The organism is Bacillus sp. FSL M8-0266, from assembly GCF_038613425.1.
Lineage (GTDB): Bacteria > Bacillota > Bacilli > Bacillales > Bacillaceae > Bacillus > Bacillus pumilus.
The window spans coordinates 57,672-115,342 of the sequence record NZ_CP152015.1 but is presented as its reverse complement, the minus strand read 5'-3'; the positions used below and the strand labels follow the sequence as shown (position 1 = coordinate 115,342).

The 57,671-nt window shown below is 43.8% G+C and carries 45 protein-coding genes, 11 tRNA genes and 6 rRNA genes (2 of these 62 cut by a window edge); all 62 read right to left on the bottom strand.

Annotated elements, in window-relative coordinates:
* Nucleotides 1–1,126, bottom strand: partial view of a glutamate--tRNA ligase gene (gltX, locus tag MKY83_RS00615; RefSeq protein ID WP_044139661.1) — the 5' portion only. It extends 326 nt beyond the left edge of the window; the window shows 1,126 of its 1,452 coding nt (coding positions 1–1,126); its start codon is at nt 1,124–1,126; its stop codon lies off the left edge, out of view.
* Between the two features lie 94 nt (nt 1,127–1,220).
* Nucleotides 1,221–1,697: a 2-C-methyl-D-erythritol 2,4-cyclodiphosphate synthase gene (gene ispF, locus MKY83_RS00610; protein ID WP_003216928.1), complete on the bottom strand. Its 477-nt coding sequence runs from the start codon at nt 1,695–1,697 to the stop codon at nt 1,221–1,223.
* Between the two features lie 3 nt (nt 1,698–1,700).
* Nucleotides 1,701–2,390 carry a 2-C-methyl-D-erythritol 4-phosphate cytidylyltransferase gene (ispD, locus tag MKY83_RS00605; protein WP_034665643.1) on the bottom strand — a complete coding sequence of 230 codons (690 nt, stop codon included), beginning with the start codon at nt 2,388–2,390 and terminating at the stop codon, nt 1,701–1,703.
* Nucleotides 2,391–2,403: 13 nt separating this feature from the next.
* The gene (locus tag MKY83_RS00600; RefSeq protein ID WP_003217214.1) at nt 2,404–3,504 is read right to left on the bottom strand and encodes a PIN/TRAM domain-containing protein; all 1,101 of its coding nucleotides are present in this window, start codon (nt 3,502–3,504) and stop codon (nt 2,404–2,406) included.
* Between the two features lie 153 nt (nt 3,505–3,657).
* Nucleotides 3,658–4,737, bottom strand: coding sequence for a DNA integrity scanning diadenylate cyclase DisA (gene disA, locus MKY83_RS00595; RefSeq protein ID WP_065097644.1), 1,080 nt, complete (start codon nt 4,735–4,737; stop codon nt 3,658–3,660).
* Nucleotides 4,738–4,739: 2 nt separating this feature from the next.
* On the bottom strand, nt 4,740–6,119 hold the full coding sequence (radA, locus tag MKY83_RS00590) for a DNA repair protein RadA (protein ID WP_034620767.1): 1,380 nt from the start codon (nt 6,117–6,119) through the stop codon (nt 4,740–4,742).
* Nucleotides 6,120–6,212: 93 nt separating this feature from the next.
* Complete coding sequence (gene clpC / locus MKY83_RS00585) at nt 6,213–8,648, bottom strand: ATP-dependent protease ATP-binding subunit ClpC (RefSeq protein ID WP_034665649.1); 2,436 nt, start codon at nt 8,646–8,648, stop codon at nt 6,213–6,215.
* On the bottom strand, nt 8,645–9,736 hold the full coding sequence (locus MKY83_RS00580) for a protein arginine kinase (protein ID WP_065097645.1): 1,092 nt from the start codon (nt 9,734–9,736) through the stop codon (nt 8,645–8,647). Before MKY83_RS00580 ends, clpC begins: the two co-directional genes overlap by 4 nt.
* A 4-nt stretch (nt 9,737–9,740) precedes the next feature.
* The gene (locus tag MKY83_RS00575; protein WP_034620770.1) at nt 9,741–10,298 is read right to left on the bottom strand and encodes a UvrB/UvrC motif-containing protein; all 558 of its coding nucleotides are present in this window, start codon (nt 10,296–10,298) and stop codon (nt 9,741–9,743) included.
* Between the two features lie 14 nt (nt 10,299–10,312).
* Entirely contained in the window at nt 10,313–10,777 is a 465-nt protein-coding gene (locus MKY83_RS00570) for a CtsR family transcriptional regulator (protein WP_060697832.1), read from the bottom strand.
* Nucleotides 10,778–10,954: 177 nt separating this feature from the next.
* Nucleotides 10,955–11,070, bottom strand: a 5S ribosomal RNA gene (rrf, locus tag MKY83_RS00565).
* A 61-nt stretch (nt 11,071–11,131) separates the two neighbouring features.
* A 23S ribosomal RNA gene (locus MKY83_RS00560) occupies nt 11,132–14,062 on the bottom strand.
* 182 nt (nt 14,063–14,244) lie between these two features.
* Nucleotides 14,245–15,793, bottom strand: a 16S ribosomal RNA gene (locus tag MKY83_RS00555).
* 126 nt (nt 15,794–15,919) lie between these two features.
* Nucleotides 15,920–15,995, bottom strand: a tRNA-Ala gene (locus tag MKY83_RS00550).
* Between the two features lie 8 nt (nt 15,996–16,003).
* A tRNA-Pro gene (locus MKY83_RS00545) sits at nt 16,004–16,080 on the bottom strand.
* 7 nt (nt 16,081–16,087) lie between these two features.
* Nucleotides 16,088–16,164, bottom strand: a tRNA-Arg gene (locus MKY83_RS00540).
* Nucleotides 16,165–16,175: 11 nt separating this feature from the next.
* Nucleotides 16,176–16,261 (bottom strand) — tRNA-Leu (locus tag MKY83_RS00535).
* Between the two features lie 12 nt (nt 16,262–16,273).
* Nucleotides 16,274–16,345: transfer RNA gene (locus tag MKY83_RS00530), tRNA-Gly, on the bottom strand.
* Between the two features lie 30 nt (nt 16,346–16,375).
* Nucleotides 16,376–16,458: transfer RNA gene (locus tag MKY83_RS00525), tRNA-Leu, on the bottom strand.
* Between the two features lie 7 nt (nt 16,459–16,465).
* Nucleotides 16,466–16,541: transfer RNA gene (locus tag MKY83_RS00520), tRNA-Lys, on the bottom strand.
* 37 nt (nt 16,542–16,578) lie between these two features.
* Nucleotides 16,579–16,654: transfer RNA gene (locus MKY83_RS00515), tRNA-Thr, on the bottom strand.
* Between the two features lie 33 nt (nt 16,655–16,687).
* Nucleotides 16,688–16,763 (bottom strand) — tRNA-Val (locus tag MKY83_RS00510).
* A 792-nt stretch (nt 16,764–17,555) separates the two neighbouring features.
* Nucleotides 17,556–17,671: ribosomal RNA gene (rrf, locus tag MKY83_RS00505) — 5S ribosomal RNA — on the bottom strand.
* 61 nt (nt 17,672–17,732) lie between these two features.
* Nucleotides 17,733–20,663, bottom strand: a 23S ribosomal RNA gene (locus MKY83_RS00500).
* A gap of 182 nt (nt 20,664–20,845) precedes the next feature.
* Nucleotides 20,846–22,394 (bottom strand): 16S ribosomal RNA (locus MKY83_RS00495).
* Together the 16S, 23S and 5S rRNA genes with 9 tRNA genes alongside form the textbook arrangement of a ribosomal RNA operon.
* 343 nt (nt 22,395–22,737) lie before the next feature.
* Nucleotides 22,738–24,237: a lysine--tRNA ligase gene (lysS, locus tag MKY83_RS00490; RefSeq protein ID WP_044140420.1), complete on the bottom strand. Its 1,500-nt coding sequence runs from the start codon at nt 24,235–24,237 to the stop codon at nt 22,738–22,740.
* A gap of 90 nt (nt 24,238–24,327) precedes the next feature.
* Nucleotides 24,328–25,329 (bottom strand): tRNA dihydrouridine synthase DusB, encoded by a 1,002-nt coding sequence (gene dusB / locus MKY83_RS00485; RefSeq protein ID WP_342487702.1) that lies wholly within the window; start codon nt 25,327–25,329, stop codon nt 24,328–24,330.
* Entirely contained in the window at nt 25,322–25,555 is a 234-nt protein-coding gene (locus MKY83_RS00480) for a helix-turn-helix transcriptional regulator (protein WP_044140418.1), read from the bottom strand. The genes dusB and MKY83_RS00480 overlap by 8 nt, the downstream gene beginning before the upstream one ends.
* Nucleotides 25,507–26,010: a 2-amino-4-hydroxy-6-hydroxymethyldihydropteridine diphosphokinase gene (gene folK, locus MKY83_RS00475; protein ID WP_065097647.1), complete on the bottom strand. Its 504-nt coding sequence runs from the start codon at nt 26,008–26,010 to the stop codon at nt 25,507–25,509. The genes MKY83_RS00480 and folK overlap by 49 nt, the downstream gene beginning before the upstream one ends.
* On the bottom strand, nt 26,007–26,369 hold the full coding sequence (gene folB, locus MKY83_RS00470) for a dihydroneopterin aldolase (protein ID WP_080772974.1): 363 nt from the start codon (nt 26,367–26,369) through the stop codon (nt 26,007–26,009). Before folB ends, folK begins: the two co-directional genes overlap by 4 nt.
* The gene (gene folP / locus MKY83_RS00465) at nt 26,362–27,219 is read right to left on the bottom strand and encodes a dihydropteroate synthase (RefSeq protein WP_044140415.1); all 858 of its coding nucleotides are present in this window, start codon (nt 27,217–27,219) and stop codon (nt 26,362–26,364) included. Before folP ends, folB begins: the two co-directional genes overlap by 8 nt.
* A 9-nt stretch (nt 27,220–27,228) precedes the next feature.
* Nucleotides 27,229–28,077, bottom strand: a complete 849-nt coding sequence (gene pabC / locus MKY83_RS00460; RefSeq protein ID WP_106067686.1) for an aminodeoxychorismate lyase — start codon at nt 28,075–28,077, stop codon at nt 27,229–27,231.
* Nucleotides 28,074–28,667 (bottom strand): aminodeoxychorismate/anthranilate synthase component II, encoded by a 594-nt coding sequence (pabA, locus tag MKY83_RS00455; RefSeq protein WP_106067687.1) that lies wholly within the window; start codon nt 28,665–28,667, stop codon nt 28,074–28,076. The genes pabC and pabA overlap by 4 nt, the downstream gene beginning before the upstream one ends.
* Nucleotides 28,668–28,680: 13 nt before the next feature.
* Nucleotides 28,681–30,099 (bottom strand): anthranilate synthase component I family protein, encoded by a 1,419-nt coding sequence (locus MKY83_RS00450; protein WP_342487701.1) that lies wholly within the window; start codon nt 30,097–30,099, stop codon nt 28,681–28,683.
* 124 nt (nt 30,100–30,223) lie between these two features.
* Entirely contained in the window at nt 30,224–31,147 is a 924-nt protein-coding gene (cysK, locus tag MKY83_RS00445; protein ID WP_044140410.1) for a cysteine synthase A, read from the bottom strand.
* Between the two features lie 77 nt (nt 31,148–31,224).
* A complete protein-coding gene (locus MKY83_RS00440; protein WP_342488632.1) occupies nt 31,225–32,127 on the bottom strand; it encodes a peptidyl-prolyl cis-trans isomerase in 903 nt (300 codons plus the stop codon).
* 52 nt (nt 32,128–32,179) lie between these two features.
* Nucleotides 32,180–33,055 (bottom strand): Hsp33 family molecular chaperone HslO, encoded by an 876-nt coding sequence (gene hslO, locus MKY83_RS00435; protein WP_044140408.1) that lies wholly within the window; start codon nt 33,053–33,055, stop codon nt 32,180–32,182.
* A gap of 15 nt (nt 33,056–33,070) precedes the next feature.
* Complete coding sequence (locus MKY83_RS00430) at nt 33,071–33,847, bottom strand: type III pantothenate kinase (RefSeq protein ID WP_008341820.1); 777 nt, start codon at nt 33,845–33,847, stop codon at nt 33,071–33,073.
* Between the two features lie 162 nt (nt 33,848–34,009).
* Nucleotides 34,010–35,914 (bottom strand): ATP-dependent zinc metalloprotease FtsH, encoded by a 1,905-nt coding sequence (gene ftsH, locus MKY83_RS00425; RefSeq protein WP_044140407.1) that lies wholly within the window; start codon nt 35,912–35,914, stop codon nt 34,010–34,012.
* Between the two features lie 95 nt (nt 35,915–36,009).
* A complete protein-coding gene (gene hpt / locus MKY83_RS00420) occupies nt 36,010–36,549 on the bottom strand; it encodes a hypoxanthine phosphoribosyltransferase (protein ID WP_003217950.1) in 540 nt (179 codons plus the stop codon).
* A 15-nt stretch (nt 36,550–36,564) separates the two neighbouring features.
* Entirely contained in the window at nt 36,565–37,968 is a 1,404-nt protein-coding gene (gene tilS / locus MKY83_RS00415) for a tRNA lysidine(34) synthetase TilS (RefSeq protein WP_113768762.1), read from the bottom strand.
* 97 nt (nt 37,969–38,065) lie between these two features.
* Entirely contained in the window at nt 38,066–39,073 is a 1,008-nt protein-coding gene (locus MKY83_RS00410) for a protein kinase family protein (RefSeq protein ID WP_111913494.1), read from the bottom strand.
* Nucleotides 39,057–39,791 carry a VWA domain-containing protein gene (locus MKY83_RS00405; protein ID WP_144523249.1) on the bottom strand — a complete coding sequence of 245 codons (735 nt, stop codon included), beginning with the start codon at nt 39,789–39,791 and terminating at the stop codon, nt 39,057–39,059. The genes MKY83_RS00410 and MKY83_RS00405 overlap by 17 nt, the downstream gene beginning before the upstream one ends.
* Nucleotides 39,792–39,868: 77 nt before the next feature.
* Nucleotides 39,869–42,352, bottom strand: a complete 2,484-nt coding sequence (spoIIE, locus tag MKY83_RS00400) for a stage II sporulation protein E (RefSeq protein WP_003217965.1) — start codon at nt 42,350–42,352, stop codon at nt 39,869–39,871.
* 204 nt (nt 42,353–42,556) lie between these two features.
* Nucleotides 42,557–42,628 (bottom strand) — tRNA-Glu (locus MKY83_RS00395).
* A 26-nt stretch (nt 42,629–42,654) separates the two neighbouring features.
* Nucleotides 42,655–42,728, bottom strand: a tRNA-Met gene (locus tag MKY83_RS00390).
* A 177-nt stretch (nt 42,729–42,905) separates the two neighbouring features.
* Complete coding sequence (locus MKY83_RS00385) at nt 42,906–43,301, bottom strand: S1 domain-containing RNA-binding protein (protein WP_044140403.1); 396 nt, start codon at nt 43,299–43,301, stop codon at nt 42,906–42,908.
* 82 nt (nt 43,302–43,383) lie between these two features.
* Nucleotides 43,384–43,758 carry a septum formation initiator family protein gene (locus MKY83_RS00380; protein WP_003217952.1) on the bottom strand — a complete coding sequence of 125 codons (375 nt, stop codon included), beginning with the start codon at nt 43,756–43,758 and terminating at the stop codon, nt 43,384–43,386.
* Nucleotides 43,759–43,776: 18 nt separating this feature from the next.
* Entirely contained in the window at nt 43,777–44,415 is a 639-nt protein-coding gene (yabQ, locus tag MKY83_RS00375) for a spore cortex biosynthesis protein YabQ (protein ID WP_003217942.1), read from the bottom strand.
* Nucleotides 44,412–44,720, bottom strand: a complete 309-nt coding sequence (gene yabP, locus MKY83_RS00370; protein ID WP_003217974.1) for a sporulation protein YabP — start codon at nt 44,718–44,720, stop codon at nt 44,412–44,414. The genes yabQ and yabP overlap by 4 nt, the downstream gene beginning before the upstream one ends.
* A gap of 74 nt (nt 44,721–44,794) precedes the next feature.
* The gene (locus tag MKY83_RS00365; RefSeq protein WP_003217975.1) at nt 44,795–45,055 is read right to left on the bottom strand and encodes an RNA-binding S4 domain-containing protein; all 261 of its coding nucleotides are present in this window, start codon (nt 45,053–45,055) and stop codon (nt 44,795–44,797) included.
* On the bottom strand, nt 45,052–46,536 hold the full coding sequence (gene mazG, locus MKY83_RS00360) for a nucleoside triphosphate pyrophosphohydrolase (protein WP_106067694.1): 1,485 nt from the start codon (nt 46,534–46,536) through the stop codon (nt 45,052–45,054). The genes MKY83_RS00365 and mazG overlap by 4 nt, the downstream gene beginning before the upstream one ends.
* Nucleotides 46,526–48,130, bottom strand: a complete 1,605-nt coding sequence (locus MKY83_RS00355) for a polysaccharide biosynthesis protein (RefSeq protein WP_342487700.1) — start codon at nt 48,128–48,130, stop codon at nt 46,526–46,528. The genes mazG and MKY83_RS00355 overlap by 11 nt, the downstream gene beginning before the upstream one ends.
* Before the next feature lie 193 nt (nt 48,131–48,323).
* Nucleotides 48,324–48,860: a stage V sporulation protein T gene (gene spoVT / locus MKY83_RS00350; RefSeq protein ID WP_003217990.1), complete on the bottom strand. Its 537-nt coding sequence runs from the start codon at nt 48,858–48,860 to the stop codon at nt 48,324–48,326.
* A 140-nt stretch (nt 48,861–49,000) separates the two neighbouring features.
* On the bottom strand, nt 49,001–52,534 hold the full coding sequence (mfd, locus tag MKY83_RS00345) for a transcription-repair coupling factor (RefSeq protein WP_342487699.1): 3,534 nt from the start codon (nt 52,532–52,534) through the stop codon (nt 49,001–49,003).
* A gap of 67 nt (nt 52,535–52,601) precedes the next feature.
* Entirely contained in the window at nt 52,602–52,832 is a 231-nt protein-coding gene (locus MKY83_RS00340; protein ID WP_003217967.1) for an anti-sigma-F factor Fin family protein, read from the bottom strand.
* 55 nt (nt 52,833–52,887) lie between these two features.
* Nucleotides 52,888–53,454, bottom strand: coding sequence for an aminoacyl-tRNA hydrolase (gene pth, locus MKY83_RS00335; protein WP_065097674.1), 567 nt, complete (start codon nt 53,452–53,454; stop codon nt 52,888–52,890).
* A gap of 139 nt (nt 53,455–53,593) precedes the next feature.
* Nucleotides 53,594–54,220 (bottom strand): 50S ribosomal protein L25/general stress protein Ctc, encoded by a 627-nt coding sequence (locus MKY83_RS00330; RefSeq protein WP_065097658.1) that lies wholly within the window; start codon nt 54,218–54,220, stop codon nt 53,594–53,596.
* Between the two features lie 137 nt (nt 54,221–54,357).
* Nucleotides 54,358–55,311 carry a ribose-phosphate diphosphokinase gene (locus tag MKY83_RS00325; protein ID WP_003217907.1) on the bottom strand — a complete coding sequence of 318 codons (954 nt, stop codon included), beginning with the start codon at nt 55,309–55,311 and terminating at the stop codon, nt 54,358–54,360.
* A gap of 22 nt (nt 55,312–55,333) precedes the next feature.
* Nucleotides 55,334–56,704 carry a bifunctional UDP-N-acetylglucosamine diphosphorylase/glucosamine-1-phosphate N-acetyltransferase GlmU gene (gene glmU, locus MKY83_RS00320; protein WP_065097659.1) on the bottom strand — a complete coding sequence of 457 codons (1,371 nt, stop codon included), beginning with the start codon at nt 56,702–56,704 and terminating at the stop codon, nt 55,334–55,336.
* Nucleotides 56,705–56,914: 210 nt separating this feature from the next.
* Nucleotides 56,915–57,211, bottom strand: a complete 297-nt coding sequence (spoVG, locus tag MKY83_RS00315; protein ID WP_034324487.1) for a septation regulator SpoVG — start codon at nt 57,209–57,211, stop codon at nt 56,915–56,917.
* A gap of 225 nt (nt 57,212–57,436) precedes the next feature.
* Nucleotides 57,437–57,671, bottom strand: the 3' portion of a protein-coding gene (gene ridA / locus MKY83_RS00310) for a 2-iminobutanoate/2-iminopropanoate deaminase (protein ID WP_003217959.1). 143 nt of this gene lie beyond the right edge of the window; 235 of the gene's 378 nt are visible here — the last part of the coding sequence; its start codon lies beyond the right edge, outside the window; its stop codon occupies nt 57,437–57,439.

The following is a 57,671-nucleotide window of genomic DNA, read 5'->3' as shown; positions in this document are numbered from 1 at the left end:
AGCTTAATTGTTCGTGATACAGAGCAATCAGCTTGCGCACCCACGTGTTTTCTTCATCTGATAGCTGCTCACTTACCTTGCCTGCCTTTTGAAGATGCGGAAGTGTTAACGCAACAACTTGATCAAGATCAAGTGCTTTCACGTATTGGTTATTCACCCATTTTAGTTTATGCATATCGAATAGAGCTGGTGACTTAGAAAGTCGGTTTACATCGAAAATGTCGATGAATTGCTCTTTTGTAAACAGTTCTTCTTCGCCCACTGGAGACCATCCAAGTAGTGCAATGAAGTTGAACAGGGCTTCTGGTAAATAGCCCAAGTTTTTATATTGCTCGATGAATTGAATAATGGATTCATCACGCTTGCTTAATTTCTTGCGGTTCTCGTTCACAATCAGCGTCATATGTCCGAATAGCGGAACATCCCAGCCAAATGCATTGAAGATCATGATTTGTTTAGGCGTATTCGAAATGTGATCCTCTCCGCGGAGAATGTGAGTCATTTTCATCAAATAATCATCCACTGCTACAGCGAAGTTATAAGTTGGCGTACCATCTTTCTTCACAATGACAAAGTCACCGATGCCGTCTGTCTCAAATGAAATATCGCCTTTGACCATGTCGTCAAATTTGATGATTTCTCCTTTTGGCACTCGGAAGCGGATGCTTGGCTCTCTTCCTTCAGCAATCAGCTTGTCCTCTTCTTCTTTTGATAAATGACTGCATTTACCAGAATATCGAGGCATTTCACTGCGGGCGATTTGTGCTTCACGCTCTTCCTCTAGCTCTTCAGCCGTACAATAGCACTTATACGCCAAGTCCTTCTCTAGCAGCTCGTCATAATACTTTTTATAAATATCATTACGCTCTGATTGTCTGTAAGGGCCGTAGCCGCCATCTTTATCAATGCTCTCATCCCACTCAATACCGAGCCATTGCAGGTGGCGAAGCTGGCTTTCTTCTCCGCCTTCTACATTACGCTTTTGATCTGTATCTTCAATTCGAATAATAAATTTGCCGCCTTGACTGCGTGCGAACAAATAGTTGAAAAGAGCCGTTCTAGCATTCCCAATATGTAAATGACCAGTTGGACTCGGTGCATAACGAACACGCACTTCATTTCCCATGAGTTTAACTTCCTTTCATCTGCATCATGTTGTCTGACACCAATTTTTTATAAACGTATTTTATCATCAAATCTCATTCTCATCAAAATGAGTTTTACTTTTTCTGAAGAAGCACCGTTGCCTGAGAGGCAATTCCTTCGCCTCTTCCTGTAAATCCGAGTTTCTCTGTCGTTGTTGCTTTCACATTCACCTGTGTGACATCTGCCTCAAGCGCTTCAGCAATCTTCTCACACATTGGTTGAATGTAAGGTGCCATTTTGGGCTTTTGCGCCATGATGGTGCAATCAATATTCACAAGTGTGTAGCCTTTTTCCTTTACTAGTGCCCACACATGCTGCAGTAATTTAAAAGAATCCGCATCCTTAAACTCAGGATCTGTGTCTGGGAAATGTCTGCCGATATCTCCTTCAGCAATCGCACCTAGGCAGGCATCTGCCACTGTGTGAAGCAGTACATCAGCGTCTGAATGCCCAAGCAGCCCCTTTTCATAAGGGATGGTGACCCCGCCGATAATCAAAGGTCTCCCCTCTGTTAATTGATGTACATCAAAGCCTTGTCCTATTCTCAACATGATCTAGTACCCTCTTTCCGCATCCATAATTGCCTTGGCAACCAATAAATCATCCGGTGTCGTCAGCTTAATATTGGTGTAATCTCCTTGGACAATATACACGTTTTCACCATGTAATTGTTCCACAAGACTGGCGTCGTCTGTTCCAAGGAAACCGGTCCGCTCTGCATATTCATGCGCCTCTTTTAAAATAGAATGACGAAAAGCTTGTGGGGTCTGGACTGCCCACAAGCTCTGACGTTCAATGGTTTGTTCCACTTTGCCTTCTTGAACGCGTTTGATTGTGTCTTTCACTGGTACCGCTACAACTGCGGAGCCTTTTTCAATCGCTGCTTTAACGAGCAAGTCAATCTGTGTATGCTTAATAAAAGGCCTTGCCCCATCATGAACAAGCACGATGTCCGCATCTTTCACAGCCTTTAATCCTTCGTATACACTTTGCTGACGTTCTTCACCGCCAGTTACAAGTGAAACAGGCGTTTGAAAAGCGTGTACCTTGAGTAGCCTTTCAAAGTCTTGACGCTCCTCTTCATTGATCGCTAGGATCATGCGTTTGCATTGCGAATGAGCGTCAAATACCTTTAGTGTATGAATAATGACCGGCATTCTTTTCAGCTCAATAAAAAGCTTATTGCGGCCGGCCTTCATTCGTTTCCCCTGCCCCGCAGCCGGAATAACTACTTCATAATACATGTTCGTTCTCCCTTTAGAGCGCCTTCTCCAGAAGTTTTGGCTTCGCAAAAATCATTCTTCCAGCAGCAGTCTGCAGCACACTTGTGACGAGCACATCGATGTCTTTTCCAATGTAATTGCGTCCTTCTTCGACCACAATCATCGTACCGTCATCTAAGTAAGCAACACCTTGGTTATGCTCTTTCCCATCTTTAATGACCTGTACCTTCATTTCTTCCCCAGGCAGCACAACCGGTTTCACCGCATTGGCTAGATCATTGATGTTTAACACTGCTACTTTTTGAAGTTCGCATACTTTATTTAAATTAAAATCATTTGTCACAACAACACCTGAAGTTAATTTAGCGAGCTTCACAAGCTTGCTATCAACCTCTTGAATGTCTTCAAAGTCACCTTCGTAAATTTCAACTTTGATATCTAATTCTTTTTGAATACGATTTAAAATATCAAGACCTCTTCGGCCTCTATTTCTCTTTAATACATCAGAAGAGTCTGCAATATGCTGTAATTCCTCAAGCACAAATTGAGGAATGACCATGACACCTTCTAAGAATCCAGTTTGACAAATATCTGCGATTCTTCCATCAATGATAACACTTGTGTCTAAAATTTTCAGCTTTTTATCTTCTATTTCAGGTTCATCATCGGCTGCTCCTTTTTTCTTGGTGACCTTTGCAGATCGCGAGAACAGCCCCATCATTTCATCCTTCTTTTTAAACCCTACCTGAAATCCAAGGTATCCTAAAAAGAAAGCCAGGAAAATCGGAATAATAGTACCAAAAATATGATATGGGATATTGTTTAGCGGGATCACGTTTACAATAAGATATGCTAGAATAAGTCCAAATACTAATCCGAAACTTCCAGAAATAAGATCAGGAAGAGGCGCCTTTAATAGAGAATCCTCGATCCATTTCACCCAATTAACCACATAGCCTGTGCACCATTTACCGATGATAAAGAACACAGCGGCTCCTATTAGTGCTGAAGAGTAAGCATTTGTTATAAAAGGTATGTCCTTTACATTTAACAGCAGAAATAACTCTGGAATGATAAAAATCCCTACAACTGCACCAAAAATGATAAAAAACGCCTGAACGATTCTTTTTAACATACCTTCACCTCCTTTATTTTTCATCTGTCAATCCACCCTCACCTGACATTGATATATGTTTAAGTTTCCTATCATGATCAATAGAAAACAAAAGCATCATTAATATACCCATATTCATCCATTTTTAACCGTGTTTAGAGAAAATTTCTCTTCTTACAGCTGTCGGTCGATATAATGTTTTTCTTGCAGCCTCTTTAATCCTTTTTTTATCTTTTTCGCTCTTACTTCTCCAATTCCTTCTACTTCATCCAAATCTTGTACATCCGCTTCCATAATTCGATCTAACACACCGAACGCTTCAACCACGTTTTCGACGATTGGCATAGGCAATCTAGGGATTTTGTGAAGCAATCTATAGCCTCTTGTGTACACATATTCGTCAATATTTGTAGAAACTGGATAGCCAAGTAACTTGTACAGAATGGAGTCATCTAAAAGCTCAAAGCTAGACATATCTTGGAGCTGTTTAAGCAGAACATACGGATCTTTAATTTTTTCTTTCACGTAATCTTTAATAAATAAAGCCGCTTCCTGCTCCATATCTGTAATCAATTCATTGACTTGCAGACGGATCAAATGTCCTTCTGTTCCGAGCTCTTTGATATACATATTGATTTCATTTTTGATTCTAAGCACCATCTCGTAACGATGCAGCACGGATAATACATCACCAAAGGTCACAAGCTCTTCAAATTCTAGGGCGCTTAGCGCAGAAATGGCGTGATCTAAAATGGTTTTATATTTCTCAAGTGTTTGTATGGCTTGGTTGGCCTTCGTTAAAATAAAACCAATATCTTTCAGCGTGTAACGACGATTCCCTTGGTATAAGGTAATGACATTCCTCCGTTCAGAAATCGCAATGATTAAGCAACCTGTCTGCTTCGCTACACGTTCAGCAGTACGGTGTCTCATGCCCGTTTCCGATGAATGGATGGTTGCATCTGGCATGAGCTGTGTATTCGCATACAAGATCTTTTGACCAGAATCGCTTAAAATAATGGCCCCATCCATTTTCGCCAATTCATATAAGTGTGCTGGAGAGAAGGCAGAATTAATGTGAAATCCTCCATCGACAACACTCTTTACTTTGTCGTTATAACCAACAACAATAAGCCCGCCAGTATTGGCTCTCAGGACATTTTCGATCCCAGCCCGAAGAGGTGTCCCTGGTGCCACAAACTGTACGATATCTAAGAGATCGAGTTCTTTCGCTCCTTTTTTCTCTTTTTCCATTTCTATGATCCCCCTAGTGAAATTCGAAGTGCCTCCGCTACATTTTCTACACCGACTAACTCAATCCCTCTCGGCTTTTTCCATCCATCTATATTCGCCTGAGGAATAAACATTCGCTTAAATCCTAGTTTCGCAGCTTCCTGCACACGCTGTTCAATTCTTGATACTCTTCTGACTTCTCCCGTCAGACCGACCTCTCCAATAAAGCAATCCGCTTGATGCGGCGCTGCGTCTTTAAAGCTCGATGCAATGCTGACCGCAATGGCCAAGTCAATTGCTGGTTCGTCAAGCTTCACACCGCCTGCGACCTTTAAATACGCATCCTGGTTTTGCAGCAGTAGTCCAACACGTTTTTCTAAAACCGCCATGAGTAGTGACACTCGATTATGATCAAGACCAGTGGCCATTCTACGCGGATTTCCGAAGCTTGTCGGTGAAATTAATGCTTGTATCTCGACAAGAACAGGTCTTGTTCCTTCCATTGAGGCAACAACACACGAACCAGATACACCTGCCGAACGTTCTTCTAAGAAAATTTCGGATGGGTTTAATACTTCCGTGAGCCCTTCCTCTCTCATTTCAAAAATCCCTAGTTCATTCGTCGAACCAAATCGGTTTTTCACTGCACGCAAGATACGAAACGTATGGTGACGCTCGCCTTCAAAATAAAGAACCGTGTCCACCATATGCTCTAAAAGGCGTGGACCTGCGATCGAGCCTTCTTTGGTCACGTGACCAACGATAAATATTGGAATACCATTTGTCTTGGCAATCTTCATCAGCTGTGCTGTACATTCTCTCACTTGAGATACAGACCCAGGAGCTGACGTAATATCGCTTTGATAAACGGTTTGAATCGAATCCACCACGACAAAAGCGGGTTTCATCTCTTGTATAGCAGACGTTATATACTCCATATCGGTTTCAGCCAAAACATGTAAAGAGGTGCTTTTTATGCCAAGGCGGTCCGCTCTTAGCTTCGTTTGTTTAATGGACTCCTCACCAGATATGTATAATACATTCTGATTTTTGTCTGAGAGCTGTGCTGATACTTGTAATAATAATGTGGACTTCCCAATCCCAGGATCTCCGCCAATGAGAACAAGAGAGCCTTTGACAATTCCACTTCCTAATACTCGGTTAAATTCTTCTAAATTCGTTTTGATTCGGGGTTCATCAGATGTTTCAATTGCAGATATAGGTGAAGGTTTTTGAATGGTTTGAACAGAATGATTAAAAGCACTTCGACGGTTTGCCGGCTCTTTGCGAACGACCTCTTCTGTCATACTGTTCCACGTGCCGCAGCCTGGACATTTCCCCATCCATTTGGCTGACTCATAACCGCACGATTGGCATATAAATTTTGATTTTGTCTTAGCCATAGATTGAAGAATACAACTCCTTATACTGGTCAGAAAATAAGTAAAGGGAGGCATACACCTGACTGGTATGCCTCACACTTTTTTCTTACTATATTAGTTCGTAGCAGCCGTCGTTTTTACGACAATTTCTCCATCTTCCACATCTAATACGATATGTTGACCTTTTTCAATATTACCCTTCAGAAGCTCCTCAGAAAGTCGATCCTCCACATGCTTTTGAATCGCTCTTCTTAACGGACGCGCACCGTACTCAAGGTCTACACCTTCGTCGGCAATCTTCGCTTTTGCTGCTTCTGTCAATTCAATTGAAAGGTCTTGTTCTTTTAATCGTTTCGTCAATTGATCAGACATGAGAGAAACGATCTCTTTTAAATGTTTCTTTTCAAGTGAATGGAAGACAATGATTTCATCAATACGGTTGATGAATTCTGGTCTAAACGCACGTTTCAACTCGCCCATCACTTTGCCTTTCATATCTTTGTAATTTTGACCTTCATCCTGCACGTTAAAGCCAACATATTTATTTCGCTTCAGTTCACTAGCTCCAACGTTGGATGTCATGATCAAAATCGTATTTCTAAAGTCAACGGTACGCCCTTTAGAATCAGTCAGACGACCATCCTCTAACACTTGCAGTAAGATGTTGAATACATCTGGATGCGCCTTTTCAATCTCGTCTAAAAGCACAACAGAATAAGGTTTTCTTCTCACTTTTTCAGTCAGTTGTCCGCCTTCTTCATAGCCAACATACCCTGGAGGTGACCCAACAAGTCTAGATGTAGAGTGTTTCTCCATGTATTCAGACATATCGATACGGATCATCGCTTCTTCATCACCGAAAATAGACTCTGCGAGTGCTCTTGCAAGCTCCGTTTTACCAACCCCTGTTGGGCCTAAGAAGATAAATGAGCCGATTGGACGTTTTGGATCTTTTAGACCAGCACGCGCACGTCTCACAGCTTTTGCTACAGCGACAACCGCTTCATCCTGCCCGATTACACGAGAATGGAGTAATTGTTCCATATTCAGAAGCTTATCTGTTTCTGTTTGGGCAATTTTTGAAACAGGCACTCCCGTCCAGCTAGAGACAACCATTGCGATATCATCAACTGATACCTCTGAATTCTCCTGTCCTTGCTTTTCTTTCCAAGATTTCTTGGTGACTTCTACTTTTTCACGCAAACGCTGCTCTGTATCGCGAAGAGAAGCTGCTTTTTCAAATTCTTGACTTTGAACAGCCGCATCCTTTTCCTTGCGTACTTCATCTAGCTTTTGCTCTAGTTCTTTTAGGTTAGGCGGTGTTGTGAAAGAACGCAAACGGACTTTCGAACCTGCCTCATCAATTAAATCAATCGCCTTATCTGGAAGGAAACGATCAGAAATATAACGGTCAGACAGCTTCACCGCCGCCTCAATCGCTTCATCTGTGATGGACACACGGTGATGTGCCTCATAACGATCTCTAAGACCTCTTAAGATTTGAATACTTTCATCAACAGATGGCTGATCTACTTGAATTGGCTGGAAACGTCGTTCAAGCGCAGCATCCTTTTCAATATATTTACGGTACTCATCTAACGTTGTCGCCCCGATACATTGAAGCTCTCCACGTGCTAAGGATGGTTTGAGAATGTTAGATGCGTCAATCGCACCCTCTGCTCCACCAGCACCAATCAGTGTATGAAGCTCATCAATGAAGAGAATGATATTTCCTGCCTGACGAATTTCGTCCATGACTTTTTTCAAACGATCCTCAAATTCACCACGATATTTCGTACCCGCTACAACGGTTCCCATATCAAGTGTCATCACTCGTTTATCGCGCAGGATTTCAGGCACTTCATTATGAATAATTTGCTGTGCAAGACCTTCAGCGATGGCTGTTTTACCAACACCAGGCTCACCAATTAGCACAGGGTTATTTTTTGTTCTTCTGCTTAGTACCTCAATGACACGCTGAATTTCTTTGCTTCGTCCAATGACTGGGTCCAAGCTGTCTTCTTTCGCAATAGCTGTTAAATCTCTTGCCAAGCTATCTAATGTTGGTGTATTTGCATTGCTATTAGAACCAGCGGCAGATGCACCTGTTTCATTGCTGCCAAGCAGCTGCAGGACTTGCTGACGTGCTTTATTTAAGCTCACTCCGAGGTTATTTAAAACGCGGGCAGCTACACCCTCTCCCTCGCGAATAAGACCTAATAGAATATGTTCTGTCCCTACATAGGAATGACCTAGCTTTCTTGCTTCATCCATTGAAAGCTCCGTGACCTTCTTCGCTCTAGGCGTATAATGAGGAATAGCTTGAGACACCTCTTGCCCTCTTCCAATCAAGCTTTCGACTTCTTTTTGGATTTTATCTGAAACAAGGCCCAGTGCTTCTAACGCTTTTGCGGCGATGCCCTCACCCTCACGTACTAGACCAAGTAAAATGTGTTCAGTACCAATGTTCTTATGGCCTAGGCGAATGGCTTCTTCTTGTGCAAGTGCTAATACCTTTTGAGCTCTTTCAGTGAATCTTCCAAACATCATATCGTTTCATCCTCCTGTCCATTCCTATGCATTTCTAAACGCAGCCTTTCTCTAATAATCGCTGCTCGTTTTATATCTCGTTCATTTGGCTCCAAAGCTCCTCCAGAATATTGTTGAAGAAAGCCAGGCTGTGTCAAAATCATGAGTTCATTCAGTATATTACTTGAAAGCCCCTTAATGATACCTAAATCAATTCCAAGGCGCACATCTGACAAACACTTAGCTGTTTCCTTTGATTCAATCATGCGACAATTGGACAAAATCCCTAACGAACGGTACACTCTGTCCTCAAGTTCAATTTTAGATGTTTGATATAACGCTTTTCTTGCAGATCGCTCTTGTTCAATGAGCTGAGCGGTCACACTATTTAAATCATCTACAATATCCTCTTCTGATTGACCAAGTGTCATTTGATTTGAAATTTGAAAGATGTTCCCTATTGCTTCGCTGCCTTCACCATAAATTCCTCTGACGACAAGACCTAATTGATTAATCGCCGGAATTATTCGGTTCATTTGTCTTGTGAGGGCTAAAGCTGGTAAATGCATCATGACCGAAGCCCTAATACCTGTACCTACATTGGTTGGACAGCTTGTTAAGTATCCTCGTTTTTCAGAAAACGCATAATCCACTTGCTCTTCAATCCAGTCATCTACCTGGTTAGCCGCTTTCAGTGCATTGGCTAGTTGGAATCCTGGGAATAAGCATTGGATCCGAATATGGTCTTCTTCATTCAGCATCACACTGATTTCTTCATTTTCAGAAAGCAAACAACCACCAAATCTTGATTCTGCTAAGTTTGGGCTGATCAAATGCTTTTCAACAAGTACTCTCTTTGCTAAAGGCTGCGTTTCATTCATTCGAATCAGAACAAAGTTTCCGATGTCCTTCACTTCCTGGCTAGCAAACTTTTGCTCGAATTGCTTGAGAACAGCTTCAGCCTCTTCCTGAGAAAACTGAGTTGGGAAACGAACATGCTCTAGGTTTCGTGCTAGCCTGATTCGACTGCTTAGAACAATGTCACTTTCTGGTCCTTTTTGTTTCATCCATTGACTTAAAGCGTCTTGAATAAAATGCTGGAGCGACATGTTGTTAATCTCCCTCCCTCTGCTGAGATTGCTCATGCTCTAATGCACGAATTTGATCTCGAACTTCCGCTGCTTTTTCAAACTCTTCTTGTTCAATTAACTGCTTCAGTTCTTGCTGCATCAACTCAAGTTTCCGGCGCACATGAAGACTGCCGGCAATCCGTTTAGGCACTTTTCCATGATGGACTGTATTTCCACTATGGACTTTCCTTAAAACAGGGTTCAGATACTGATCAAATGAACGGTAGCATTCTGCACAGCCAAAACGGCCTGTTTTTCTGAATTGTTGAAAGGTTAAGCCACACTTAGGACATTGATCCACTTCTCTTGCTTCTTGAAAAATAGATGATCCCTTATTCGCACTTGTGGTAAAGCTAGGATCAATATTCAATAAACCCGATAATAAGTTGTGAATCGAGAAACCTTGGTTTCCACTCATAGCATATGAATCACTGTTTTCTTTTGCACATTGTTCACATATGTGCATTTCCTGTTTTTCTCCATTTATAACTTTCGTAAAGTGAAAAGTGGCTGGTCTCTCATTGCATTCTTGACAAATCAATCTTTTCACCCGCTTTACTTTAATTTCAAAGCATTTAACATCGCTATCATCATCCGAGCCCTCAATTCATCCCGTTCAGGTAAATCAATGTGCAAAACAGAACGGTCCATGACACTGATCATCATCTTTGCTTCTCTTTCAGATAAAATGTTATTTTCGACAAGACGCATGATGATATGATCAGAGGCAGCCTGTGATAAACGATGATATATTTGGGAAATAATGTTGTTCAATAAGTCGACTTCATCATTCATTTTGACTTTAATGATGCGGATATAGCCACCGCCGCCACGCTTACTTTCAACGATATAGCCTCTCTCGCTCGTAAAGCGTGTATTGATAACATAGTTAATTTGTGAAGGTACGCATTGAAACTTATCTGCAATTTCATTGCGCTTAATTTCTAATATTTCTCGACCATTCTGATCCAAGACTTCTTTCAAATACTGCTCGATGATATCAGAAATATTTTGTGCCACTCCGCCTCCTCCTCCATTGACTTTGACTATATTTGACTTTAATCTTACTATAAATTTTTTCGGTCGATTTTTCAAGATAATCGCTCAACTAAGAATATTATTTCCACATTTATATGGTGTCAAACCTCTCAAAAACACAAAAAAGACCAGTTCCGTATGGAACTGATCCTTAGAAAAGCTTGGCGGCGTCCTACTCTCACAGGGGGAGACCCCCAACTACCATCGGCGCTGAAGAGCTTAACTTCCGTGTTCGGTATGGGAACGGGTGTGACCTCTTCGCTATCGCCACCAAACCTGATGGAGAGAATGTTCTCTCAAAACTAGATAACAATGTTCAAGCTTCACATTAGAATATAGGTTAAGTCCTCGATCTATTAGTATCTGTCAGCTCCACGTGTCACCACGCTTCCACCTCAGACCTATCAACCTGATCATCTTTCAGGGATCTTACTTCCTTGCGGAATGGGAAATCTCATCTTGAGGGGGGCTTCATGCTTAGATGCTTTCAGCACTTATCCCGTCCGCACATAGCTACCCAGCGATGCCCTTGGCAGAACAACTGGTACACCAGCGGTGCGTCCATCCCGGTCCTCTCGTACTAAGGACAGCTCCTCTCAAATTTCCTGCGCCCGCGACGGATAGGGACCGAACTGTCTCACGACGTTCTGAACCCAGCTCGCGTACCGCTTTAATGGGCGAACAGCCCAACCCTTGGGACCGACTACAGCCCCAGGATGCGATGAGCCGACATCGAGGTGCCAAACCTCCCCGTCGATGTGGACTCTTGGGGGAGATAAGCCTGTTATCCCCGGGGTAGCTTTTATCCGTTGAGCGATGGCCCTTCCATGCGGAACCACCGGATCACTAAGCCCGACTTTCGTCCCTGCTCGACTTGTAGGTCTCGCAGTCAAGCTCCCTTGTGCCTTTACACTCTGCGAATGATTTCCAACCATTCTGAGGGAACCTTTGGGCGCCTCCGTTACATTTTAGGAGGCGACCGCCCCAGTCAAACTGCCCACCTGACACTGTCTCCCTGCCCGATAAGGGCAGCGGGTTAGAAGGTCAATACAGCCAGGGTAGTATCCCACCGATGCCTCCACCGAAGCTAGCGCTCCGGTTTCCAAGGCTCCTACCTATCCTGTACAAGCTGTACCAACATTCAATATCAGGCTGCAGTAAAGCTCCACGGGGTCTTTCCGTCCTGTCGCGGGTAACCTGCATCTTCACAGGTACTATAATTTCACCGAGTCTCTCGTTGAGACAGTGCCCAGATCGTTGCGCCTTTCGTGCGGGTCGGAACTTACCCGACAAGGAATTTCGCTACCTTAGGACCGTTATAGTTACGGCCGCCGTTTACTGGGGCTTCAATTCGCACCTTCGCTTACGCTAAGCGCTCCTCTTAACCTTCCAGCACCGGGCAGGCGTCAGCCCCTATACTTCGCCTTACGGCTTCGCAGAGACCTGTGTTTTTGCTAAACAGTCGCCTGGGCCTATTCACTGCGGCTTCTCGGGGCTTTAACACCCTAAGAAGCACCCCTTCTCCCGAAGTTACGGGGTCATTTTGCCGAGTTCCTTAACGAGAGTTCTCTCGATCACCTTAGGATTCTCTCCTCGCCTACCTGTGTCGGTTTGCGGTACGGGCACCTCTCACCTCGCTAGAGGCTTTTCTTGGCAGTGTGGAATCAGGAACTTCGCTACTAAATTTCGCTCGCCATCACAGCTCAGCCTTTACGGGAAACGGATTTGCCTATTTCCCAGCCTAACTGCTTGGACGCGGATATCCAATACCGCGCTTACCCTATCCTCCTGCGTCCCCCCATTGCTCAAATGGTGAGGAGGTGGTACAGGAATATCAACCTGTTGTCCATCGCCTACGCCTTTCGGCCTCGGCTTAGGTCCCGACTAACCCTGAGCGGACGAGCCTTCCTCAGGAAACCTTAGGCATTCGGTGGACGGGATTCTCACCCGTCTTTCGCTACTCATACCGGCATTCTCACTTCTAAGCGCTCCACCAGTCCTTCCGGTCTGACTTCACAGCACTTAGAACGCTCTCCTACCACTGTTCGTAAGAACAGTCCGCAGCTTCGGTGATACGTTTAGCCCCGGTACATTTTCGGCGCAGAGTCACTCGACCAGTGAGCTATTACGCACTCTTTAAATGGTGGCTGCTTCTAAGCCAACATCCTGGTTGTCTAAGCAACTCCACATCCTTTTCCACTTAACGTATACTTTGGGACCTTAGCTGGCGGTCTGGGCTGTTTCCCTTTCGACTACGGATCTTATCACTCGCAGTCTGACTCCCAAGGATAAGTCATCGGCATTCGGAGTTTGACTGAATTCGGTAACCCGGTAGGGGCCCCTAGTCCAATCAGTGCTCTACCTCCGAGACTCTTACCTTGAGGCTAGCCCTAAAGCTATTTCGGAGAGAACCAGCTATCTCCAGGTTCGATTGGCATTTCACCCCTACCCACACCTCATCCCCGCACTTTTCAACGTGCGTGGGTTCGGGCCTCCATTCAGTGTTACCTGAACTTCACCCTGGACATGGGTAGATCACCTGGTTTCGGGTCTACGACCACGTACTCATGCGCCCTATTCAGACTCGCTTTCGCTGCGGCTCCGCATCTTCTGCTTAACCTTGCACGGGATCGTAACTCGCCGGTTCATTCTACAAAAGGCACGCCATCACCCTTTAACGGGCTCTGACTACTTGTAGGCACACGGTTTCAGGATCTATTTCACTCCCCTTCCGGGGTGCTTTTCACCTTTCCCTCACGGTACTGGTTCACTATCGGTCACTAGGGAGTATTTAGCCTTGGGAGATGGTCCTCCCGGATTCCGACGGAATTTCACGTGTTCCGCCGTACTCAGGATCCACTCTGGAGAGAACAACATTTCAGTTACAGGGCTGTTACCTTCTTTGGCGGGCCTTTCCAGACCTCTTCGCTTATATCGTTCCTTTGTAACTCCGTATAGAGTGTCCTACAACCCCAAGAGGCAAGCCTCTTGGTTTGGGCTGTTCCCGTTTCGCTCGCCGCTACTCAGGGAATCGCATTTGCTTTCTCTTCCTCCGGGTACTTAGATGTTTCAGTTCCCCGGGTATGCCTTCTCATACTCTATGTATTCAAGTATGGATACTACTCCATTACGAGCAGTGGGTTTCCCCATTCGGAAATCTCCGGATCAAAGCTTGCTTACAGCTCCCCGAAGCATATCGGTGTTCGTCCCGTCCTTCATCGGCTCCTAGTGCCAAGGCATCCACCGTGCGCCCTTTCTAACTTAACCATTTCTTACTTTAGAAAGAATCACTATGTGTGATGAACTTTGCATTGCATTCAATGTGAATGTATTACTTATTGTTATCTAGTTTTCAAAGAACAATCCTGTCTCGCTAGAGACATGTCTTGAAGGAATGATCCTTCAAAACTAAACAAGACGAAAACGCACACTGCTCCATATATCCTTAGAAAGGAGGTGATCCAGCCGCACCTTCCGATACGGCTACCTTGTTACGACTTCACCCCAATCATCTGTCCCACCTTCGGCGGCTGGCTCCATAAAGGTTACCTCACCGACTTCGGGTGTTACAAACTCTCGTGGTGTGACGGGCGGTGTGTACAAGGCCCGGGAACGTATTCACCGCGGCATGCTGATCCGCGATTACTAGCGATTCCAGCTTCACGCAGTCGAGTTGCAGACTGCGATCCGAACTGAGAACAGATTTATGGGATTGGCTAAACCTTGCGGTCTCGCAGCCCTTTGTTCTGTCCATTGTAGCACGTGTGTAGCCCAGGTCATAAGGGGCATGATGATTTGACGTCATCCCCACCTTCCTCCGGTTTGTCACCGGCAGTCACCTTAGAGTGCCCAACTAAATGCTGGCAACTAAGATCAAGGGTTGCGCTCGTTGCGGGACTTAACCCAACATCTCACGACACGAGCTGACGACAACCATGCACCACCTGTCACTCTGTCCCCGAAGGGAAAGCCCTATCTCTAGGGTTGTCAGAGGATGTCAAGACCTGGTAAGGTTCTTCGCGTTGCTTCGAATTAAACCACATGCTCCACCGCTTGTGCGGGCCCCCGTCAATTCCTTTGAGTTTCAGTCTTGCGACCGTACTCCCCAGGCGGAGTGCTTAATGCGTTAGCTGCAGCACTAAGGGGCGGAAACCCCCTAACACTTAGCACTCATCGTTTACGGCGTGGACTACCAGGGTATCTAATCCTGTTCGCTCCCCACGCTTTCGCTCCTCAGCGTCAGTTACAGACCAGAGAGTCGCCTTCGCCACTGGTGTTCCTCCACATCTCTACGCATTTCACCGCTACACGTGGAATTCCACTCTCCTCTTCTGCACTCAAGTTTCCCAGTTTCCAATGACCCTCCCCGGTTGAGCCGGGGGCTTTCACATCAGACTTAAGAAACCGCCTGCGAGCCCTTTACGCCCAATAATTCCGGACAACGCTTGCCACCTACGTATTACCGCGGCTGCTGGCACGTAGTTAGCCGTGGCTTTCTGGTTAGGTACCGTCAAGGTGCGAGCAGTTACTCTCGCACTTGTTCTTCCCTAACAACAGAGCTTTACGATCCGAAAACCTTCATCACTCACGCGGCGTTGCTCCGTCAGACTTTCGTCCATTGCGGAAGATTCCCTACTGCTGCCTCCCGTAGGAGTCTGGGCCGTGTCTCAGTCCCAGTGTGGCCGATCACCCTCTCAGGTCGGCTACGCATCGTCGCCTTGGTGAGCCATTACCCCACCAACTAGCTAATGCGCCGCGGGTCCATCTGTAAGTGACAGCCGAAACCGTCTTTCATCCTTGAACCATGCGGTTCAAGGAACTATCCGGTATTAGCTCCGGTTTCCCGGAGTTATCCCAGTCTTACAGGCAGGTTACCCACGTGTTACTCACCCGTCCGCCGCTAACATCCGGGAGCAAGCTCCCTTCTGTTCGCTCGACTTGCATGTATTAGGCACGCCGCCAGCGTTCGTCCTGAGCCAGGATCAAACTCTCCGAAAATGTACAAAACCGAAGTTTTGTTTTTCGTCAGCGTTTGACTGACTACCTATGATATAACATAGGATTTTTTTATAAAACTCGAATTAACAGGTACGTTTTGTCTTGTTTAGTTTTCAAAGATCATATTGGTGGAGCCTAGCGGGATCGAACCGCTGACCTCCTGCGTGCAAGGCAGGCGCTCTCCCAGCTGAGCTAAGGCCCCATAAAAGATGGTCGGGAAGACAGGATTCGAACCTGCGACCCCTTGGTCCCAAACCAAGTGCTCTACCAAGCTGAGCTACTTCCCGATCTTAATGGCGCGCCCGAGAGGAGTCGAACCCCTAACCTTTTGATCCGTAGTCAAACGCTCTATCCAATTGAGCTACGGGCGCTTATTGTATAATGCCGAGGGCCGGACTTGAACCGGCACGGTAGTCACCTACCGCAGGATTTTAAGTCCTGTGTGTCTGCCAATTCCACCACCCCGGCGTGGATGGTATAAGCGGAAGACGGGATTCGAACCCGCGACCCCCACCTTGGCAAGGTGGTGTTCTACCACTGAACTACTTCCGCATTACAGGATTTCTTTATTTTATTTGGCTATGCGGGTGAAGGGACTTGAACCCCCACGTCATAAAGACACTAGATCCTAAGTCTAGCGCGTCTGCCAATTCCGCCACACCCGCATGAAAATGGTGAGCCATGAAGGACTCGAACCTTCGACCCTCTGATTAAAAGTCAGATGCTCTACCAACTGAGCTAATGGCTCGCTTTAAAAGCGACTTGTCTATCTTACCATATGAAAGTGGTGCCGGCAAGAGGACTTGAACCCCCAACCTACTGATTACAAGTCAGTTGCTCTACCAGTTGAGCTACACCGGCTTTATCTATCCCAACATTATGTAAGAATAAATATGGTGGAGGATGACGGGCTCGAACCGCCGACCCTCTGCTTGTAAGGCAGATGCTCTCCCAGCTGAGCTAATCCTCCATATTGTGTTGTCATTTCGAATGTCTCTCGATCCGACAAGTAGTATTATATAATGATAAGATATTGTTTGTAAAGACTTTTTTAAAATAATTTTCGAATTTATTTTAACGTTGTTTTTTTCATCTTTTCATTAAGGCACCTAAAGAAGTTTACCACTTGTCTCATCATTTTAAAAGTCTTTTTTTCATTTTTTTATGTTTTTTTGTTAAAAACCGCTCTAATAAAGCTTTATTGGTGTGAAATGACCCTTTTCATGCTTTTTATATGCTTGTTTTATTCAATATATCTTCTCATACAAATCATCTAGAGAAGGGGAATCTTTTATTATTTTATTTTTCTGAGAAATCATTTTCGTGTGAAAATATCCGTAAATGATGCTGTTCTTTACTATCTTCAATATTAAAGTGTTACTGGGGCAACAAGTTGTTTGTTGATTCTTTCTTGTTCTTACTTAGAGCGGGTGAAAAAATTAACTGAAGGTGCTATATGTTCTTTGGCAATACTCAGTTATCTAGTGTGTCTCTAAAAAGCCCTCTGTATCTGGATGCCAAAGAAAATTCTTATTGGCTGCTTTCTATGTTTTGATTTTCATCCTAAACGAATTGAACGACCGATCCACACAACAGCTCCGTCGTTCAATGAGAATACATGAAAGTGAGACGAACGGAAGGATTAATTGATCGATGAGGCTTACTACATCATCACTTCTCACTTTACAAAGTGATTTAATAGAAGTAATTTTTTCAAAAACACAAAAAAGACCAGTTCCTTATGGAACTGATCCTTAGAAAAGCTTGGCGGCGTCCTACTCTCACAGGGGGAGACCCCCAACTACCATCGGCGCTGAAGAGCTTAACTTCCGTGTTCGGTATGGGAACGGGTGTGACCTCTTCGCTATCGCCACCAAACCTGATGGAGAGAATGTTCTCTCAAAACTAGATAACAATGTTCAAGCTTCACATTAGAATATAGGTTAAGTCCTCGATCTATTAGTATCTGTCAGCTCCACGTGTCACCACGCTTCCACCTCAGACCTATCAACCTGATCATCTTTCAGGGATCTTACTTCCTTGCGGAATGGGAAATCTCATCTTGAGGGGGGCTTCATGCTTAGATGCTTTCAGCACTTATCCCGTCCGCACATAGCTACCCAGCGATGCCCTTGGCAGAACAACTGGTACACCAGCGGTGCGTCCATCCCGGTCCTCTCGTACTAAGGACAGCTCCTCTCAAATTTCCTGCGCCCGCGACGGATAGGGACCGAACTGTCTCACGACGTTCTGAACCCAGCTCGCGTACCGCTTTAATGGGCGAACAGCCCAACCCTTGGGACCGACTACAGCCCCAGGATGCGATGAGCCGACATCGAGGTGCCAAACCTCCCCGTCGATGTGGACTCTTGGGGGAGATAAGCCTGTTATCCCCGGGGTAGCTTTTATCCGTTGAGCGATGGCCCTTCCATGCGGAACCACCGGATCACTAAGCCCGACTTTCGTCCCTGCTCGACTTGTAGGTCTCGCAGTCAAGCTCCCTTGTGCCTTTACACTCTGCGAATGATTTCCAACCATTCTGAGGGAACCTTTGGGCGCCTCCGTTACATTTTAGGAGGCGACCGCCCCAGTCAAACTGCCCACCTGACACTGTCTCCCTGCCCGATAAGGGCAGCGGGTTAGAAGGTCAATACAGCCAGGGTAGTATCCCACCGATGCCTCCACCGAAGCTAGCGCTCCGGTTTCCAAGGCTCCTACCTATCCTGTACAAGCTGTACCAACATTCAATATCAGGCTGCAGTAAAGCTCCACGGGGTCTTTCCGTCCTGTCGCGGGTAACCTGCATCTTCACAGGTACTATAATTTCACCGAGTCTCTCGTTGAGACAGTGCCCAGATCGTTGCGCCTTTCGTGCGGGTCGGAACTTACCCGACAAGGAATTTCGCTACCTTAGGACCGTTATAGTTACGGCCGCCGTTTACTGGGGCTTCAATTCGCACCTTCGCTTACGCTAAGCGCTCCTCTTAACCTTCCAGCACCGGGCAGGCGTCAGCCCCTATACTTCGCCTTACGGCTTCGCAGAGACCTGTGTTTTTGCTAAACAGTCGCCTGGGCCTATTCACTGCGGCTTCTCGGGGCTTTAACACCCTAAGAAGCACCCCTTCTCCCGAAGTTACGGGGTCATTTTGCCGAGTTCCTTAACGAGAGTTCTCTCGATCACCTTAGGATTCTCTCCTCGCCTACCTGTGTCGGTTTGCGGTACGGGCACCTCTCACCTCGCTAGAGGCTTTTCTTGGCAGTGTGGAATCAGGAACTTCGCTACTAAATTTCGCTCGCCATCACAGCTCAGCCTTTACGGGAAACGGATTTGCCTATTTCCCAGCCTAACTGCTTGGACGCGGATATCCAATACCGCGCTTACCCTATCCTCCTGCGTCCCCCCATTGCTCAAATGGTGAGGAGGTGGTACAGGAATATCAACCTGTTGTCCATCGCCTACGCCTTTCGGCCTCGGCTTAGGTCCCGACTAACCCTGAGCGGACGAGCCTTCCTCAGGAAACCTTAGGCATTCGGTGGACGGGATTCTCACCCGTCTTTCGCTACTCATACCGGCATTCTCACTTCTAAGCGCTCCACCAGTCCTTCCGGTCTGACTTCACAGCACTTAGAACGCTCTCCTACCACTGTTCGTAAGAACAGTCCGCAGCTTCGGTGATACGTTTAGCCCCGGTACATTTTCGGCGCAGAGTCACTCGACCAGTGAGCTATTACGCACTCTTTAAATGGTGGCTGCTTCTAAGCCAACATCCTGGTTGTCTAAGCAACTCCACATCCTTTTCCACTTAACGTATACTTTGGGACCTTAGCTGGCGGTCTGGGCTGTTTCCCTTTCGACTACGGATCTTATCACTCGCAGTCTGACTCCCAAGGATAAGTCATCGGCATTCGGAGTTTGACTGAATTCGGTAACCCGGTAGGGGCCCCTAGTCCAATCAGTGCTCTACCTCCGAGACTCTTACCTTGAGGCTAGCCCTAAAGCTATTTCGGAGAGAACCAGCTATCTCCAGGTTCGATTGGCATTTCACCCCTACCCACACCTCATCCCCGCACTTTTCAACGTGCGTGGGTTCGGGCCTCCATTCAGTGTTACCTGAACTTCACCCTGGACATGGGTAGATCACCTGGTTTCGGGTCTACGACCACGTACTCATGCGCCCTATTCAGACTCGCTTTCGCTGCGGCTCCGCATCTTCTGCTTAACCTTGCACGGGATCGTAACTCGCCGGTTCATTCTACAAAAGGCACGCCATCACCCTTTAACGGGCTCTGACTACTTGTAGGCACACGGTTTCAGGATCTATTTCACTCCCCTTCCGGGGTGCTTTTCACCTTTCCCTCACGGTACTGGTTCACTATCGGTCACTAGGGAGTATTTAGCCTTGGGAGATGGTCCTCCCGGATTCCGACGGAATTTCACGTGTTCCGCCGTACTCAGGATCCACTCTGGAGAGAACAACATTTCAGTTACAGGGCTGTTACCTTCTTTGGCGGGCCTTTCCAGACCTCTTCGCTTATATCGTTCCTTTGTAACTCCGTATAGAGTGTCCTACAACCCCAAGAGGCAAGCCTCTTGGTTTGGGCTGTTCCCGTTTCGCTCGCCGCTACTCAGGGAATCGCATTTGCTTTCTCTTCCTCCGGGTACTTAGATGTTTCAGTTCCCCGGGTATGCCTTCTCATACTCTATGTATTCAAGTATGGATACTACTCCATTACGAGCAGTGGGTTTCCCCATTCGGAAATCTCCGGATCAAAGCTTGCTTACAGCTCCCCGAAGCATATCGGTGTTCGTCCCGTCCTTCATCGGCTCCTAGTGCCAAGGCATCCACCGTGCGCCCTTTCTAACTTAACCATTTCTTACTTTAGAAAGAATCACTATGTGTGATGAACTTTGCATTGCATTCAATGTGAATGTATTACTTATTGTTATCTAGTTTTCAAAGAACAATCCTGTCTCGCTAGAGACATGTCTTGAAGGAATGATCCTTCAAAACTAAACAAGACGAAAACGCACACTGCTCCATATATCCTTAGAAAGGAGGTGATCCAGCCGCACCTTCCGATACGGCTACCTTGTTACGACTTCACCCCAATCATCTGTCCCACCTTCGGCGGCTGGCTCCATAAAGGTTACCTCACCGACTTCGGGTGTTACAAACTCTCGTGGTGTGACGGGCGGTGTGTACAAGGCCCGGGAACGTATTCACCGCGGCATGCTGATCCGCGATTACTAGCGATTCCAGCTTCACGCAGTCGAGTTGCAGACTGCGATCCGAACTGAGAACAGATTTATGGGATTGGCTAAACCTTGCGGTCTCGCAGCCCTTTGTTCTGTCCATTGTAGCACGTGTGTAGCCCAGGTCATAAGGGGCATGATGATTTGACGTCATCCCCACCTTCCTCCGGTTTGTCACCGGCAGTCACCTTAGAGTGCCCAACTAAATGCTGGCAACTAAGATCAAGGGTTGCGCTCGTTGCGGGACTTAACCCAACATCTCACGACACGAGCTGACGACAACCATGCACCACCTGTCACTCTGTCCCCGAAGGGAAAGCCCTATCTCTAGGGTTGTCAGAGGATGTCAAGACCTGGTAAGGTTCTTCGCGTTGCTTCGAATTAAACCACATGCTCCACCGCTTGTGCGGGCCCCCGTCAATTCCTTTGAGTTTCAGTCTTGCGACCGTACTCCCCAGGCGGAGTGCTTAATGCGTTAGCTGCAGCACTAAGGGGCGGAAACCCCCTAACACTTAGCACTCATCGTTTACGGCGTGGACTACCAGGGTATCTAATCCTGTTCGCTCCCCACGCTTTCGCTCCTCAGCGTCAGTTACAGACCAGAGAGTCGCCTTCGCCACTGGTGTTCCTCCACATCTCTACGCATTTCACCGCTACACGTGGAATTCCACTCTCCTCTTCTGCACTCAAGTTTCCCAGTTTCCAATGACCCTCCCCGGTTGAGCCGGGGGCTTTCACATCAGACTTAAGAAACCGCCTGCGAGCCCTTTACGCCCAATAATTCCGGACAACGCTTGCCACCTACGTATTACCGCGGCTGCTGGCACGTAGTTAGCCGTGGCTTTCTGGTTAGGTACCGTCAAGGTGCGAGCAGTTACTCTCGCACTTGTTCTTCCCTAACAACAGAGCTTTACGATCCGAAAACCTTCATCACTCACGCGGCGTTGCTCCGTCAGACTTTCGTCCATTGCGGAAGATTCCCTACTGCTGCCTCCCGTAGGAGTCTGGGCCGTGTCTCAGTCCCAGTGTGGCCGATCACCCTCTCAGGTCGGCTACGCATCGTCGCCTTGGTGAGCCATTACCCCACCAACTAGCTAATGCGCCGCGGGTCCATCTGTAAGTGACAGCCGAAACCGTCTTTCATCCTTGAACCATGCGGTTCAAGGAACTATCCGGTATTAGCTCCGGTTTCCCGGAGTTATCCCAGTCTTACAGGCAGGTTACCCACGTGTTACTCACCCGTCCGCCGCTAACATCCGGGAGCAAGCTCCCTTCTGTTCGCTCGACTTGCATGTATTAGGCACGCCGCCAGCGTTCGTCCTGAGCCAGGATCAAACTCTCCGAAAAAGTACAAAACCGAAGTTTTGTTTTTCGTCAGCGTTTGACTGACTACCCATGATGTTTCATAGGATTTTTTTATAAAACTCGAATTAACAGGTACGTTTTGTCTTGTTTAGTTTTCAAAGATCATTTTCGTTATCGCTCGTAAGCGACTTTAATATCTTAACATTTCGTATTGGTTAAAGTCAAGAATTTTTTTCAATTTCTTTTTTTAACCTCGTTGCTGTTTTGCGGCAACGAATAATAATATACCATCTTGATTCTTTCCTTGCAATAGTTTTTTTAAAAAAAGTTTCATTTTATGAAAAATAAAAAGCGCCATAGTTAAAATGGCGCTTTAATTGATGTATTAGCGGTTTCTCATTTGTGGGAAAAGCAGTACATCTCTGATTGATGGAGAATTTGTTAATAGCATGATTAACCGGTCGATACCGATTCCTAGTCCGCCTGTTGGAGGCATACCGTATTCTAATGCTTCAACAAAATCGTCATCCATTAGATGCGCTTCGTCATTTCCTTCTTCACGTTCTTTTAATTGAGCTTCAAATCGTTCTCTTTGATCGATTGGATCGTTTAGCTCTGTGAATGCATTAGCATGTTCACGACGTACGATAAATAGCTCAAAGCGATCAGTGAAGCGAGGGTCTTCAGGATTTTTCTTAGCTAATGGAGAAATCTCCACTGGGTGTCCGTAAATAAATGTAGGCTGTACCAATGTTTCCTCAACTTTTTGCTCGAAGAACTCATTGATGATATGACCTACTGTCATGTTTTTCGTAATTTCAATTCCGTGATCAGCTGCATGCTGTTTCGCTTCTTCTACAGACATCTCCTGCCAGAAGTCTACACCAGTTGCTTCTTTGACCGCTTCAACCATATGGAGTCTCTTCCATTCAGGCTTGAGATCAATTTCATCTTCTCCATATTGAATCGTGGTTGTTCCTAGTACCTCTTCGGCAATATGAGCAATCAGGTTTTCAGTTAGGTTCATGATGTCTTTGTAATCTGCGTAAGCTTCGTACAGCTCGATCATAGTGAATTCTGGGTTATGACGAGTTGATACACCTTCGTTACGGAATACACGTCCAATCTCGTATACTTTCTCTAGGCCACCGACAATGAGGCGTTTTAAGTGCAGTTCAATCGCAATACGCATATAGAGCGGCATATCCAGTGCATTATGATGAGTAATGAAAGGACGTGCTGATGCACCACCAGGGATGCTGTGCATTGTTGGTGTTTCAACTTCTAGGTATCCTTTAGAATCTAAGTATCTTCTCATAGATTGAATGATCTTGCTTCGCATGATGAACGTCTGCTTACTTTCTGGATTTACAATCAGGTCAAGGTAACGCTGACGATAACGTTGTTCAACATCTTTAAGTCCATGATATTTATCAGGAAGCGGGCGAAGTGCTTTTGTGAGAACCTCAAAGCTAGTCGCTTTAATAGAAAGTTCTCCTACATTCGTTTTAAATACCGTTCCTGTTACACCGATAATATCGCCTAGGTCTGAGCTTTTGAATAATTCGTAAGCTTCTTCTCCTACACTATCTTTACGAACGTAGATTTGAATTTGTCCTTCTAAGTCTTGTATATGCGCAAAGCCAGCTTTCCCTTTTCCACGCTTTGTCATCATACGTCCAGCGATTGTCACTTGGGCAGACTTTTCTTCTAAGTCTTCTTTAGAAAACTCATCGTATTCAGCAATAATTTGTGCAGATTGATGAGAACGGTCATATCGTTCACCGAATGGATCGATACCCTCTTCTCTCATTTTATTCATTTTGTCACGTCTGACCTGGAATTGGTCATTTAATTCTTCGTTATTAAGCCCTTCATTACTCATTTATATCACTCCAATAATGTATTTTGCAGAGAAAAGCAGAAAAACTGCCAGTACATGCACTAGCAGTGAGCTACAAAAAGAAAGATAGTCTTATCCTACTTTTATACTTTGAAGCTCTTTTGCCTCGGCTTCGATCGTAAAGTCATCAAGAACTTGTACAAGCTCCGCTCTCGTTTCACTTTGATTGATTTGATTTCTCACGTCCGCATTGCCTCGGACACCTTTTAAGTACCATGCTGCGTGCTTTCTCATTTCTCTGACAGCCACATGCTCGCCTTTTAGATCAATGAGTCTGTCTAAGTGAAGCTTGCACACTGACATCTTCTCACGTACATTTGGCTCTTCTTTCAGTTCACCCGTTTCTAAATAATGAACCGTTCGATAGATCATCCACGGGTTTCCTAGTGCGGCTCTTCCAATCATGACAGCATCTACACCCGTTTCATCAAGCATACGTTTTGCATCTTGAGGGGTTTTGACATCTCCATTGCCGATGACAGGAATGGAAACAGATTGTTTGACCTCTTTTATAATATCCCAATTCGCTGTTCCTTCGTACATCTGCACACGTGTCCGTCCGTGAAGCCCAACCGCTTGGCCACCTGCTCGTTCAACAGCACGGGCATTGTCGATAGCGAAGATATGATCTTCGTCCCAGCCCATTCTCATTTTCACCGTAACAGGCTTATCTACAGCATCTACAACAGCAGAGACCATTTCATAAATCTTGTTTGGATCAAGCAACCATTTCGCTCCTGCATCACATTTCGTAATCTTCGGTACAGGACAGCCCATATTGATATCAATAATGTCCGCTGTGGTATTCTGGTCTACAAACTTTGCCGCTTCAACGAGAGTGTCTTTTTCTCCTCCAAATATTTGAAGGCTCAAAGGCTTTTCCCGTTCATCAATGTATAGCATACCCATTGTTCTTGCATTGTTGATCAGGATCGCCTTGTCACTGACCATTTCAGCGCAGACTAAACCTGCTCCAAACTCTTTCACTGTCAGTCTGAAGGCAGAGTTGCAAACACCAGCCATAGGCGCGAGCACCACTTTGTTTTTAATGTCGATATCTCCGATTTTAAACATCATTTCCCCTCCTTCCTTCTTCAAGAATTGGCGATAGTTCTTCCACCGTTATATTTAAAGCATTTGCTATTTGACCAACCAATTGGTTTGTTGGTAATCGATTGCCTCGCTCAATTTCTCCTAAGACAGAGACAGAGATGCCCAGTCTTTTCGCGAACCCTTCCTGAGTATACCCTTTTAGCTTTCGGTATGCACGAATTCTTCTACCCCACATGTCTTTTTCCATATGCTTACACCTTCTTGGTCTGTTACGGCATTTATTTGCACTTCGCCGATTTCTGGGCAAATCTCACTCATCGGAACGAGAACGAATAAACGTTCGTACATTCTAGGATGTGGCACTACAAGCTGTTCTGTTTCAATATTTTCACGATTATAAAGTAAAATGTCAAGGTCAGCCGTTCGCGGTCCCCATCTCACTTCTCTTGTTCTGCCTAACTCTTGCTCGATTTTCTGAGTAAGTGTCAGTAGTTCATTTGGACGAAGCGAGGTGGAAATTTTCACAGCCATATTTAAAAAGTCATCTTGGTTTTCGTAACCTACAGGTGTTGTTTCATATATAGATGAGATTGATTCTACTTGAACCTCTGGATGTTCGTGCAGTTTTTTGACGGCTTCTTTTAAATAGGTTTCCTTTTTCCCTATGTTCGAACCTAAAGCGATGTATGCGGTATTGTTCATGCGCGCGATCTCGTCATTTCAATGGCAACGGACTGATAGTGTCCTGGAATTGGCGGATCTGGTTTGATCACCTTCACTGTACATTCCTGAACTGTCGGGAAGTCCTTTAACACTTGGATTGCAATTCTTTCTGTCAGTGTTTCAACAAGGTTGACGGATTCACCCTCTACAATGCTTTTGCAGATTTGGTAGAGCTCCGCATAATTGATGGTCTCATTGAGGTCATCCGTTTGTCCGGCTTTACTTAAATCAAGTGAAGCTGTTAAATCCACACGGAACCGCTGTCCTAATTTATTTTCTTCTGCAAATACGCCATGGTAGCCGTAAAATTCCATTCCATTTACATATACTTTATCGATGATAAGCGCCTCCCTTATTCAACATGGCATCCATCATTTTTGCCATTCTTGCGATTTCTTTTACATCATGTACGCGAACCATCGCACTGCCTTTTTGAATCCCAAGGCAGACCGTAGCCCCCGTTCCTTCAGTACGTTCTTCCGGTGGCAGGTCTAAGACAGCTCCGATGAATCGTTTTCGAGATGTAGCTAATAGCAGTGGATACCCAAGGTGACAAAAATGTTCGAGCTCATTCATGACCATCAGGTTGTCCTCTTTATTTTTCGCAAACCCCACACCTGGGTCCAATATGATCATGTCATCACGGACACCGGCTTGTTTCGCAATTTGAACACTTTCTTTCAAATCTGCGATCATATCTGAAATTAGATGTGTGTAGTTTCGCTCTGGCCGATTGTGCATTAAAATAATCGGCACATTGTGCTTCGCTGCCACATGCGCCATTTGAGGATCTGCCTTCGCTCCCCATACATCATTAATGATGGAAGCTCCGGCTTTCACTGCTTCATCTGCCACATGGGCTTTATACGTATCAATGGAAATCGGTACATCCAATTCTTTTGTGATCTTTTCAATGACGGGAATGACTCTTGAAAGCTCCTCTTGTTCTGAGACAAATGCCGCTCCTGGGCGAGTCGATTCTCCGCCAATATCAATGATATGCGCCCCGTCTTCTATCAGCTGTGCTGCATGAGCCAGCGCTTTATCCACTTGATTAAACTTTCCTCCATCTGAAAAAGAGTCAGGTGTGACATTTAAAATGCCCATAACCAATGTCTTTTCTTCATAACTAAGGGTGTGGTGCTTGGCTTGTATGATTTTAGGCTGTTTTATCACTTGTTGTGTCATTGTGTCCACCTACTCTTTATGATCTAGACGTTCTTTTGTATATTGTGTTCGCAATTTTGTTGAGAATATCCGGCTGTTTTGGGAAAAGGAGATTTCCCCTATACTTCTGAAAGGCACAATCCCTTGAACAGAATTGGTCATCCATGCCTCATCAGCTGATAGCAAATGGGAGAACGGGTATCGCCCTACTTTTAGTGAAGCCTCCATCGCTTGGAGTGTTTCGATACAATATCGACGAGTGACCCCATTTAAAATGCCTGTATCAAGTGACGGTGTATAAATCACATCGCCTTTTCGCCAAAATACATTGGAGGTAATTCCTTCTGCCACATCATTTTCTTTTGTTAAAAAGATGCCTTCTAACGACGGATCATTTCCCACTTCTCTTTTTGCGAGCATGTTGTTCATATAATGATGAGACTTGAGGCGCCTTGGACCTTCTGGCGTATTTCTCCTTGTTTGAAGAATGACTCCCTGTTTCTCATCTAAAACAGATTCGGGCCGGAATGGAGAGATCATGACAAACACGACAGGCTCTTCATAAGGATCTGCAGAAAATCCATTGCCTCTGCCTGCAGAAACATTGAAACGAATTCTCGCATAACCACCGGCTATTTCGTTTTTATTCAGTAAGGTATGAATGATGTCGAGTACAAATGGTTTCTCTATTGTGGATTCGATGCAAAGGTCACGCAATGATTGATTGAGCCTTTCAAGGTGCCAATCTAACAGAAAGACTTGTCCTGCCAGGCTGGTAAATGTTTCGAATACACCGATGCCATATAGAAAACCATGATCAAAAGGAGAAAGAGTCGCGTCTTTCTCCTCTATATACTGACCGTTCAGATAAATGATCATGCGTTTACTTCATGCCCCTTTTTACGATAGGTTTCAATGAAATTTTTAAGCATCTCTTTTCCGAAGGACGTCATAATCGATTCAGGATGAAACTGTACACTTTCAATCGGCAGCTCTTTATGGCGAATGGCCATGAGCTCGCCTTCCTTTGTGCTGGCTGTTGCGTCAAAGCACTCCGGCAGCGTCTCGTTTTTGACAATTAATGAATGATATCTCGTTGCGACAAGCGGATTTTGGAGTCCAGTGAAGACACCTTTTTCGTCATGAGCAATCTCTGACGTTTTACCATGCATTAAGCGTTCTGCACGAATGACATCCCCGCCAAAAACTTGTGCGATGGATTGATGACCTAGGCACACACCGAAGATCGGAATACTTCCCGCAAAGTGCTTGATCGCCTCCATACTAATTCCCGCTTCATCAGGACTGCATGGCCCCGGGGAAATCATGAGAAAATCTGGCTTGAGTTCTTCAATTTCTTGAATGGTTACTTGATCATTCCGTTTCACGATCAATTCTTCTCCAAGCTCACCTAAATACTGGACCAAGTTGTACGTAAATGAATCATAATTATCAATCATTAATATCATGCTCTGCTCACCTCTAACTCAAAATAGTCTCTTCTTTGCTCAACTGTAATGCTTTTTTCACTGCATAGGCTTTTTTAATCGATTCTTTGTATTCGTGCTTTGGTACAGAATCGATGACGATCCCAGCACCCGACTGCATAAAGGCTTTGCCTTCAGTGCAGTACGCCGTACGAATGACGATGTTAAAGTGCATATCTTGATTGAATCCAAACCAGCCTATAGATCCAGTATAAAGCCCACGCCTTGTTGGCTCAAGCTCTTCTATGATTTCCATTGTTCTCACCTTTGGAGCACCTGTAATTGTTCCGCCTGGGAATACAGCTCTCATGACATCTACTGCATCACAATCATTACGCAGTTCCCCTTGTACGTTGGATACAATGTGCATCACGTGTGAATATTTCTCAATCGCCATAAATTCGTTCACTTTTACTGAGCCATAAGTGGACACGCGTCCAAGGTCATTCCGCTCTAGATCCACGAGCATCACATGCTCCGCGCGTTCTTTTTCATTTTCAATGAGCTCTTTTGCCAGCGCTTGATCCTCAGCATCGTCTTTGCCTCTTGATCTTGTACCCGCAATTGGTCTTGTTTCTAATTGAGTCCCCTTTTTCTTAATAAGCAGCTCTGGAGATCCACAAACGATTTGGAAATCAGGCGTGTGCAGATAAGACATATAAGGAGATGGATTGACTTGACGTAACGTTTTATATAAATCATACGGATGTGTGTGGAGCTGTTCCTCTTGTCTGATGGATAAATTCACTTGGAACACATCACCGCTTGCGATATATTGCTTAATCTTCTCTACTGCTTCTCCAAAGGTTTCTTCGGTAAAAGGTGCTGCTGGTACAAATTCTGCAGAAGATTCATGAACAGGTGATTGCGCTGATTCTTTTGCAAAGCTTGTCCACTTTTGCTTCAAATCTTCGAGTCTTTGATGAATGTCCCTCACGGGTTCCGCTCCCTCTGTGTGAGTAATCAGCCACAGCACGTTTTCTTCATGATCAAAGACCGCAACATCATTAAACACGAGAAAATAAAGATCTGGTGTTTTCAGGTCATCAATGGACAACATCTTAAAATGTTCAATATATCTAGCATAATCATAGCTTAAAAATCCAATCGCTCCGCCTTGAAAATCAGGGTATTCCTCATTCGTTTCGGTTTGAAGGGTTTGGAACCAATCCGTAAACGCTCTAAATGGATCACCTTCTTTGAACAGCACCTCGTCTTGATAATGGATGGTTGTCATCCCGTCTTTACCCTTCGCTTTAGCGATTGGGTGAATGCCAGCAATGCTGTAGGAACCACCGCGAGCACTTTCAAGTAGAACATGGTGTGTTTCGCCAGCAGTTAATTGTTCGTATCTTTTCAAGAATGCATCTTTCGTAAAAGGAATTTTGATGCCCATCGGCCTGCGTTGTGTCATGTTATCATCCTTTTTCATTTTCATTAATCTTATTGTAATGCAATCCAATTTATTTAGAAAATAGTATTTGCTTTCCATCTACAGATTTCATAAAAAAACCCCAGCAAATGCTGGGGTAATTGGTTTAATCGAATTGATAAAGAGGTGTGCTGAGGTAACGTTCCCCATTACTTGGGATAATTGCCAGAACCTTTTTCCCTTTACCAAGCTTCTTCGCTGTTTGAAGTGCTGCGTAAATAGCTGCTCCTGAAGAAATACCGCCGAGGATCCCTTCCTCTTTCGCTGCTCTTCTTGCAAGCTCAAATGCATCTTCGTTTTTCACTTGGATAATGCCGTCATATACTTCCGTGTTCAAGATGGAAGGGATAAACCCTGCTCCAATCCCTTGGATTTTATGCGGGCCTGGCTTTCCGCCTGATAATACAGGAGAATCTGTCGGCTCTACCGCATAAAGCTGAATCGATGGGATGGCTTCTTTTAGGACTTCACCAGCACCCGTAATTGTGCCGCCCGTACCAACACCTGCAATAAATGCATCAAGCTCGCCGTCAAACTGTTCAAGAATTTCTTTTCCTGTAGTACGGCGGTGAATCTCCGCATTGGCTTCGTTGCTAAATTGCTGAGGCATGAAGTAACCGTGCTCTTCTGCCAATTCTTCTGCCTTTTTGATGGCACCTTTCATTCCTTCTGCACCTGGTGTTAATACAAGCTCTGCACCATAAGCGCGTAAAAGGTTGCGGCGCTCCTGACTCATTGTGTCTGGCATCACTAGAATTGCGTTAATTCCTTTAGCTGCCGCTACCATTGCAAGACCGATCCCTGTGTTTCCGCTTGTTGGTTCGATGAGCGTGTCGCCGGCTTTTAAAGTACCTTTCGCTTCAGCATCTTCGATCATCGCTAACGCAATACGATCTTTTACACTGCTGCCCGGGTTCATATATTCAAGTTTCAAGTAGACATCCGCACTGTCTTCATCTACTAAACGGTTTAATTTAACGACTGGTGTATTTCCTATTAGTTCAAAAACTGAATTTGCAATACGAGCCATCACTAACACCTCTATCTCCGAGTAATTTTATTGTATTAATATTAAATTATCAATTTCGAAAAATTTTGTCAATGCTTTTAGTCCTGCTCGCCATCGTAAAACCATGTGACTTTTGCTTCTTTCCACAGGGTTTTGACATTCGCCTTTTCACCTAGATCTTCCATGGCAATCTGCCTTTTGATCTGATTTTTGACTTCTTCATAAGAGAAGGAGCGGCCATTTAATTTTTCTTTTAGTTGAATAATGGCATACTCATTTTTGGTCTCGATCGGTTCTTTAGTCCATTCATCTGGCTGAAGCTTTTGAGCTTCCTGTATGTATAGGGCTGGGATACTTTCTTGTTCTTCTGTCACAAACCCAAGATCTCCGCCATATGGAGAGGTGTAGCGGTCAATGGAGCGTTCAGCTGCCACCGCCTCGAAGCTAGATCCGCCTTTCAGATCCTTCAATACATTTTCAGCTTCGCCTTTTGTCTTCACGACGATATGACGAATACGGTATGAATCATCATATTGATATAAGTCCTTGTTTTTTTCATAAAAGGATTTCGCTTCTTTTTCGGAAACGACAGCATCTCTCGTTAAAAGCTGCTCTAATAAAATTTGATAACGAATCTGTTCTGTCCAGTCCTTTTCACTCGTATGTCCATCTTCGTAGAAATTATTAGATACCGCTTTAAGCATCAGTAATTCACGATTGATTTCTTTTGAGGACACCTCAAGCTTGTTTTCTTTCGCAAGCTGATCGACCACCTTCTGATTAATCATTTGCTCAAGTGTTGCCTTTCCATAGCGGTCTTCCATCTTCTTTAACCATTCTTGACGTGTCACCTTCTCTTTTCCAATCGACGCAATTTCTTCACCGCTCTTCCCGTTTGAAGAAGCCTGTGACATTTGCGACTTTGTTAATACATATGCAATAACACCGGCATTGATCATAAGCAACACAAGGATAAATGTCCATACTACTCTTGCTTTCAGTCTCATCATTCGTCTCCTTTCCATTCAAAAAAGAAAACCCGCTGCTTAGAGCTTAGCGGGTTATTTCTTCACGTAGCTCTTCTAGCTCTTCTTTTGTAAATACATACGTTTCGTTACAAAAATGGCATTGAGCTTCTGCTTGTCCCTCTTGTTCAATCATGTCTTCAATTTCGGCTTTTCCTAGGCTGATAATGCCATTAGCAAAACGTTCTTTTGAGCAGTTACAAGAGAATTCGACAGGTACAGTTTCTAAAATTTGAGGTTTTTCTCCGAGTACTTCTTCTAAAATTTCTTCTGGTGTCATCCCTTTTTCAATGAGTTTAGAAATGGGTTCAATGGTTGAGAGCCGCTTTTCTAGTCTTTCGATGACAGCATCTTCTGTTCCAGGCAGCAATTGAATGATGAAACCGCCAGCTGCGAGAATCGAGTTATCTGGATTGACGAGAACCCCTACACCAACAGAGGAAGGCACTTGCTCAGAAGAGACAAGATAATAAGTGAAGTCATCTCCAATTTCACCTGAGACGATCTCCGTTTGTCCTGTGAAGTGATCTTTCAGTCCGATATCTTTGACAACACTTAACGTTCCAGATGTCCCGACTGCACGTCTAACATCTAGCTTGCCATGTTCATTTAAGTCAAAGTGGACTTGTGGGTTTGAGACATATCCGCGCACCTGGCCCTTTGCGTTTCCATCAGCAATGATGGCACCGATTGGTCCACCGCCTTCAATTTTGACCGTTAGCTTATTTTCGCCTTTCAGCATAGCACCCATCATGACTGTAGCTGTCATTGTTCTGCCAATCGCTGCTGATGCTGTTGGCCATGTATGGTGTCTTCTTTGTGCTTCGTTGATTGTATCTGTTGTGTTTGCAGCATATGCTCGGACTTTTCCGTCATATGCTAACGCTTTAACTAAGTAGTCCATTCGATTTTAAACCTCCTATAGTACACCGACACGATTACGTTCATAAATGAGTTGAAGTCCTTTTAATGTTAAGAACGGATCGACAATATCAATGCAGTCTGATTCATTTCCAATCAATGTCGACAAACCGCCTGTTGCAATGACTTTCGGTGTTTGTTTCGCTTGCTGCTTCATCCGTTTCACTATTCCCTCGACTTGCCCAACATATCCATAAAGGATGCCGGATTGCATTGCACTGATGGTGTTTTTTCCAACAATGTGATCTGGACGGACAATTTCAATTCTTGGCAGTTTCGCCGCTCTTGTATATAAAGCCTCTGTTGAGATGGTAATACCAGGTGCAATTGCCCCACCCATGTATTGTTTTTGTTCATTGATATAGCAGTAGGTTGTCGCTGTGCCAAAGTCTACGACAATGAGAGGTGCCCCATATAGATGAATCGCCGCTACTGCATTCACAATTCGATCAGCCCCGACTTCCTTTGGATTGTCACACATAATGTTTAATCCAGTTTTCATTCCAGGCCCTACAATTTGGGGAGTTATGTGAAAGTACTTCTCGCACATTCTTTCTAATGCAAACATCATTGGCGGGACAACAGACGAAATGATAATTCCTTCTATTTGATCAAACATCAGCCCGACATAATCAAATAAAGACCTGATAGCCATACCAAATTCATCTTCTGTTTTATGACGGCTTGTTTCAATTCGCCAATGGTAGTTTAGATCGCCATTATGATAAACACCTAAAACGGTATTTGTGTTCCCTACATCTATCACGAGTAACAACTTCATCACCACTTTGAATAGTTTCTCAAAAAGAGCATTTTTCGACTTTCTATCATACCATACACGAATTGAGTTCCATTTGTAAACAATTCGAAACCGATCCATTCAGGAATCGAAATAAAAAAAGCTGCCGGTGATCCCGGCAGCTTTCACAGAAGGAGATTAGATCTCCTCATCTTCTTCTTTTTTCTTGATGTTCACTTTCACATCATCGTTTTTCTCTTCGTCATCTGCGTATACACGCTCTGGAAGCTTTCCAGTTTCGTAAAGAGATTTAATTTGCTCAGCATCTAATGTTTCAACTTCTAGAAGGGCTTGTGCGATGATTTCTAGCTTATCTTTATTCTCAGTGAGAATTTGTTTCGCACGTTCGTAGCTGTCCTTGATGAAACGCTGAATTTCTTGGTCAATTTCGTAAGCGATCGCTTCACTATAATTCGGCTCGTTGTTAAAGTCACGGCCAAGGAATACTTGACCTCCTTGTGCTTGACCGAATTGAAGTGGACCAAGTTTATCAGACATACCGAACTCTGTAACCATTTTTCTTGCAATGCCAGTTGCACGCTGGAAGTCGTTGTGAGCACCTGTACTTACTTCACCAAACGTAATTTCCTCTGCAACACGACCGCCGAGCAAGCCGACAATTTTATCAAGAAGCTCTGGTTTCGTTTGGAAATAACGGTCTTCTCTTGGAAGCATGACCGCATATCCGCCTGCCTGACCACGAGGAACGATCGTTACTTTATGCACCATGTCCGCTTCGTCTAGGATAAGACCAATAACGGTATGACCCGCTTCATGGTAAGCCACGATATTACGTTCTTTCTTCGAAATGACGCGGCTTTTCTTAGCCGGCCCAGCGATGACACGGTCAGTCGCTTCGTCGATATCACGCATATCAATTTTCTTTTTGTTATGACGGGCAGCAACAAGTGCTGCTTCGTTTAGTAAGTTCTCAAGATCTGCTCCAGAGAACCCAGGTGTTCTGCTTGCAATGGCTTTCAAATTCACTGCATCATCAAGCGGTTTGTTTTTCGCATGAACCTTCAGCACTTCTTCACGGCCAATGACATCTGGGCGGTCAACCGTAATTTGACGGTCAAAACGTCCCGGACGCAGCAATGCAGGATCTAGGATATCTGCACGGTTCGTCGCAGCGATGATAATAATACCTTCGTTCGCACTAAAACCATCCATTTCAACAAGAAGCTGGTTAAGCGTTTGTTCACGCTCGTCATGACCACCGCCAAGACCGGCTCCACGCTGACGACCCACTGCATCAATCTCATCAATAAAGATTAAGCATGGTGCATTCTTTTTCGCATTTTCGAATAAATCACGTACACGTGATGCACCGACACCGACGAACATCTCGACGAAGTCAGAACCACTGATGCTGAAGAAAGGAACGCCTGCTTCTCCTGCAGATGCTCTCGCAAGCAATGTTTTACCTGTACCTGGAGGTCCTACTAGTAAAACCCCTTTAGGAATTCTTGCGCCAAGCTCCGCAAATTTACGTGGGTCCTTCAGGAATTCAACCACTTCTACAAGTTCTTGCTTTTCTTCATCTGCACCGGCAACATCTTTAAATTTCACACGTTTCTTCTCTTCTGTGTAAAGCTTCGCCTTACTCTTACCAAAGTTCATAACACGGCTTCCACCGCCCTGAGCTTGGTTCAATAAGAAGAAGAACAGGATAAAGATGATGATGAACGGAATGATGGTTGTCAGGACTTGCAGCCATCCATTTGTTTCAGGTGCTGGTTCTACTTTTACATCTGTATTCTTAAGTGCACTGTAAATCTGGTCAACACCTTGACCATCTGGAACATGGGTAATGAAGTATTGATCTTTCTTCGCGCCATCTAATTGACCACGAATTTCATAAACCCCTCTTACAGGCTGAATGGAGATACTCTCCACTTTTCCCGCACTTAGATTTTGCGAAAATTTGCTGTAAGACATGTTCTCAGGCTTTTGATTAGGGGATCCTAACCAACTGACTACCCCTATCACAAGTAATAAAATAAGTATATAAAAAATCGTATTACGAAAAACCCGATTCATTCCTTACCTCCTCCCACAGTAAGCACAACTATGGTCAATAGTATCATAGAAAATCATTCCAATACAACCAATAACCTCATGTATACGTATGCTGATTAGCCTTCGTAAACAGATGGTTTTAACACTCCAATATACGGGAGGTTTCGGTAACGTTCAGCGAAATCCAATCCATAGCCGACAACAAATGCATCTGGAACTTCAAATCCAACATAATCTGCTTTGATGTCTGCTTTACGACCGCTTGGTTTATCAAGCAATGTCACAATTTTTATGGAGTTTGCTTTACGGTATCGGAAAAGCTCTACCAGATAGCTCAAAGTTAACCCACTGTCGATGATATCTTCCATAATTAAAATATCTCTTCCTTCAACAGAAGTATCTAGATCTTTAATGATCTTTACTTCTCCTGAAGATACGGTAGATTTTCCGTAGCTAGATACATCCATAAAATCAAGTTCTAAATATGTATCAATGTGTTTGATCAGGTCTGCCATGAATGGAAGAGCCCCTTTCAAAACACCAATAGCCAGGGGAAATTTACCATCATAATCGCTGGTTAATGTTGCACCCAGTTCCTTCACTTTTTGCTGGATCTCTTCTTCTGAGATCAAAACCTTTTCAATATCTTGTTTCATGCTTTTGCTTGCCCCCTACAAATTTTCATGCTGTCTATATTGTAATACAATGAGATCGCTGTTTGTCATATCAATTTCTTCAAAAACGGATTTTTTCAGACCTGGGATCCAGATGATTTGATTCTCCGAGTCAGTGACGATCGGCCAGCTGTCTCTTTCTGCAAGAGGCACTTTTTTATCAATAAATATATCCTTCACCTTTTTTGATCCATTCATCCCTTTAAGTTTGATTCGATCACCATTTTTTCGTGAGCGAATGATCAAAGGGAAACGAACATGATCTTTTTGAAGCAAGAAAAAATGGTTTCCGTTCCGTGCATCCTTCGGAACATGATTTGATACCACGATAGACTGCCCATTTGGAAGGAAAAGCTTCTCTCCAAGCTCACCCTTTAAGTGAAGAGCATAAGACTGGTCTAGTACAAGCGATCGTTCAAAGGTAAACATACAGTAATCATAAGACTTGACAGCTTGTAAACCTTTTGGCAAATCTAATGATCCAGACGGTTGTTCAGTATGAGATAACCAGTCCAAAGTCCCTAGAATATGCTGGTTTGAAAACGCTGATTGAGTGTTTTCATAAAGATAGTTTAATATTAGTTGAATGCCTCTTCTTTGTAAAGGCAAAGGCAGGTCAAGCAAAGGCTTCGTTTTGATCTTAATTTGCTTAGGCGATTGATTCGTTATCACTTGGTTCATTTGTTCCTTTGTTAATGCCTGCAAGTATTGCTCATCTTCAGTCAGCATGTCACTTACAAACTGAAAGCTTTCATGTACATGAGGTGCCTCTTCTTTTAACACGGGAAGAATGTGTCTTCTTATCCGGTTTCTCAAGTAGTCATCTGTGTGATTGCTTTGATCAATGACATAGGGAATATGTTCTTTTTCACAAGCGTTCAGCACGTCATCCTTGGAATATCCAATGAGCGGCCGAATCAGCCATCCATCTTGATAAGGACGTTTTGCTTGGATACCTGCGAGTCCTATTCCAACAGTCCCTCTCACAAGCCTCATCATCATTGTTTCTACTTGGTCGTCTCCATGATGTGCAAGCGCTAGAAATTGAGCGTTGTATTGCTCCATCAATTGACGAAAGAAAGCATATCTGCACTCTCTTGCAGCTGCCTGTTTGTTTAAGTGGTTTTCTTTTGCATATTGGGTAACTTGTATGCGGGCCGATTCAAAAGGAATTCCTTGCTCCTTGCAGTACGCCTCAACAAATGCCAAATCAGCAAAGGATTCTTCTCCTCTGAACATGTGATCTACATGGGCTGCAATCAGCTGATAGGAACCTTTTTGACGTTTGTTTAGTTCGTGCAGTAAAAGCATCGAATCTGGTCCGCCAGAAACCCCGACAATGACTGTCGTATTTTCAAGGTAAACATCATGTTTTTTCAAAAATGATTCAATTCTATTCACAACTTCCTCCTCACAAAGAGCAGGTAATTTAAAGATATACATATCCTATCACTTTCAGTAGCTCCAAGCAAAGATGAAGCCTGCTTTTTTACAGGGTCTATAGCAGGAACAAAACTACATATGCACAGTAAAGAGCAAGTACACTGCACACGATAAGAACAGTTTCAAAAAGCCCACCTGATTTTTTGCGTACTGGCGTTCTTTTTGCTGCTGCAACTCTCGATCGTGAAGTCACCTGTTGATTTTGTTGAACAGCGGGCTTTTGCCCGTTTTTTTGCTGCTGCTTCTTTTGACTCGCTTTTCTTGAAGCGATCAGCTGTCCTTCTTTCAGCATCGCACTCTTCATAGCCGCCGCTGATTGATATTTACCTTGTAGAGCAGCCTTTAACACCCTTTCATATCGCTTTAATAAAGGATGTCCTTCAATGGCTCTGTAAAGCTGCTTTTCCGGTTCTGCTTCTTTTTTGAATTCTTTCTTATACGCACAGTTCACCATCACCATGCTTAAGGCAAACAGATCATAAGATGGCTCTGCCTTTCTTGTGCCAAATCCCCAATAGCCTCGATCAAAAAACTCGGTATATTCCTTGATTGCCCTGCCTGCTTTTGTCGTTCCTCCTACATCAATGCACCGAATCGCGGCCGGTGGACCTGACACGATGAGATTATCTGGCTTCAAGTCACCAAAAATCCAGCCTTCTTGATGTAAATGAGCCAGGTTAGATAAAAGCTGAACCATTAAAACAACGATCCACTCATCACCTTTTTGTTTTACAAATTCAAGCAGTAATGGGCCTCTGACATACTCCATCACATAAAAGGAACGCTTTTGAAGCATGCCGGGATAAATCGCATCATCCATATCATAAAAAGAAGGCCCCATGGTTTTCACAGGAGCCTTAGAAAAGGATTTTAATACATTGACTTCAGATGCAATGAGCATACTGTCATCACTCACTTTAAGGGCTACTTGACCATTTGGCGATTCGGCTAGATAGACAATACCGTTCGCCCCTTTTCCTAGCTCTTTTACAATGCGGTAATGATGGTGATGCCATTTCCCTTGAATCACCGTGCCTAACGGAATGTTAGAAGCCGAATTCATCATACTCTTCCTTTGCTTCAAGCAGCCCTTTACGTGAACGAACTGATTTGAAATGCTGGAGTGCTTCTCGAAGCGCTGGTCCAGTTGGAGTAATTCCTCCCGTGGTCAGTTTCGGGAAAATAGATGACAGTGAATCGAATCGAGGCGTCCAATTCAACACAATTTCAGCATCTGAGTTTTTCCCGGGAAATATACACATCCCAAACTGATTTTCACCAATTCTTGAATTTAAACTAATGGAGAGGTCAATGAGTGCTTCTTTAACGGTAGGCAGCTTCGGTTTCATACTTGCACTTGTATCAACAAGCACAAGTACTTGAAGGTGAACCGTCTCTCCTAACTCATCGACTACTTCCATCACTTCCCCACGCTTATCAGGCGGAAGCTCTTCAATTTCAGTATCTTTGCCAAGTATTTGCTGCAATTCTTTATTCACAACACCTTGTAAAGTTTGTGTCATCGCTTTTTTTGTAACCATTTGTACCGTTTGAGATAACTGCTGGACGTAGACAACTTGATGAATGCCCCCACCTGCGAGGGCAATCCCCTCGACTTCTTTCATTGCTTCATGATCGTGTCTGTTTTCCTCCATAATGCCAATGACATTGACTGTAATCCCTTGTTCCTTTGCCAATGAGGCAATCGCAAGTGGATCTTCCCCGTGATTTGAGCAGCCATCTGTAATCAATAAGATTTGGTTTACGTGACCTTTTCGCATCTTCATTCCTCCTGGGATCGTAACTGAATGCTTTATATCCCCATCATCGCCAGAAGAAATTCATATTATACGATATTTCAAGAAATCTCTTGTTTCTCAAGATAGAATGTCCCCGTCGGAATAGATGCCCATTTTGGTGTATTGTGATCAAGCCTGATGACAACAACCGTCATATCGTCGTCGATTTGACCCGATCTTGTTCGAATGACCTCTTCCATTAATAGATCAGCAATCTCTTGCGGATCTTCTGTTTTAAAGCTTTTCATTTTGCGCTTCACCCAGAGATCATGATTTTCAATATGCTTTGGTCCTTCGAAAATACCATCACTCATCATAATCAGCAGATCTCCTGCCTTCATCTGTTCGCTCACAACCTCCACTTCAAATTCATCAATAATCCCAATCGGCAAGTTGCTCGCTTGTACCTTCATCACCTGATCACCCCGTTTAATAAAGCTGGGTGTTGAACCGATCTTAAGGAACTTACAGCTCGCATCCTGTAAATCAATAATGGATAAATCTAATGTTGAATAGATTTCATCTGTCGTTCGTAAAGATAAAATACTATTAATGGTTTTGATCGCCACTTTTTCATTGATACCTGATGCTAATATTTTTTCTAACAGCTTAATCGTTTCATTGCTTTCAAAATGAGCCCTTGCTCCATTGCCCATTCCATCACTAATAGCCGCGGCATATTTGCCCGCACCCAGCTCCATCATGCTGTAGCTGTCTCCAGACACTAATCCTCCGCCTTTTGCTGCATGCGCTACGCCTGTAGCCACTCGATATGATTTTGCAGAGCCAAATACAACGTGGCAATAGCCTGTTGGGTGCTCTGCACACTGCTCTGCTTTGACTAAAATCTGTTCTTCTAAAATATCTGAGAGCATAGGGGCGATGATTTTTTCACATTCACCATGTCCTTGGCAATATGGGATTCTCATTTCAATATCGACATTCCCCTGCTCCAAGCTATAAATTTCTACTTGCTGAATTTCAATTCCAAAGTGCTGAAGTGCTTCTATCATCTGCTCTTCTTGAATAAAATGCTGTTCTCTTTCCCGTTTTATTTCCCGGGAAAAATCCTCCATCACTTGTGAGACACCCATCAGTTGTTCAGCTACTAGTCGTCTGCTGTCTTGGACTTTTTTCTTCAGGGTCTGGTTGGCTTTATAGTAAGCGATCTCCTCTTCAATCAATTCCTCGACATGTTTTGATTTTGAGCAGTGCTGGCTAAATTTCTTCTTCAATTTCCGGTTTTGCTCGTAGGTTTTTTCATCAGATTCATGCATAACTTGTTTCATCAGTTCATAGGTTGTATCAAAGTTCTGCACCCAGCATTTATTTTTCTTATAGCACGTTTGACAGGATCGTTCTGTGATCGTACTTAAAAAAAGATCTACATCCTCTTCCTGTTTCTTTTCTTCAGGAATGGAATCGTAAAATGTCGCAAAACTCTCAGACAGCGCATGAAATACGTTAGAAAATTGATCTACCTTTTTTGCTGTCACATCTCGTACTTTCCGGGCGTATTGCTGCTGTTCCTGTACATGCTCTACCGTACCAGGAATATATTTCGCTACCTTAGAGGTCACTGATTGTGGCGTGAGCAAGAAGAGCGCAACCGCAATCAGTGATTCATATAGCGTGGTTATGAGTCCTGCTGATCCTTCTCCGTACAAGGAAATAAGTAAGGAACCCACAATTAAGCCAATGGCTGCGCCTGCTTTCTTCCCCTCTTTCAGCAATCCCCCTAATAAACCTGAAAAGGCAAGAAGACTCATCTGATAAAGGTTTCCGATGTTAGCGAGACCGAGAATTAATCCAGTCACGACACCCACTGTACAACCAATACTCGCTCCTCCAATAAAGGCAAAGCTCAGCACTACATATCGTGACAAAATATGCTCTGCCTGCATTCCTTGAAATGTGATGCCAGCCAGACCTGTTAAAACTGAGGCAATCAAAATCATAAAGCAAATAATTTCTTCAACCTTTAAGGAGTGTTTGATTTTCCTGACTGTAAAAATCGGCAGGCTTTGAAGGAAAATCAGTGTCAAAATGAAGGCAAGTCCTGCTTCGACACCCGCCATGACGTAATCGTAGCTTTGCACAGCACCTTGCTCTAGATAAACAAATGCTCCTCTGGTGATCAGCATTGACAGCACAATGACAACCGGCAATGTTTTCACTGGGTCTTTGATAATGAAAGAAACCACCTTGGACATAAGAAGGAATACGATCAGCGACGCAAACACAAACAATGCATTTTGAGGTGATATCGTCATGGCTCCAGCAAGTAAAGCGAGACAAGCAAGCATGGACTTATCTCTTTTGATAAGCAGCATGGAGCCAAAGAAAGGCAGAGCAAACGGCATAATTTCAGATAATATAAAGGCTCGTCCTAATAAAAAACCAAGAACGACATAAATAAACCCTTTATAGAAAAAAAGAGAATGCGTATGATGAAGAAACAGGTTTTTCATCTTTTTTAACCCTGCACTGATTCTTTCAAACCCCGCTCCTGTTAAATCAGTTCTTCTTTCTAGTTTTTCCATCTTTTCATCCCCCACCTGATATTCGTTGCTTGTCATTATAGCGAAGGTGAAAAAGAAATTTTGTCAAAAGAAGTTGTCGTTTCCATAAAACGTTCGACGCTTTATTCGTCAAAGAGGCATACTTTCTTGAAAGTCGATGTCTTTCATCAGAATTTTACGAAGACACAAAAAAACAGCTTTCCTAAAGAAAGCTGTTTTCGAAGATGACCCGTACGGGATTCGAACCCGTGTTACCGCCGTGAAAGGGCGGTGTCTTAACCGCTTGACCAACGGGCCTTGCTTTTATGTTCTAATAAAAAGGATAGCGGCGGAGGGGATCGAACCCCCGACCTCACGGGTATGAACCGTACGCTCTAGCCAGCTGAGCTACACCGCCATAATAAAAATGCGCTAAGAAGCACAAGATCTATAATACAAAGGAATCGCTTGTCCGTCAATAGGAAGTTTTAAATTAAATGACGAAATCTCAAAAAATGTCGTATGGATCAAGAAAAAAAGCACCTGCGGACAGCAGGTGCTTTGTTGTGAAAGATATATAGAAAGCAGCAACAAGTTAACCTCTTCTTGCTCCGCGTCCCCCACGTTTTGATTCCGTGTTACGTTTTAAAGATGTTAAGCGGTCTTCACTATCTTTTAAGAATTTGTTCATTTTTTGCTCAAACGATTCCTTTGGACGGAAATCATTTCTGACCGGTCTTGATTGTTGTTGAGGACGATCTTTTGCTTTTTTAATGGACAAGCCGATTTTACCGTCTTTTTCAACGTTAATCACTTTCACTTCAACTTGTTCACCGACTTTTAAATGCTCATTAATATCTTTTACATAGTTATCGGCTACCTCACTGATATGAACGAGACCAGTTGAACCGCCTGGCAACTCCACAAAAGCTCCAAAATTTGTAATGCCCGTAACTTTCCCTTGTAACTTGCTGCCAACTTCAATCGACATAAAAAAAGTGCTCCTCCTTAGACTTATAAAAAAATCTCATTTGTTCAATTATACATAAACTGAATTTTAAGTGTCAACAAGGCTAATCGCTCTTATTGCCCACATCAAAGATTTTTTCGCCTTTTTTGGACATATAATAGTCTCGTCGTGCCAGTTCGAGTACGTATTCCTTGCTTTTCAGCTTTTTAATTTCATCAGAAATATCTTCCTGCTTTGTTTGTAATTGCTTTAATTCTTTTTCGAGCGCAACCTTCTTCTCTTCTTTTTCCTTTAATGAGGACGATTGCGACCAGAGGGCACTTGTTACCAAGACAGCAAACATGAGCACGATCACACCAAACACAGTAAGCCTTCTAAGGAGTCCTCGGCGTTTGCGTTTTAAGCGCTGTGCTTGCTGTTCCATTTGTTTTTGGTAATCATTTTGAATTTGTGCGATATTTCTTTTTCTCTTGTTCAAGGTTGAAGGCCTCCTCTCTTACTTTGTCCAGAATTGTTTCCATTTCGTTTTGATGGTACCAGATAATTTCTTGGTCCCTTGTAAAATTCCTGCTCCTTTAGAGAAAAACAATCTCATTGATGTTCGCCATTTTTCGGGAATCCGATGAATAATGGTCACATTAAGTAACCAGATGAGCGGATAACAAACAATGGACAGCACCTTCCACACGAGCCGAAACGTAAAACGAACAAGACGTAAGAGCGAGTGGAACAAGAACAGTATAACACTTATGACCATTGTGACAATCCAACGGATCGGCTGGAAGACGATCGACATGACCAGCCTTTTAAGGATGAGAACGGTTTGATAAATACACATCGTGATAAACTTGAGAATATTCATATACAGCTGTTTCATCAATGCCTGATACATCGAGAAACCTAGTGCAACGGCTAGAAAGATATAAAGCCTGAATTCTCCCTCATTTGTCAGCAGCAGAACATAAAAGAATAAGAGACCCTGTACCAGCCAAAAAAGGAGATCATGTATAATCAAAAGCCATTTTGCTGTCTTTTCCCGATTCACAAACAGCTTGTACGTATCAAGCGATGCGCCCAGCCAGATGCCCATCGCTACCATCGAAAGCATCGTATAAAACTGGACTGTCAGCGTCATTTAAACAGCTTGCTAAAAAACCCTTTAGCTTTCTCCCCGTGCTGCTCATCTACATAAATTAAGTCAAAGACACGTCCTTTAATCGACACAACGCCTTTTTCGACGTCTAGGTTTTTCATTTGCAGATTTTCTCCGCGGATAGCGAGAATTCCCATGACCGTCTCAAGCAGAAATTCTTCATTATCAAAGCTTTCCACCTGTTTGACGCCGGTAATATCTAAATGCTTTCTGTTTCGCATTGTGATATTGTGTTCCGCTTCTGATGACAGCTTCGTGCCTTGAGGTTGATTATAATATTGATTCATTTATACATCCCCCATATCTCATACTTGCATTGTTACTGCATTGTATGTGACAGGAGGATCATTTAGAACAAGCCCTATTCTGCTGTTTTTTCTTCTTTTAGCACAGTATACATGCCAGCGGCTTCTTCTTTTTTCGTCGTGTCCTTTAACTCATTGACTTGAACCGTCACAAGTTTTTGACCAAAACGGATTTTAAGCTCGTCTCCTTCTTTCACGTCAGAGCTGGCTTTCGCCTGTGTGCCGTTAATAGAAATTCTGCCTTGATCAGCTACTTCTTTTGCCAATGTTCTTCTTTTGATTAAACGGGACACTTTTAAAAATTTATCTAATCTCATGTATGCTCACCTCTTTCTATACGTTTGGCATCGTTCCATAGATCGTCCATTTCCTCTAGCGTTAAGTCCTCTAATGAACGTCCCATGTCCTTTGCTTTTTGTTCAATATGCTGAAAGCGTCGCATGAATTTTGTGTTGGCGGAAGCGAGCGCCGTTTCAGGCTCTAGCTGATAGAACCTTCCAATGTTGACGAGAACAAACAAAAGATCTCCAAATTCGTCTTTCATCTGCTTCGTTGCACTTTCGTCCGGCTTCTCTGCCACTTCAACGAGAAATTCCTGCTTTTCTTCTTCGTATTTGTTCCAAATATCTTTCACATCTGTCCAATCAAAGCCTACTTTGGCGGCTTTCTTTTGGAGCTTATATGCCTTTGTTAATGCTGGAAGCGTCGCTGGGATGGATTGCAACATGGAGGCTGCCCGCTCCGGCTTCTCCTGCTGCTTGATTTTTTCCCAGTTGACGACCACTTCTTCTGCTTCAGACACATTTGTGTCGCCAAACACATGGGGATGTCTACGAATCATTTTTTCTGTGACATGCTGGATGACGTCATCAATTGAGAAAAAGCCGTCATCTTCACCAATTTGAGCATGAAGTAACACCTGCAGCATCACATCTCCTAGCTCTTCCACCATATGGTCTGGATCATCTTCATCTATCGCTTCAAGCAGTTCATAGCATTCTTCAATTAAATAGGGTTTGAGTGACTCATTGGTTTGTTTTTGATCCCATGGACAGCCGCCCGGACCTCTTAATGTACGGATGACGTCACGGAAGGTGTCAAATTGTTGATAAAGCAGCTTTTCATCTTGAATCGGAGGCACATAAACACTCGTTAAGTTATTTATCGACACATCTCGATCAAGTTCAAATAAAGGAACGGCAGTAATCTGTTCCAGGCTGCTTCCAGCCGCCGTCACAATATAGACTTCATAATCGTCTGGAAGCTTTTCCATCAGCGTGAGTTTCACATTCGAAGCGGTGATCTGATCATATACCTGACAAATGAGGACATGCTGGGTCAATTTCAGATCGTCCGCTCTCATATCTCCTGCATCAACGAATTGGAATCCCTCGATTGGGTCAATCTGCAAGGAGTTAAACGTCGCATCCAAAAAGCTTTGTCCACCAGCAACAGACACCTCAATCCCGCGCTCTTGCTGTTGAGAAACTAATAGCTGGACGGTCTTTTCTGCGACAAATGGGTGACCTGGTACTGCGTACACAATCTCCTTTTCCGCAGCCTCTGCAAATAAAATTTCCGTGATTTCCTGATAGACCGAATCAAACTGATCGTGCTTTTCATAAATTTCATCAAAAAAGGTCAGCGATGGGACCTCCTGCATCAACTCTGCGGTAAGCGGATGGTCCTGCGTTCTCATAAATACTTCCTTCGCCTGCTTCAGCTGCTTGTATACACCGAGCGTCAGCTGATCCATGTCGCCTGCCCCAAGACCGACGACGGTAATCTTACCTGCCATTTTGATTCCCTCTCATCTGTTTAAAATATAAAATCTTTTCTCCTAATGGAATGAGTCTCCATTCCTCGTCCGTAAATACTTCTAGCTTAAGAATACTATATAAAAAGGCGAAACCACCAATAAAAACTGACGTCAGGCTCTCTAAAACGGAAAAAGGACGTTTTTCAAAGGGAATGACCCAAGAAAACAGTGCCTGATACCCTATTAAGACGATGGCCATGAAAGCGGCCGATAAAAGAATTTTCACTGGAAACAGCTCTCTCAACGAAATCCATCCTTTATATCTCAAATAAACGGCATTGAGCAGAGCGGCAGCGAGGAAACCGCACACGGTTGACCATGCGGCACCATAGATGCCAAATAGCGGCACAAGTGCAAGCGTGAGTATCCATTTCACCAGCACACTGAGAATCACCACAACAGCCGGATACACAGTATGCCCGAGACCTTGAAGTAAAGCTGCTTGCGTAATCGCTATCGATGTAAATGCGATGGAAATACAGAATATTTGCAGCGCATCGGTACCTAAATCATTACGAAAAAGCATGGTATTGACTGGCGAAAGAATACAAATCAGCCCAACTGCTGAACCAATCCCTAAAACCGACGTGGTTTTAAACGATGTCCATACTTTTTGCCTGATCGCTTCATGCTCTCCATTCCTCATGGCCGCTGATAAAAATGGCACAAGAGAGGTCCCGATGCTAATGGCAAACACTGTCCCTAGCTGTAAAAACGGCTGCCCTCGGTCATACACACCTTTTGCCGTCTTTGCCGCGGCTTCACTCAGTCCCTCACTGCGCAGCAACGCATACAGATGAAAGGCATCAATCATTTGCATCCATAAAATGAGCAGTCCGCTGACACAAATCGTGAATGTATACAGCACCAAACTCTTCAAAACATCCTTTTTCCGAAGTGTCGCCTGCTTGACTGTCATAGGTGCAGAAGACTGTTTTCGGTAAGTCAGCCAAAGAAAAAGAAGTAGTATAAGCGAGGACGCGCTTCCCGCTATGGAGGAGAATACCGCACCCGCACCCGTTTCATAAAGCGAATAACCGTGCCTGACGAAATAGAAGGATAAAACAAGCAGGACGCCTACCCTGATGAGCTGCTCAACCAATTGAGAAACAGCCGTTGGAAGCATCATACCGTAACTCTGAAAAACGCCTCTCAGCATCACGGTAAGCGGCAGGAATAAAAACACGAAAGCACTCATTTGGATGAGCAGGATTAATTGACTGTCCGCCATAAGGCTCGCAATTCTACCTGCTCCTATGTAAAGACAAAGAAATAAGACCAGGCTCAGTAAAGTGATATAGACCAAAGATACCCTTGTAATGATCCTTCGATTTTCTTCCCCATGCTCACTCAGAAGCTTGGACACCATGACAGGAAACCCTGTGGTGCCGAGCATGATCGCAATACCAAGGAAGGGGTACACTTGCTGATAAATATAAAACCCTGTGTCTCCTACGATGTTCTGGAACGGAACACGATAAACGGCACTTAGTACCTTTGATAACAAGCCTGCGATGGTCAAAATCACCGCACCTTGGAAAAGCCAATGCGGCTGATTCACAGCATTTTTCATGGATGACTCCTTTAAAAATAGATCTACAGTTAAACGCACTCATTATATCATACGTGAATGAAAAGCCGTTTCTTTCTAAGGAGTAGACGGCATATTCCCCGTTTTGTTTCATTCCATATAAAAAACGCCGACAAAATCAAATGATTTCATCGGCATTCTTTCGTTTCATCAAAATGATATAGAATTATTAGACCTAGTGTTCCATTTGACGGGCTAAGAAGCCAGCTGCTGTTTCTGCCGCTTTATGCTCCACTTCCCCCATTGAACGCTCTTTAGAAAATAAGACGACGGCGCCAATCGGATCTCCGTTTGCAACAATAGGTGCAATGGTATAAGCAGATACGTCATCATCAATACCATCGACAAGTTGAATTTCTTTTTTGCTTTCTTCTAATACAGAATTACGCTGGTCCATTGTTCGTTCAAGTAAATCACTGATGGATTTGTTTAAGTACTCTTTTTTCGAACTGCCGGATACAGCAATATACGTATCTCGATCACAAATCAGGATGGAATGACCCAAACTGTCGAATAATGCATCAGCATATTCCTTCGCAAAGTCTCCTAGCTCACTAATCGGCGAATATTTCTTCAAAATGACTTCTCCATCGCGGTCGACGAAAATCTCAAGCGGGTCTCCTTCCCGGATGCGCAATGTTCTGCGAATCTCCTTCGGAATAACCACTCTACCTAGATCATCGATGCGGCGTACAATTCCAGTTGCTTTCATTCACTGCTGCCTCTCTTTCGTTTAGATGATGTGTTGGGTGAATGGAGCAAAAGCGTCCACTTTATGCAACATTCACCACTTGACCCTGAGATTAGTATCCGTCACATCAACCGTAATATACACGAGAGACAAACAAATTTTTATGAAGATGGAATGGTTTCTTTTTTCACATCTTGAAGACCTCGAAGCATATTCAGAACAATATCTAGCCATTCTTCCGTCTTCTTGCCTTTCGTTTGGACAGAAATAATTAGCTTGCTGCCTTCCATTCCTAGGCCAATATCACGGCCATATTTACTGCCGAGGGCAAATAATTTTTGACCGTCGATTTCACTGCTTGCTTGCTCTTCAAGGGTGAGTCTGACAATGCCTTTCTCCATCTTGATCAATTCGACACGTTCCTGCACTGCGTATACTTTCATCGTCGCAATTGTAAACAAGTCCGCCACTTCTTGCGGATATTCACCGAATCGGTCGATCATTTCATCTTGAAGCTCTTTTCGCTCTTCAATTGATCCAATCGCTCTGAATTGTTTATACATCTCGATCTTTTGCTTCCCATCCGAAATGTAAGTGTCCGGGATGTAAGCATCGATTTGCAGATCGATTTCCGGTTCGAATTTATCTTGAGCCGTTGTATCGCCTCTTCTTTCTTCAATGGCTTCTTTCAGCATTTGAGAATAGAGGTCGAATCCAACAGAATCAATGAATCCATGCTGCTGTGCACCAAGTAAATTGCCTGCTCCTCGAATCGTTAAATCACGCATCGCAATTTTAAATCCTGATCCGAGCTCTGTGAATTCTTTAATAGCTTGAAGTCTCTTCTCTGCTACTTCAGACAAAACTTTATCTTTTCGATACGTGAAATAAGCATATGCGACACGATTCGAGCGTCCTACTCGTCCTCTTAGCTGGTACAGCTGAGAGAGCCCCATTTTATCCGCATCGTGGACGATGAGCGTGTTCACATTTGGAATGTCGACTCCCGTTTCAATGATGGTGGTACTGACCAATACATCTGATTCACCTTCAAGGAAATTGATCATCACTGATTCCAGCTCGTTCTCACTCATTTTCCCATGTGCATAGCTGACTTTCGCATCTGGAACTAGCATGGAAATTTCATCTGCTTTGCGTTCAATATCCTCGACACGGTTGTACAGGAAGTACACTTGGCCACCGCGTGCTAGTTCTCGCTCAATCGCTTCTCTGACTAAAGCGCCATTGTACTCGACCACATAGGTTTGAACAGGGAAACGGTTTTCAGGCGGTGTTTCAATAACCGATAAATCCCGTACGCCAAGCATAGACATATGCAGCGTACGCGGAATTGGCGTAGCCGTTAATGTCAGTACATCGATATTGGCTTTCATCTGTTTAATTTTCTCTTTATGGGTCACACCAAAACGCTGCTCTTCATCAATAATCAACAGACCTAAGTCCTTATAGACAATATCTTTAGAAAGCAAACGATGTGTACCGATAACCATATCTATCGTTCCATTTTTCAACCCTTTTAACGTTTCGGTTGTTTCTTTTCTTGTACGGAAACGGCTCAGCTGAGCAATTTTGACCGGATAGTCTTGGAATCGGTCCATAATCGTGTCAAAATGCTGCTGCGCTAAGATGGTTGTTGGCACAAGCAGAGCAACCTGCTTCCCGTCAGCAATCGCTTTGAAGGCGGCTCGAATCGCCACTTCTGTTTTTCCGTATCCCACATCTCCACAAAGCAGGCGGTCCATTGGACGCTCCCGCTCCATGTCTTGTTTGATTTCATGAATCGAACGGATTTGATCATCTGTTTCCTGGTAAGGGAACGCTGATTCAAACTGGCGCTGCATCTCATGATCAGGTGAGAAGGCATACCCTTTGCTTGCCTCACGTTCTGCATACAGCTTAATGAGATCATCTGCAATGTCCTGAACAGAAGTTTCTACTTTTTTCTTCACGCGTTTCCAGTCACTACCGCCTAGTTTGTACAGCTTTGGTTCTTTTCCTTCTGATCCTACGTATTTCTGCACCTGATCAATTTGTTCAACCGGTACATAAAGCTTGTCGCTTCCTTGATAATGAATATTTAAATAATCTTTATGAATGCCGCCGATTTCAAGCGTTTCAATTCCTAAATACTTACCGATCCCGTGGTTAATGTGCACCACATAATCGCCGACTTGAAGCTCTGAATAGCTCTTAATTCGCTCTGCATTGGTCAGCTTTTGCTTACGTGCCTGCTTCTTCACACGTTTCTTGAAGAGCTCGCCTTCTGTGATCACCGCAATTTTTGATAACGGCAGTTCAAAGCCTGTTTGCAGCTCACCTTGTAAAATATACACCTGTCCGCTTACAAGATCTGCGTCCGGCTTGGCAAGAGCAGCTTCAATGTCATAATCATGTAAGACAGAAGACAGTTTGTCTGTCCGTTCTTCATCCACACCTAAGAAGACAACTGTGTATTGTTGTTTTTTATAACGTTCAATTTCACTCGCAAGCACATTCATCTGCCCGTGGAAATTCTGCATTTGCTTACTAGATACATTGACGATATTTTGCGGATTTGTCTGCTGGACATGTCTCAGGAACAAGGAGTAGTACAGAATCGACCGCGATTGCTGATTGATTAGTTGTTGAAACGGGAAAGAAAGGGATAAATCATGAAGAATATTGCCTTCTTCAAGCAGGCTAATTGTCCAATCCACTTCTTCCTGCTCAAGCTGTTCTTCCATCTCCTGAATTCTGCTAATTTCATCTAAAATAATAATCGTATCCTGTGATGTGTAATCTAGCAAACTAGCAGGTTTTTCATAGAAATAGGACAGGTACTTCGTCATTTCCTGTGTCACGATACCTTCTAGAAGCTTCTCTCGATCAGCAGAAATATGTTGATGCAGCAATTCTTTTTGCTGGTCCGAGTTGAATTTCTTTAAGCTCTTCGCAAGTCCTTGATCAAGCTGTTCAATGGCTCTCACTCGTTCAGGCCCTCTCACAATCAGCTCTTTTGCGGGACCGATTTTAATTTCTTGAAGTGTTTCTAATGAACGCTGTGTATCCGAGTGGAATGTTCGAATTGAGTCTACTTCTGTATCAAACAGCTCAATACGAATTGGATGATCTTCCGTTAACGAATAAATATCAATGATTCCTCCGCGCACACTAAAATCTCCGGGCGCAGCAACCATCGACGTCCGGTCATAACCGATTTGTACAAGCTGTTTTGAAAACGCCTCCAAATCAATTTCTTCACCAAGCTTTAAATGGATCTGACTCTCCTTCCAGAGCTCAACTGGCGGAAGCATTCGACGCACCGCAGCAGCCGGGGTGACGATAATGGGGTTTTCTCCATTCGCCAGCCGGTTCAGAACATCTAGACGCTGTGCTCTGAGCTCAGGGCTCGCAACGGCAATTTCTGAAGCAATGAGTTCATTCACAGGATAAAGAAGGACCGAGCGATCTGACAGCACACTGGCAAGATCATCTGTTACCTTCTGCGCTTGATACAAGTTGTGAGTCACAATAAACATCGGCCGCTTAAGTTCGTCTGATATAGCGGCTGTAAATAAAGATCTGACGGAGCCTGATAGTCCGGCGAGCAGCTGTGCTTTTAACCCTTCCTTTAGCCCATTAAAAATGGACTGAAAATCATCACTTTGTTTGATAACTGATTGTATATTTTTCATTTGGCTCCTCCTCCCTGCTTGTTTAAAACAGAAAAACGCTTTGGTCTATTATCTACACCAAAGCTTTTTATTGAATAAAGGTATGATACTGATGGTAATCAGGATTTCTTTCGAGCGCCTCTTGGCAATCCTCACAAATGGTTTGTACATGTAAATCACCATTTTCCCTATAAGAAATCATATCGTTTCTTTCCTCATTTGTTAAGTGATGAAATCCAAGTGCTTCACTTTGAACAGCGGATTCATCTAGACTGCCAACCTTTACACCACAGTGCCGGCAGTAATAATGCAAAGCCATACGTGATCCTCCCATGCTGAGATTTTATGATCAGTATGTGCTTTGCTTATCATTCTTATACCTTTTTGTTAAAATCATTCATCACTTCCAAAAATGGCTTAGTTAAAGCCGCCTCACAAGCTTCGACAGACGCCTGAATGGCTGATGCAATGTCAGGCTGCTCCTCTTCTGAAAAGCGTCCTAGCACGTAATCGACGACCTTCATGCCATTTTGAGGGCGTCCAATGCCGATACGGAATCGATCAAACTCAGGTGACCCTAAATGCTGAATCAACGATTTGATTCCATTATGTCCGCCAGCACTTCCTTTTGTACGCAAACGAATCCGGCCAGTTGGCAAATCAAGATCATCATAGATGACTTTCAAATGTTCAAGAGGAATATCATAGTAATCCATTAGCGGACGCACGCATTCTCCTGATAAGTTCATATATGTAAGCGGCTTTACAAGTAGAACCTTTTGCCCTGAAACAAACCCTGTTCCAAACAGTCCATGGAATTTTGATTGATTTAAAGGGATGTCCCATTTTTTCGATAATTCATCTATTGTCATAAACCCGACGTTATGTCTTGTTTTTTCATATTCTTTTCCTGGATTACCTAATCCAACGAATGCAATCATGAAACCAATAACCTCCTTTGTCACAAAGCACACGCCTAAAAAATGAGCCAATAGGATTGCCTCATGTAAAACGTATGAATTCTTTTCATTCTAGCACAAAAGACGCAACCGCGGGAGGGTTACGTCTCTAAATGCCCAGTTATTCTCCATCGTTATCCTTTTCTTTAATGGCCTCAGGTTCTTTTGGTTCCTCTGCGCTATCTGGTTCAGGAACCTCTGATTGCTGAGGTGGTAAAATGGATGCCACGACTTCTTCTGGATCGTTATTCACTTGATATGATGACTGAACAGACAAATCAGCGACTGTTAGGACATCATTCACTTCTAAGTTTGTAATATCTGCTTCAATATGCTGAGGGATATCTTTTGGTTTCGCTGTAATGGATAGTTCAAATAGTGGCTGCTGAAGCACACCGCCATCTTTAACTCCTTTAGATTCGCCAATCAGCTGTACAGGTACATCTGCTTCAATTTCACGCTGTAAGTCGACTACTTGGAAATCTGCATGGACAAGCTCATTTTTTAGCGGATCTGTTTGTAATTCTGTGACCATCACGGATTTTGTTTCACCGTTCACGTCTAATGTGATGATTGTATTCTTCCCTTCATCACGTAAGGTCTTTAATAAATCGATGCTGTCTAGTGAAACAGCCATGCTTTCTGTATTTTTTCCGTATATGACACCAGGAACGTGTCCTGAATGACGGATTTTTTGCAGTGTGGAACGTTTGAAATCAGTTCTTTTATTTGCTTTTAAAGTTGCCATATTCAGCACCATCCTATTTCATTTTTGTCACTACTCTCATAATTACCCATAACCGAATCATTTTAAACTTATTTGCTGTGAATGATGATAGCAAAAAGACCCCAAGCGGATGCCTAGGGCCTTTTTTAATCAGAAAATTAACTGAAAAGGTAGCTCACAGATTCTTCTTCATGTACACGGATGATGGCTTCTGCAAGCAAAGGCCCAACTGAAAGCGGAATGAATTTTCCAACTTTCTTGTCATCTGTTAAGTGAATACTGTTTGTCACAACTAATTCTTTAATTTTAGAATTTGTGATACGTTCTACTGCTGGTCCAGACAATACTGGGTGAGTACAGCAAGCATATACTTCAGCCGCTCCATTTTCCACAAGTGCATTTGCAGCAAGTGTAATGGTACCAGCTGTATCAATGATATCATCGATGAGAATCGCCGTTTTGCCTTCAATGTTACCAATGATGTTCATCACTTCAGCAACGTTTGGCTTTGGACGACGTTTGTCGATAATTGCGATTGGCGCTTTCAGGCGATCTGCCATTTTACGCGCACGTGTTACACCACCGTGGTCAGGAGACACAACGACGATATCATTCAAGTTTTTCTGTTCGAAATAGTTTGTTAAGATTGGCACAGCCATTAAGTTATCGATTGGAATATCAAAGAAACCTTGGATTTGCGGCGCATGAAGATCAAGTGCAATGACACGTGTAGCACCCGCTGTTTCAAGTAAGTTCGCAAAAAGCTTCGCAGTGATTGGCTCACGAGGTTTTGCCTTACGATCTTGACGTGCATATCCGTAATAAGGGATCACAATATTGACCGTTTTCGCAGAAGCGCGTTTTAGTGCATCTACCATAATGAGCAGCTCCATGATGTGCTCATTCACTGGCGCACTAGTGGATTGAATGACATAACAATCACAGCCACGAATACTTTCTTCAATATTGATTTGGACTTCACCGTCACTAAAGCGTTTAACAGAGCTCTTTCCTACATCAACTCCGATACGATCGGCAATTTCTTTCGCAAGTTCAGGGTTTGAATTCAAAGAGAATATCTTTAAATTCGCATCAGCATAACGATTAGACATGGTAAACCTCCGGGTATTTGGATTATTTTTTATGAATATTTTTCACATAATCTTCTTTATTGACTTGTCTTGCTCTAGCAATAGACAATGCATCCTGCGGTACATCTTCTGTAACCGTTGAACCAGCTGCAACATATGCCCCTTTTCCGACAGTGACTGGTGCCACGAGATTAGAATTACAGCCAATAAAAGCGCCATCTTCAATCTTCGTTAAGAATTTGTTCTTCCCATCATAATTGACTGTAATAGAGCCACAGCCAAGGTTTACATCAGTTCCGACCTCTGCATCTCCAATATAGCTTAGATGAGATGCTTTGCTGCGGTCACCGAAAACCGTTTTCTTGATTTCGACAAAATTCCCGATCTTCACTTCATCGCCAATTTTCGACAACGGGCGAATATGAGCAAACGGCCCAATTGTCACATCGACTCCAACCTCACTATCGCAGACGACAGATTGCTTAATCACTGTGCGGTCTCCGACGATGCTGTCAACAATTTCAGTGTTTGGTCCAATAGTTGCGTCTGCACCGATTTTCACATTCCCTTTGATGACCGTCCCAGGATAAATCATTGTATCTTCACCGATAACTGCATCAGGTGAAATATACGTGTTCTCAGGATCAATCAAGGTCACACCATTCTTCATATGCTGATGATTAATACGTCGCTTCATGAATTGCTCTGCTTGTGATAGAGCGATACGATCATTGACTCCAAGTGTTTCTTCAAAATGCGGTGTTTGATATGCAGCTACTGTTTGCCCTTCATTCTTTAAGATTTCAATGACGTCTGGCAAATAGTATTCGCCCTGTGCATTTTCATTCGACACTTGCTCAATCACACGGAAGAGATCTTCATTTGAAAAACAATAAGTCCCTGTATTAATTTCATTCACTTGACGTTCCGCATCATTCGCATCTTTATGCTCCACAATTTTCACGACAGCACCGGTTTCGTCACGAATAATACGACCATAACCTGTCGGGTCATCCGCATGTGCTGTTAAAATAGTGACTTTCGCTTGATGTTTTTGATGCTCGCTCAACATAGCTTCCATTGTCTCCGCTGTCAATAATGGCGTATCACCACAAATGACAATGGTTGTTCCCTTTTCCTGCGCAAGGAACGACTTTGCTTGTTTGACGGCATGTGCTGTTCCCAGCTGTTCTTCTTGAAGTGCATACTCACTTCTGTCTCCAAGCTGCTCTTTAACGTTCTCTGCTCCATGACCGACAATCGTCACTAGCTTGGCTAAAGAAAGCTTTAACGCTTCATCTGCCACATGCTCGACCATTGGCTTTCCGCAAACTGGATGAAGTACTTTGTATAGCTTTGACTTCATTCTCGTTCCTTTTCCCGCTGCTAAAATCACTGCGAACCGCTTATCCATTGATTGGCCTCCAATATCCCTATTATCCATAGAAAAATATATCCTAAATAAGGACTGATTTCAAGGATACATGAGGAAGTACAATATTTTTCTAACGGATGAAACATATAAGACACATGAAAGACACATGAGGAAAAACGCAAAAAAGACAGCATTTAAAAGAAAACATTCCATTTTCTCTTAAAGCTGTCTTTTTGGTTTTACTTATGGTTAAGAAGCTCCAGCTTCTTCATATTCAATTGTTTCTTCCTCTTCGCCTAAGCGATGATATTCATTTAATACAGCATCTTGGATTTTCCCCCGAGTACCTGAATTAATTGGATGTGCAATATCGCGAAACTCTCCATCAGGCGTGCGTTTGCTAGGCATTGCAACAAACAACCCATTGTTTCCATCAATCACACGAATATCATGAACAACAAATTCGTGGTCCAGCGTGATGGATGCAATCGCCCTCATGCGACCATCGGTATTCACGCGGCGTAATCTTACGTCAGTAACTTCCACAGTAGTTCACCACCTTTTCCCAATATAAAAGCATTACTTAGGTATTCAACGATTGTGGTGATTCTCCTGCTCTTTTTTTAAACTTTTTTTGAAATATCGGGATATTTATACATTTTTTGTCATTTTAGTGACGACGCTTACATTCTTTGCGTGAAAAAAAGACATCATAATGATGTCTTTTCCTGCATATGATGAAACCAAACGGCTTTCGTTAAGATTGCCTGTTTACTTTACTAATGCAATCACTTCAATTTCTACAAGTGCATCCTTAGGAAGTCTTGCTACTTCCACACAAGAACGGGCTGGCTTATGTGTATGGAAATACTCACCGTACACTTCATTTACTTCTGCGAATTGTTCCATATCCTTGATAAAAACTGTTGCTTTCACAACTGTCTCAAAGGAAGCACCTGCTGCTTCAAGTACGGCCTTAAGATTACGGAACACTTGATGAGTTTGT

Coding starts and splice junctions, on each gene's coding strand:
- ispF (WP_003216928.1), bottom strand. CDS start 1,697: ATGTTGAGAATAGGACAAGGCTTTGATGTACATCAATTAACAGAGGGG.
- ispD (WP_034665643.1), bottom strand. CDS start 2,390: ATGTATTATGAAGTAGTTATTCCGGCTGCGGGGCAGGGGAAACGAATG.
- MKY83_RS00600 (WP_003217214.1), bottom strand. CDS start 3,504: ATGTTAAAAAGAATCGTTCAGGCGTTTTTTATCATTTTTGGTGCAGTT.
- disA (WP_065097644.1), bottom strand. CDS start 4,737: ATGGAAAAAGAGAAAAAAGGAGCGAAAGAACTCGATCTCTTAGATATC.
- radA (WP_034620767.1), bottom strand. CDS start 6,119: ATGGCTAAGACAAAATCAAAATTTATATGCCAATCGTGCGGTTATGAG.
- clpC (WP_034665649.1), bottom strand. CDS start 8,648: ATGATGTTTGGAAGATTCACTGAAAGAGCTCAAAAGGTATTAGCACTT.
- MKY83_RS00580 (WP_065097645.1), bottom strand. CDS start 9,736: ATGTCGCTCCAGCATTTTATTCAAGACGCTTTAAGTCAATGGATGAAA.
- lysS (WP_044140420.1), bottom strand. CDS start 24,237: ATGAGTAATGAAGGGCTTAATAACGAAGAATTAAATGACCAATTCCAG.
- dusB (WP_342487702.1), bottom strand. CDS start 25,329: ATGTTTAAAATCGGAGATATCGACATTAAAAACAAAGTGGTGCTCGCG.
- MKY83_RS00480 (WP_044140418.1), bottom strand. CDS start 25,555: ATGGAAAAAGACATGTGGGGTAGAAGAATTCGTGCATACCGAAAGCTA.
- folK (WP_065097647.1), bottom strand. CDS start 26,010: ATGAACAATACCGCATACATCGCTTTAGGTTCGAACATAGGGAAAAAG.
- folP (WP_044140415.1), bottom strand. CDS start 27,219: ATGACACAACAAGTGATAAAACAGCCTAAAATCATACAAGCCAAGCAC.
- pabC (WP_106067686.1), bottom strand. CDS start 28,077: ATGATCATTTATCTGAACGGTCAGTATATAGAGGAGAAAGACGCGACT.
- pabA (WP_106067687.1), bottom strand. CDS start 28,667: ATGATATTAATGATTGATAATTATGATTCATTTACGTACAACTTGGTC.
- MKY83_RS00450 (WP_342487701.1), bottom strand. CDS start 30,099: ATGACACAACGCAGGCCGATGGGCATCAAAATTCCTTTTACGAAAGAT.
- cysK (WP_044140410.1), bottom strand. CDS start 31,147: ATGGCTCGTATTGCAAATTCAGTTTTTGAACTAATAGGAAATACACCA.
- hslO (WP_044140408.1), bottom strand. CDS start 33,055: ATGGACTACTTAGTTAAAGCGTTAGCATATGACGGAAAAGTCCGAGCA.
- ftsH (WP_044140407.1), bottom strand. CDS start 35,914: ATGAATCGGGTTTTTCGTAATACGATTTTTTATATACTTATTTTATTA.
- hpt (WP_003217950.1), bottom strand. CDS start 36,549: ATGAAACAAGATATTGAAAAGGTTTTGATCTCAGAAGAAGAGATCCAG.
- MKY83_RS00410 (WP_111913494.1), bottom strand. CDS start 39,073: ATGAATTCGGCTTCTAACATTCCGTTAGGCACGGTGATTCAAGGGAAA.
- MKY83_RS00405 (WP_144523249.1), bottom strand. CDS start 39,791: ATGCGAAAAGGTCACGTAAACCAAATCTTATTGATTACAGATGGCTGC.
- spoIIE (WP_003217965.1), bottom strand. CDS start 42,352: ATGGAAAAACTAGAAAGAAGAACTGATTTAACAGGAGCGGGGTTTGAA.
- MKY83_RS00385 (WP_044140403.1), bottom strand. CDS start 43,301: ATGTCGATTGAAGTTGGCAGCAAGTTACAAGGGAAAGTTACGGGCATT.
- yabQ (WP_003217942.1), bottom strand. CDS start 44,415: ATGACGCTGACAGTCCAGTTTTATACGATGCTTTCGATGGTAGCGATG.
- yabP (WP_003217974.1), bottom strand. CDS start 44,720: ATGAATCAATATTATAATCAACCTCAAGGCACGAAGCTGTCATCAGAA.
- MKY83_RS00365 (WP_003217975.1), bottom strand. CDS start 45,055: ATGAGATTAGATAAATTTTTAAAAGTGTCCCGTTTAATCAAAAGAAGA.
- mazG (WP_106067694.1), bottom strand. CDS start 46,536: ATGGCAGGTAAGATTACCGTCGTCGGTCTTGGGGCAGGCGACATGGAT.
- MKY83_RS00355 (WP_342487700.1), bottom strand. CDS start 48,130: ATGAAAAATGCTGTGAATCAGCCGCATTGGCTTTTCCAAGGTGCGGTG.
- spoVT (WP_003217990.1), bottom strand. CDS start 48,860: ATGAAAGCAACTGGAATTGTACGCCGCATCGATGATCTAGGTAGAGTG.
- mfd (WP_342487699.1), bottom strand. CDS start 52,534: ATGAAAAATATACAATCAGTTATCAAACAAAGTGATGATTTTCAGTCC.
- MKY83_RS00340 (WP_003217967.1), bottom strand. CDS start 52,832: ATGGCTTTGCATTATTACTGCCGGCACTGTGGTGTAAAGGTTGGCAGT.
- pth (WP_065097674.1), bottom strand. CDS start 53,454: ATGATTGCATTCGTTGGATTAGGTAATCCAGGAAAAGAATATGAAAAA.
- MKY83_RS00330 (WP_065097658.1), bottom strand. CDS start 54,220: ATGGCAACTTTAAAAGCAAATAAAAGAACTGATTTCAAACGTTCCACA.
- MKY83_RS00325 (WP_003217907.1), bottom strand. CDS start 55,311: ATGTCTAATCGTTATGCTGATGCGAATTTAAAGATATTCTCTTTGAAT.
- glmU (WP_065097659.1), bottom strand. CDS start 56,704: ATGGATAAGCGGTTCGCAGTGATTTTAGCAGCGGGAAAAGGAACGAGA.